Source organism: Burkholderia aenigmatica (genome assembly GCF_048627025.1).
Classification (GTDB): Bacteria; Pseudomonadota; Gammaproteobacteria; order Burkholderiales; family Burkholderiaceae; genus Burkholderia; species Burkholderia aenigmatica.
Genome location: NZ_CP184470.1, coordinates 568,432 through 625,710, shown reverse-complemented (window position 1 = coordinate 625,710; position 57,279 = coordinate 568,432). Strand labels below are relative to the sequence as shown.

Here is a 57,279-nt window from a genome sequence, read left to right as displayed (position 1 = left end):
GCCACGATCCCGACCATCAAGGGCGCGTCGTTGTCAGCGTTCCAGGCGCATCCCGGTTACCGGCGCTTGCTCGCGCCACAGCGTCCGGCCGTTGGCGTTTTCCTGCCGGCGCGCTTCCATGAAGGCGACATGTGCGCGCTGGCCGGAAAGGCGGAATGGGTGGAATTTGGCTTTGCCGGGAGGGTGATAAAACCGCAGCCGTGATGCGCGGACACTGGCAGCGGCATGCTGCCAGCGAGATCTCCGCACGACGCAGATTGCTCGCGTGTTCAGGGGAGCTCGAGGTGTTGCGATCGATATCGGATGCAACTAAAGCCGACGCATTCAAGCTGGCGCAATGAGGCGAGGGGCTTGTTGAGCGCGATCACGCATCAGGCTGTCCAGCGTGGCGCTTGCAGAGCCGGACGCATGCGAATCACCGGCATTGCGCCATGTTGATCGACCCGGTCAGCACGAACATCATTGACCCGGTACGGCTTGCGCGTCTTCGCCGATCAATTCACTGACGCAGCGCGAGGCCCCGACTTTGCGTTCATTTGATTGGCGCGGAGACGCCGGTCATGGCCGCGTAATCGTCAGCGAATCCGCACGCCACCAGACCAACGACGCCAGCTTTCCCGCGCCCCGCGCCGAATCAACGCATTACTTTCCGCACCCCTGCGGTCGATCGATCTGTGCGGCAAGTCGTGCGGCTTCGCTGCTTCCCAGCAGCGCCGCGCGCGCGTCCGCATCGGTGGACGCGATACGGTAGCGGCCGGAGCCGTCCGGGCCTGCAACGATGCTGCTGCCGTAGAGCGTCAGCCACTGGCGAATCGCCTGTTCGGTGACGCCGTCCCGGAAAGTGACCCACACGTCGGTGCACTGGCCCGTCGCCCCCCGCACGACAGCGTCCGGCACCGTGTCCGGCTCGGTGCCACGCATCAGTTGCACGATCGCGACCGCCTGTACGACGACGAGCGCGGTCAAGGCCGGCTGCATGACGAGCGAGTGTTCGCGCATCCAGTCCTGCACGCGCGCCAACCAGGATTGGCGACGCTCGGGTTGCGGCGCGCTGCGCGGGGCGTCGGCCGCCGTGCGCGCATGCGCGGTGTCGCGGGCGCCGAGCGCGGCCTGAAGCCGCGCGAACGCGGCATCGTTCGTCGCCGCGGTGCGCGCTTCCTGCGCGATGTCGGCGGCGGCTTCCAGTACGGCGAGCGTGTCCCGGAGCGCCGCATCGTGCGCGAGCCGCTCGACGAACCGTGCATGTTCGTCCGGCGTGAGTTCGCCCCGCACGTAGGCCAGGGCGAGGTCGCGATCCGGGTCGTCCGGATCGGTGGTGTGGCGCGGTGCGTTGCTCATGCCGTTTCTCCCGTCTGGTCCTGCACGCAGGCAATCACGCGAGCCTTTGCTTCGGAAATGCGACGTCGTACCGACACGGGCGAACCGGCCTTCGTCATCTGCTGAATCTCGACATCCTTGTGTCCGCCCAGCGCGAGCATGAACGTCTCGCGCGCCGTCTCCGTCAGTTTCGACAGGCAGCGTTCGACCGCGGCGCGCGTGCGCGCAAGTATCGCGGCGGCTTCGGGGCTCGGCGCCAGTTCACCGAGGTCGGACAGCAGCGCGTCGAGCGCGTGCTCGTTTTCCAGCCACTGCTCGAGCGACGTCAGCCGGACCGATTCGACGCCGAGCTTGCGCAGGCGGGTAATCAGCTGCTTGGTGGCCGCGCCGGTCACGTAGCCCGCGACGCGTGCATCGAACGTCGCGTCGTCCATCCGTGCGGCATCGTCGAGCGAGAACGCGCTCGTCGGCTCGAACAGCGAGAGCAGCGCCGACTGCAGCGCGTCCTCGATGTCGGCGTCGCGACTCCACGGATAGAGGCGGCGGGCCTGACGCGCAAATCGGTTGTTCACCTGCCGGAAGAATGCGGCGAAGCGCCCTTTGTCACGTTGCAGCCGCTCAAGGGCGACGACGGTCGTGGATCGCGCGTCGCGGTCGTCGGAGGGAAGGAATCGTGGCGTCATCGAAGACATCTTGGGTCGCTTGGAATGGGGACGGCAGCCGCGACGCGTAGGGTGGCCGGCGCCGCCGGAATTATATATGCGGGTGCGAATTCTGCACGGCATGAAAAATCGGGCGAACAAATCGGCGCGGCACGCGAATAGAACGACAAGACGCGAGCAAAGTCCGCCGTCGGCCGCGAGCCGGCGCGGTGATGGCGAGTGTCGATATCGCGGCTCACGCTGCCGCGAACTGCCCCTTCGAACGAGAGAACTGCCAAGCCATGAACGCGACCCATACCTGCACCCAATGCCACTCGAGCATGCCGGAGCGCGTGCCTTTCTGCCCGCGTTGCGGAAGCCGCACCGACGCCGCGGCGCCCACCGCCGCACCGGGTTCGCCCGCGAGCACCCGGACGCGCGGCCGCGTGCTGCGCGACACCGTCGCTGGCGACGGCCTGCTGGTCGCGCTCGGACGCCAGTACGCGTTTTCGCTTGAAACGCACTGGAAGAGCGACGTGGCGCCGACGGTCAACATGGCGGTCGACGTCGATCTCGACGGTAGCGGTGCCGTCACCGCGGTGCGCGCGGTCTCCGGCGCGACCGTCGGACAGGAGCGGATGCGCGACGCGGTCGACGGCGTGCGTGAGGTCTCGGGCCGCGCGCTCGGCGAAGCGGCGGCGATCGGCTTGCCGCTTGCTGCCCGCGTCGTGTCGGCGGTCGGATACGCGAATCTCGGCGCGATCGCGCTGTTGCTGATCGGCTGGTTCTCGCTGAATGCGATCGCGATCCAGGTGACGGCGTCGACGGCGAGCGGGCTCACGTTCTACGACCTGCTGCGCGCACTGCACTCGATGAACAACTTCTATGCGCTCGAGGGCGTCAGCCAGATGAGCGCAGGGTGGTACGGCTTCGCCTGCTACCTGACGCTCGCACTGTGCATCGCCCCGTTCCTGTTCCGCCGCAAATCGCTGTGGCTCGGCCTTGCCGCGCCGCTCGCATGGATGGTCGCGGTCTACGCGGGCATCTACTGGAAGATCTCGTCCGCCGTGAGCGAGATCGGCGGCGCGGCCGGGATGACCGGCCTGTCGGCGGACTTCGCGCGCGAAATGGCCGCGGAAGTGTCGAAGGCCATCTCGTTCGGCGCGGGCTTCTACGTCGCCGGCGCGGCCGCGCTCTATCTCGCCCTCAAGGGCGTCAAGCAATACCTGTCGGCCTGAGCGGCCGACGCGCAGGCCCGGCGCGCACGCCGGGCGATGCGCCGCATCTCGCGATGGTCCCGGAACCGGGCTCGCGCACGTTTTCTCATCCACACACGACTGGAGTCCCTCACCATGAAGAAGATGTCTACTGCCGCTACGACCTTGTTGATCGCGCTGTGTGCGTCGGGCCTCGGCGCCTGCAGCAAATCCGATGACGCACCGAAGGCGCCGGACGCCGCCGCCCGGCCCGTGGTGGATCTGGCCGGGCTGGCTTCGCCGGACAAGCAGCAGCAGATCGCGGACCGCGCGCTGCCGCAAGGCGACGCCGCGCGGGCGCTCGCCGACTATCGCGGGATCGACAGCGGCAACGACGTGATGTTCCTGTACTACGGCATCTCGAAGCTGCCCGTCGATTACGACAAGGCCGCGCAGTATTACTCGCGCGACTACCAGAACACGTCGGACGGCTTCAAGAAGCAGGACATGCTGAACACGTTGAAGCCGCGCATCGACGCATCGGTCGCGGCGGCGCAGAACAGCCGTTATGTCGTCCTGACGACGCCGAACGCGACGCTCGACTCGTACGACTTCACGAAGAAGGGTTTTCAGCTGACCAACGTCGCGCAACCGGGCTCGTTCCAGTACTTCTTCGACAACGCGAACTACAAGATCGCGTACACGAACGGGCCGGACTTCAATTTCGTGAAAGTGACCGACGAAGCGCAGGCGCGTTCGATCGAGGATCTGCGCAGCCACTACAAGCCGATTACCGCGCGCGTCTACGCGTATGCGCAGGATGTCGACCCGGCGAACAATCAGGTGAAGCTGCAGATGCTGCATGTGCAGCTGCTCGACGGTGGCGGTCACGTGCTCGCGGCGATGTGACGACCCGGCTCGCCGGTCGCGCAGGCAGGCGGGACGCTCATCCCCGCGTGACCGAGAAGGTCGCGAGCGCGGCCCGCAGGTCGGTCTGCCGCGCGGCCAGCACGAAACGCAGCGACACGCCGCGTGCAGCAAGCAGGTCGCCGAGTTGGCGCAGCGACCTGCACGCGGACGCGTCGAAGCGTCGTACACCGCACAGGTCGATATCGACGGCCTGGATCGCCGTACCCGGCGCGAGCTGCGCGAGCACCGGCTCCACCATCTTGCGATCGACGAAGCAGCCGATCAATGCGCCGGTCGCGCGCACGGTCATGCCGTCCGGTTGCACGTCGCAGGCGATGGCGAAGCGCCGGGGCGCGCGCAGCAGGCTGAGGAGCGCGACCACGCAGCCGACCGCGAAGCCTTTGCCCGGCTGTCCCGTGATCGCGGTCACTGCGGTCACCGCCGCGAACGTCCACACGGCGGCGGCCACCACCTCCGCGGGCCCGCGCCCGGACAGGCAGTGGCCGACGATCTGGCGCGACCAGTCGTCGATCATGTCGAGCGCCATCGCAATCATCACGGCGGCCGCCGCCAGCTTGGGCAGCAGCGCGAGCAGCGACGTGCCGGCGACGACCAGCGCGAGCAGCATCGCCGCGTGCAGCACGGCCACCCCGCGTGTCCGTCCACCGGCGTTCCACGCGAGCTTGGAGCGGGTCAGCGAGCCGACGATCGGCAGCAGGCCGGCCGCCGCCGCGACGAGGTTCGCGACGCCGTGCGCGGCGAGATCGCGGTTGGGCCGCGCCCGCTGGCGGCTGTCCGCTTCGACGTTGCCGGCCGCGATCAGCGTGTCGAGCGCGGCCAGGACCCCGATCATCGCGCCGTACAACACGAGCATCGCGAGCAAGCCCGCGTCGAGGCGTGCGAACACCGACGGCCATTGCAGCAGGCCGGGCCGACCGAGCAGGCCGGGATCGAAACCGACCGTGCCGAACGTGCGGCACGCGAGCGGCGCCGCGTCGAGCGCATCGAAGCCGTAGAACGCCGCGGTGCCGGCGAGCAGCGCCGCGAACAGCGACAACCCCTTCGGCCAGCGCACGCGCGGCGCGAACGTCGCCCACAGGAAATGCGCGCCGACGCCGCTGGCCACGACGACGACCGTCGGCCACCAGTCGAGCGCGCAGCGGGTGACCGCGTGTGCCTGGTCGGCGATGGCCAGTATTGCCGAACCGAACAGCAGGCCGGACAGCGCCGATGCCGGCAGCATGCGCACGAGCATGCCGCCGCGCAGCGCGGCCAGGCAGAGCTGCGTGACACCGGCGCACGCGAGCGCAAGCGACGCGCACCCCAACGCGCCGAACAGGCCGAGCGATGCGATCGACGGCGTGTTGAGCAGCGTGCCGACGAGTTGCGACATCAGTACGGTCGCGGCGATCCGCGGCCCGGAAATCAGCGGCTGGGTGCCGCCGCCGAAGGCGACGACGAGCAGACCGACGATCGCGGTCGCAAGGCCGATCGCGGCGCCGAGCGCGGCGGCCTGCGCGCCATGCGCGGCCGCAAGCGCCTGGACGCCGAGGCCGATGTACTCGGCGGCGGACGACGCGGTCAGCAGCAGCGCCGGCACGAAATCGGAACGCAGCGCCGACGCGGCGCCGGTTGCGCGGGGGCGGGCGGTGTGGGCCATCGTTGCGCGGCCCTAGCGACAGGCGGCCGACAGGCCGAGATCCGCGACGATCGGCGCATCGCGCAGCGCCTGCAACGTGGCGGCACGCGCGTCACCCGGCGCCACGCGCACTTCGTACGCGCCGTTTTCGTCCGGACCGTACACGATCGTCGCACCGTACTGCACGAGCAGCAGCGTAATGTCCCGCTCGGTCGCCGTGCGGCGGAACGTGACGGCGGCATCCGCACACACGGCGCCCGCCGCTCCGCGCGTCGCGCCGGCCTGCGGCGCGCGCTGGGCGCGCAGATCGGCGCCGACCTGGGCGACGCCGAGCAGCAGCCCGGCCTCGAGGAGCAGGAGCATGAGGACGAACGCGCTGCGCGACCCGAGCCATTCGGCGGCTGCCGCGAAGGCGGCGGGCGCGCGGGAACGGTCGCGCGGGATGGAGCGGGTCGGATCGGTCATCGGGAGGCGCTCGCCGGCGTCGTGGAGAAGTCGTAGTCGCGGCCGTAGATGCGGCGGTATTTGGCCAGGTACATGCCGAGGTTGCCGTCGCCCGTCACCGCGAGGAGTTGCAGCAGCCGCGGCAGGCTTTCCGCGAAGCCGTGGTCGACCGCCGCCCGGAACTCCCGGATGACTGCGGCGCTGTCCGCGGGCGAGGCGACGGTCAGCATCCGCACGCCGGCCCGCATCGCTTCGGCCATCGGATAGTTGCGGTCGGCGGCCGCGTTCATGTACATCAGCCCTTCGCCGACCCGGATCTGCGCTTCCTGCGGCGGCGTGCCGTTCGGCACGGCGACGAGCGCCATCGCCAGCGCGGTCATCGCGAACAGGTCGCCGTTGCGGGCGTCGCGCCGCACCTGCGCGACGACGGTCGGATTGACCGCCATCTGGATCACCAGCGCCTGCAACCGCAGCGTTTCGGCGCGCCATTTGCGCGCGAGCGCGCGCTCATCGACGGCCATCGGATCGTTGTCGAGGAGCGGGGCGTCGAGCGGGGCATCGCCGGCGCCGGCTGCGTTGTCCGCGAGCGGCGCTTCGCCTGCCGGCGCACCACGACCGGGCTGCGTGAGCGGCGCGCGTTGGCGCACGCTCGCCTGCGCAGCGGGCGCCGCGGTGTCGGACAGCCGCAGCGTGCCGATCAGGCCGCTGTTGTACCACGGGCGCTGCGCGTCTTCGGTCGCGACGGCCACCGCCACTTGCGTGTTGCGCAGGATCGTCGTGATGTCGCCGGCGCTCGCCAGTTCCTGGCTGAGGTAATACGCGAACGGGCTGTGGTTGTGCCGGACCGAACCGAGCGCAAAGCTGTCGAGGGCGACGCCGCCAGGTTGCGTCGCAAACGCGACGAGGGTGCCATGCGGCGCCCGCACCGCCGTCATCGACGCGCCGGTCGCGCCGCGGGTCGCCGAGCTGCGGCACGCGTCGAGCAGGATCAGCAGCGCGCGCGGGTCGCCGCGGCTGACCGAACTCTGGATATAGCGCAGCGGCACCGCGTAGCGCTGCAGGTCGCCTTGCGACACCTGGCCGACGCCGACCGGCAGGTCGACCGGAATCAGGTAGTTTTCTCCGCCGGCTTCGAAGCCGTGCCCGGCGTAATAGACCAGCGCGATCGATGCGCCCGCCGCCCGCTGGCCGAAGGCATCGAGATCGGCGAGCAACTGCGCGCGCGACCGGTTCTGCTCGAGCGTGACCTGGAAGCCGATGCCGCGCAGCGCACGTGCGACGAGTTCGGCGTCGCCGGTCGGCGCTTCGAGCCGGTCGGTGCCGCGGTAGGTCGCGTTGCCGATCACGAGCGCGACGCGCGGCGCATCCGCGGCACGCGCCGGCGCGATGCCCGCCAGCACGACGAGCGCGAGCGCCGCCGCGACGTACCGCGCGGCGTCTCGCACGAAGCGCGCGACGACGGCGTTCAGCATCGCAGGTTGTTCGCGGCGCAGGTTTCACGTGCGAACGCGTTCCCCTGCGCGGCTGCCATCTGGAGCAACTGCGTGCCTTCGCCGCGATTGCGGTGGAACGGCCGCTGGCCCAGCAGCATCGCCCGTCCCGAGACGGCCATCGCCAGCGTATCGTTGTCGGCCGCGGCGCTGCTGATCAGGCGGTAGACGTCGGAATCGGTCGCAACGCACACATGCGAGTGGGCCGCGCACAGCGCCAGCGTCAGCATGGCCGGCGGGAACGGCAGATTGGCCGCGTCGCGCAGCATGCGCTGGCCGCTCGACCGGTCGACCGGCAGGCCGCCCAGCCCGAGTACGTTCGCCTGGCCGAGCGGCCATTCGAGATGCCGGTCGTGCGTTTCGCCATAACGCGTCTGCAGCGCGTCGACGGCCGCGGCCTGCTGACCGGCCACGCCCTGGTTGTTGAGCAGCAGCCAGCCTGCCCACGCGAAGCCCGTATCGTCGCCGATCCGCGCAAGCGCATGGAACTGCGCATATGCATCGACGTAGTTGCGCGCATACGCGGCACGCTGGGCGTTCGCGACGCTCATTGCCCCTTTCCACACGTAGGCCGGCGCCGGCAGCTTGTCGAAGCCGGCGCTTTTCGGCGTAAGCCCCGCCATCCAGGCCGGCGCGGCGCCCGTGCGCTGCGTCGCGCGGAACATTGCCGGCGCATTGCGTACGCCCAGCGCCAGGAACAGGATCACGATGACGCCTGCCACGATCGCGAGCGTGATCCGCCGGCCGCGCTGTTCCGCGAGGCGTCGCGACAGCATCTCGGCGACGGCGCCGTTACCTTGCGCGACGATCCCCGCGCGTTGCTGCTCCACCTGGGCAGACTTGATCAATGCGTTGGCGTCGCGCCAGCCGCCGTCGATCTGGTCGCGCCAGCTTTCGACGGCCGCATGCGGACTCCCGTCGGGTTGCGCCGCGTCGTCCGGCTTCAGGCCGAGCGTCGGCGCCGCCGTTTCCTGCCACCATTTGTCGACCCGCTGCCGCAGGTTCTGGACATCTGCCAGCCGGCCGAGCGCGTCGTTCGCGCCGGGCGGCAGCATGAAGGTCGAGCCGGGAGTGGGTTGGGTGTTTTGCGAATCCTGCGCCATGTCGATTCCCTGGTATTTCGTCGGATGTCGGTTCAGATGAGCTTGAGGCGGCCGAGGCAGGCGGCCGCGCGGGCGACCGCTTCGTCGCTCGCCGTCATCGATGCGTGAGCGGCATCGACGTGCTGGTTCGACAGTTCGCGCGCGTGCATCCATTTGCGCTCCGCGACGTCGAGGCGATATGCGTCGTCGGCGAGCCGGAAATGCGCCTGCTGCTGCTGGTCGAGCTTGTCGTGCACGTCGGCAAGCAACTGCTGCGCATGCGTGGCGCTTGCGTCGAGCTGCCAGAGCTGCGACACCGACGCGTCACGCTGGCTTTCGAGCGGGTCGAGATAGCGCGCGTAGGCGATGGCGCCGGCGTCGTCGCGCCAGCCGGCCGCCGCGGCGGCGGCCGTGTCGATCAGGTCGCGGCTCATCGCGACGTAGGTCCAGGCCTGTTCTTCGAGTGCCTTCATCGTCATGCTCCCAGGCCGGCCGCGAGCTCGCGGAGCTGGCCGGCTTTTTCGTCGAGAAACCGGTCCGCCGCGCCGAGCAGGTCGCCGGATGCCTGCAGCTGCCCATCCAGACGGTGCTCGTGCGCGCGGATGTCGTCGATATCGCGCGTCGCCGCCAGCGCGGTCGGCGCGATTGCGTCGATCAACGCGCGCTGCTCGTCGAGCGCGCGCCGCATGGCATCCGACAGGCCCAGCGCTTCGGTATGCCAGCGCGTCGCGTCGGCACGCATGGCGTCGGCGCGCGTCATCGACAGTTCGGCGGCGACGGCGGCCGCGTTCGCCTGCTCCGCGCACTCGGCCGACACGCGGCAGAGCGCGAGGTTTTCCTCGATCGCGTCGCTGCGGTCCGCGAGCCGGGCCGCGGTGGCGGTTGCGTGTGCGGCTGCGGCGTCGTGGCGGCTCGCGGCCGCGTAATGCGCGGCACGTGCGGCCGCATTCGGGTCGCCCGGCGATTTCGAGTCGTACGAATGCGTGGGCAGCGCGGCGGCGGCGCTGCGTGCCGCGGCCGCCTGCGCGTGGGCGTTGGCCGCGCTGGCCAGCGCGGCGCTGTGCTCGGCCTGCATGCTGGCGAGGCGGTTGCGCCAGTGCGCGGCCTGCGCCCGCGCGGTGGCGAGCGCCGCCTGCGCCGCTGCGACGCCGGCCGTGGTGCGGGCCTGCGCGTCCTCGACGCGCACGCGCAACGCGGCTTCGCCGGTCGTCCGTTCCGTATCGCGCGACGCGGCCTGGGCGACCGCGCGCACATCGTCGTCAAAGCCCGCGTTGCCGTCGGCGATCCGGTCGCGCATTCGCGCGTGGGACGTATGCAACGTGCTGGTGCCTTTCGTGATCCCGTCGCGCGTGCCGTCGATCGAGCCGCGCCATTTGCGCAGGTCGTACAGCAGGTCCTCGATGACGCGCACGAGCAGCGCGGGCCCGAAGCCAGTGTCACTCATGCGATTCGCCCTCGTGCGTGCGCGGCTCGGCCGCCGCGGGGACACTGGCGAGCCACGTCTCCATCGCGCGCAGCCATTCGTCGACCTCGCGGCCCCAGAAATGCGCGGCATGCGCGATCGGTGCGACGCTGTCGTCGGGAATCGTGGACATCATGTGCGCAACCGTACGCGACAGATCGTCCGCGCACCCGCGCAGCCGCGCGATATCGCGCCGGATGCTGGCGTCGGCCACGCGGTGCGGCGTGTCTTCCGATGAGGTCGTCATCCGTTTCCTCCCAGGTAGCGCCGCAGGCGCAGCGCGGTATCGTCGAGCGCATCGGCGAGCCGCTGTTCGCGTTGCCGCAGCGGTCCCGCCGCGGTGTCGCACAGCCGCTGCAGTTGCGGCCGCGACGGGTCGTCCGGCTCCGCCGACGCAAGCGCGCGCGACAGCGCCTGGTCGAGCTCGCGGCGCAGGTGATGCATGACCGATGCCGCGTCGTCGAGCTGACGCCGCGCACGTTCGATCTGCGTGAGCCATTCGGCGATCGGACCGTCCATCACGCGGGTTCCTCCGTGCGATCGAGTGCGAGCGCCGCGGCGAATCCGCCGAGCGCGCCGGACAGGTTTTCACGCGGCGAAACGGCGGGCGCGTCGCCGCTCATGTAGGTCTTGAAGACGGTCGACGTGCCGGCGCCGCGCGCGTGATGCAGGGCCATCACCGGACGATCGCCGGCGCTTTGCAGCGCGTGCGCATCCGGACGGCCCATCAGCTTGAGCGATTCGTCGGCCGACATCTGCATCAGCACCTGATGGCCGAACAGGTCGAGCTGGCGCCGGATGTCGAACACGCGCTCGAACGCGCGCCGCTGTTCGATCGCCATCACGACGTGCAGCCCGACGCGCGGCCCGTTCTGCACGATCTGCGCGAGCACGCGACCCGCGTCGGACGGTTCGAAGCCCCATTGCTCGCTGCGGTTGCTGACGAGTCCCGCCGTGCGCAACGGATCCGGCACGAACAGCAGGCGGGTCGGCTCGCGGTGCTGGCGCTCGCGGTCGAGCGACGCACGGCGCGCGGCTTCGTCGGCCCAGCGCTGCAACAGCGCAAGCGTGCCCGCTTCGTCTTCGCCGCTGTCGAATTCGATGCCGGCCGGCGCGCAAACCGTGTCGCGCAAGGCGCGCCATACCGGCGCGAGGCCGTTGTCGACGACCCCGATGCCGACCTCCGCGCGGCCGCGCGCGGCGAGTGCCGACAGGGCGGTCGCGAGCATCATGCCGGCCCGCGCGTTCGCGTTCTGGCCGACGATCAGCACGTTTTCGTCGTCGGCGCGCCGCAGCGCGAACGCCGCATACGAATGGACATCGAGCGCGCGGCCGAGCCAGACCGGCACCGGACGATCGACCGGATGCCATCCCGGCAGGCCGAAGCCGCCCTGGCGTTCGGGCGTCGCCGCCAGGTGCGCGAGTGCATCGTCGTCGGGCGGGGCGCCGGCCAGCAGCCGCGCGATCGCCGGCGTCTCGAGGAACACCGGCTGCTCGACACCGTCGAGCGTCACGCACACGGCGTCGATGCCGGCCTGCGCGGCCTTTTCGCGCAGCTTGCCGATCAGGTCGTCGCGCGTCGCGCGATCGAGCAGCGCGACCTGCCCCTGGACGTTGTGGCCGGCACGGCCGCTTTCCGCGTTGACGAGCACCTGCCCGGCGGCGGTCAGGCTCTCGATCATCTGCCGGCCTTCGGCGTCGAATTCCGTGATGCCGCCCGTCGAGCCGGCGGTCGCTTTCATCGCGATGCGCAGGTGGATGTTGTTCATGAACTCGCGTGCGCCGATCATCTCGCGCGGCGCGAACTGCTGCGATGCGCAGAACAGGTGAATGCCCGCGCTGCGCCCCTTCGCGGCGAGCTCGATGAGGCGGCGGGAGCCGTCGCCGTCGGGATCCTGCTCGACGACTTCCTGATACTCGTCGATCACGAGCATCAGGCGCGGCAGCGTCTCGTTCGGGAAGCGCTCGCGGAACGCGCGGTAGCCGTCGACGCCGTGCGCACGGAACAGCGCGTTGCGCCGCTCCATTTCCTCGAGGAGATCGACCAGCAGGCTGCGGGACAGGTCCGGCGGCGTATTCAGCGAGATCACGGCCGCATGCGGCAGCGAACGGTACGGCGCGAATTCCACGCCGTTCTTGCCGTCGACCAGGTAGAAGCGCAGCTCGCGAGGCGAATAGCGGCACGCGAGCGTCGTGATCAGGACGTGGAGCAGGGTGGACTTGCCGGCGCCCGAGGTCGCGCTCAGCACGCCGTGGATCGAGAACGACTCGCGGCTCTCGCCGAACATCACGGTCAACGGATCCGACTGGCCGCGGTGGCCGATCTGGGCGCTGACGTGCCACGTGGCGTCTTGGTTCCACCAGCTGTCCGTTGCGCCGATGCCGCTCGCGCTGATGTCGAGCACCGCGCGTTCCGGTTCGAACGCGGCCGCGCGCGACAGCAGGCTTTCGAGCCGCGCGGGCGTCGGCAGCACGTCCGGCGCGCCTTCGCCGATGCGCGCACCGAGCGTCGCGGGCTGCTGGGGCGCCCACAGCGGATACTGGCCGAGGTCGATGTCGCGCGGCATCGGCGCCGTTTCGTCGAAGTGGATCAGGAAGTACGTGCCGTTCGCCATCCCGTTGCGCGCGAAGCGCAGCAGCTTGGCGGCCGTGACCTCGTCGAAGCCGCGCGGGAAGTCGGCCACGCAGACGATCTGCAGCTTCTCGCGCTGCCGCACCGACGGAGCGAGCTGGTCGAACGACGAGACCTTGTGGTCGAGGTACTGGCTGCTGATGCGCCCGAATTCCGCCTCGATCGCGTCGAGCCTGCGATGCAGGTCGCGGGTCTTCTCCGCTTTCGCGAAACTGTTGGCCCACTGGAACGTGTTGCCGCTGTTGTGCGGATCCAGGAACACGAATTCCGCCATCTTCGGCAGCGTCAGGTGGATCCGCAGCGCGAGTGCGCCGAGCAGTTGCAGCATCGCGAGCCGGCTCTCCGGCTTGTCGCTGCGCAGCGTGACGATGCGTTGCCGGCCGATGAACGGCACGAAGGCGGGAATCGTCACGAGGCCGCTCCCGGTGCGCACGCCGATCGTTCCGGCGTACAGGCGGTCCGGCAACGGCCGGCCGGCCGCGTAGGCGGCATGCAGCGCGGCCGGATCGCTGGTGTCCCACGCGGGATCGTCCCAGCCGAGCGTTTCGGCCGCATCGACCGCGGCGGACGCCGCACGCAACGTGTCGAGCAGGGGGCCCGATTCATGCGCGGCGTCGCGGCGCAGGTTCGCACGCTGGATCCGCATCGCGTCGCTCGTCGCGCGCAGCTTCTGCTTGAGCTGTCCGATCCCGGTCTCGATGTCCGTCTGCACGCGCTGCATCACGCCGGCCACGGTCTTCAGGTCGCGCAGCCGCAGGCGCGGGGCGAGCGTGGCCGCCTGCTTGGCGGCGAAATCGAGCTTCTGAACGGTATCGACGTCCTTGAAGCGTGCGACGAGCGCGTCGACTTCCTGGGGTGTCAAGGGAACCGGTTTGTTGGACATGGCGGATTCCGAAGAGGGAGGATGACGGGGCCGGCCTCGCGGGCCGGCCGGGCAAATCACTGGAATACGAGGCCGCGCGCCTTCATGTCCGCGGCCTTGCGCATCGCGGCGTCGACGTCGCCGCGAATCACGGTACCGTCGGCAAACAGGAACGCGGGCGTCGCCGAGCGCGGGAAGAACAGCTGCTTCAGGTCCCACCATGCCGCGCGGTCGAAGCGGCTGCACGGCGCGGTGCTGCCGCGCCCGGTGCGCATCAGCTTGTTCCAGTCCCCGAGCGGATCGTCGGCGCAGGCAAGATGCTCGACGACCGGCATCCGCGTCGGGTCGAGCGTGATCGGCAGGATCGCGAAGCTGTACGGGCTGCTCTCCATCGCGGCCTGGTCGCGCCGGCAATACGGGCAGTCCGGGGCGGCCAGGTAGACGAACACGGGAGCGTCGGCGCCTTGGTGCACCAGCTTGTCGACGGGCATCGAGCGCAACAGTTGCTGGACGAGCGGCGAATCCTGCGCGACGTGCTCCCAGCCCTTCCAGTGCTTCACGTTCGCGACGCGCCATTGCTGGTAGTACGGGTTCGACGTGTCGTCGCCCAACGGCGTCAGCAGCCACGACGCGTCGCTGTCGAAGAACATCACGGGCATGCCGACGAGCGGCGGCGGCGCGCTGCCGGCTTTCGACACGCGGATCGCGTAGATGCCCGGAAAGGCGGAACCGGTGTAGGCCTGGTCGGCCTCGGGGCGCAGCCCGTCGGGATGGCTGAAGCGGCTCGTCGTCGCTTCATAGCGCGCACGCACGTCGGGCGGGATCTGCGCATGGGCCGACAGAAGCGGAAGCGCCGCCAGCGCGGCGGCGAAGAGGGTGAGCAGGGGGCGACGGAACATGGGGTTCTCCGAAAGTGGACGAAGGGGCGCCGGCATGGGTGGCCATGCGAAGCGCGCCGTTCGTCTCTTCATTCGCGTGAGGGTGCAATTTGTTCGCCCGCGATCGAGGCCTGCGGCGAACCCGCCCGGAAGGCGGTACGCCGGCAGGCCGTCACGCGGCGGTCATGCGGAACGGCGCGCACCGCATTCGCCGCAGAACAGGTCGTCGGCGGCCATGGGCTTGTGGCATTGCGCACACGCTGTGGCATCGTCCGCGGCCGGCGACGCCGTACCCGGCGACGTCAGCGGAGCGGCGCCCGCCGCGCCGGCGGCGCTGGCGGTGTGCGCGTCGCGTGCTTTCGCGAGGCGATCGGCGGCGCGCTCGCGTGCCTGTTCGGCATGGCGTTTCGCGTCCGCGACGTGCTGGCTCAGCTTTTCTTCCGTCGCGGAGAAATCGACACCGCTGACCGTCTGCAGGTAGATGAGGCACGTGCCGTTGACGAACGTCAGGAACGGAATCACGAGACCGATCGCGAACAGCAGGCCGTTGCCGAAGCCGTACGCGCCCAGGTAGGCCATGCTGCGGTAGTCGAACCCGCCCATGCCGCCCATGCCGCCCATCCCGCCGAAACCGCTACCCGCGGCATCCGCGCCGAGACCGTAGGCGCCCATGCCGTACGCGCTGGCGTGGCGGCCGAACCCGCCGAGGCCACCCAGGCCGCCCATACCGCCGAGCATGCCCAGCAAGCCGCCCAACGGGCTGGTGCCGGTCGCCGCGGAGATCGACGACGCGATCGCGGCGCCCGTGCCGAGGATGCCGAACACGACCGCCGACAGCACGCCGACGAGCAGCAGCAGCCCGAACATCCTGACGATCACGCCCAGCAGCTGGCGACGGCCGATATGCAGCAGGCGCGCGGCGGTCTGCAGCGTCGTGTTGCCCTGCCAGACGGCGGGGGCGGCGAGCGGATAGCCGACGTACCACATGCCCGCGAAGATCGCGCCCGCGACGATTGCCGCGAGCGGATACGCGATCGCATACAGCAACGGGCCGAGGCCCGGGATCTTGCAGACCAGGAACACGATCAGCAGCGCGAGCAGCAGCAGGATCCAGCCGACGGCGAGCAGCACGCCGATCCCGAGGAGGCGGTGGGCGGTGAACGTCGCCTGCAGCACCGCATCGACGAACCCGACCGATTCACCCTGCGCATCGCGCATCAGCACGATACCGACCGCGGAATAGCCGATGAGCGCGGTGGCGAAGGTCGCGATGACGAACAGCAGGCCGAGCACCGGGCTGTGACGGAGGACCTGGATCGTGAGCATGCCCATCAGCATGCTGGCGACGATCGCGAAAGCGCACATGGCGAGCGCGCGCCAGTTCGTGACCGCCTCGGCGGCGCGCAGCAGGCCGAACTTGCCCGCCTCGGGTGCGTGATCGAGCGTTGACATCGTTGAATCTCCTTGCGAGGACGGGCCGGTCAGTGTGCGGCGGGGGCGTCGAGCAGCGCGACGACGGTGACGCCGTCGACCTGCGCGAGCTGGATGTTCGACTGCCGGATCGTGCCGGGCTTGCCGTTCAGGTAGACCTGGCTCTTGAGCGTGTACGTGCCTTGCGGCGCGCCCGACGGCAGTTTCAGCGTGAAGCTGTTGTCGAATTCGCCGCTGCCCGGCGTGGCGTTGACGACCTTCTCGCCGCGCTTGAACTGCTCCCCAGACGGCGCGTAGACGGTCACGACTTCCTTGACTTCCTGGACGGGCTCGTTGGTACCGGACACCGCGCGAATCTGCGATTCCAGCTTGATCGGATCGCCGGCCTTGACGGCGGAGCGCGGCGTCACGACCGTGTTGTAGGCGTCGATCTTCGCGTACGGCGGCAGGTTGTTGCGATTGCTCGCGCGGTAATCGCGATCGACTTCGGCGGCCGTCTTCGTCTGCCGCGTCGCCACTTCGATCACGGCGCACGCGGCGAGCCCGGCGACCGCGCCACCGATCGCGCCCTTGGTGCCGCCGATCAGCGCACCGACGATCGCGCCGCCGGCGCCGAGCGCCGTACAGCGCAGCACGGATTCGGACGAGATCCCGCCGGCCCCGTTCTGGGAAGCGCAGCCGCTGGCGAGCAAGGTGACCGCGCAGGCCGCGGCGAGGGTTTTCTGGATTGTCATGTCGGTCTTCTCCGGCGCTTTATTCAAGTGTGCTGTTGTTGCGCAAGGCATCCATCTGCCGCGCCTTCGCCTTGTCGATGAGCGTCTTCGCCGGACGATTGCCGGGCTCGAGCGCAAGGACGCTTTCCGCTGTCGCGATGGCCTTGTCGTACTGGCCGCGCGACAGGTCGCCCTGCGCGCGTTTCAGCAGGCCGTCGATCGCGGGCGAGGCCGGCGCCGTTGCGGCGGCCGTGCGGGCGGGCGGCGTCGGGCGTGGCTTGACGTGCGGCGCAGCGGCAACGGCTGCGGGTTCGGACGGCGCGGGTGCGTTGTCCTGCAAGTTTGCAAACGGCGACGTTTGCTGTGCATTCACGGATGCCGGCGGCGCATTCGACGCTGGCGGCGTCGCGGGCACGGCAACCGGCGCCGCATTCGTGACGACGGCCGGCGTCGAGGCGGGTGCGGTCGCGCTGGCGGCGAGCGCGGCTGCGTTGATCGCGGCCGCATTGATCGGTGCGGATGCCGGCGCGTCGGTCGAAGCCGTCGCACTAACCGCGCTGGCGGCGAGGGAACCCGATGCCGCGAGATTCGAGGCGGCGTCGGCCGTCACGGCCGGAATCGCGGACGCGGCGGCAGGTTCGGGGGCGGCCGGGGTGCTCGCATGGCGGCCATGCCACCAGAATGCGCCGCCTGCGCAGGCGACGACGAGTGCGACACCGGCCGCGATGATCTTGGGCGTGGCCGACGTGTCGCGGTTCGTCGGGGCGGCCGGCGGGACCGGTTGCGGTGCCGCGCCGGATGCCGGTCGCTCGGGTTGCGCGGACGCGGGCAGCACGATCGTTTCCTCGACCACGGAGACGGGAGGAGCGGATTCACCGGCGTGCGTGACGGCGATATCGGGCACGTCCGCAGCCGATGCCGGCGGAACGTCGACATCCGGTACGTCGTGGGATACGTCGTGACGCTCGACAGCCGCTTCGGCCATCGCTGCTGTGGTCACACTCGCGGGCTGCGGATCCGCGACGGCCGGCGTCGCATGCGACGTGCCGGTTGCAGCGCCGCGATCGTCTGCCTCGGTCGTACGCGCCGCGGGCGCCGCAGGTTCGGGCGATGACACCGGCGCGCTCACCTGGCTCGATGCCGTTTCGGCGATGTCAGTGACGGGGGGCGCGTCATCCACGGCGACATCCGCGTCTGCGGGTTCGACGACGGGCGCCACGTGCGTGCCGGACACCTCGGCGGCGCCGTGCGGAATCTCGCGTGCCGTTTCGGCAGCGACCTGTCCGGACGGCTGAACCGGTTCAGGTGCCCGTACCGGCTCGACGGGCGGTGCGGGCAACTCGACGTCGATCACGTCGACGTCGTTCGACGACGCGACCGGCGTCCCGCACTTGTTGCAGAAACGCTGGTTCGGCGTCAGTTCGGTGTGGCAGCGCCGGCAGGGCGGGACGGCGGCCTCGATCCGGGGCTGAGCGGCTGCGACGGGGGTGCCGCATTTGATGCAGAACTTCAGGCCGTCCGGCAGTTCGCTCTCGCAGTGCGTACATTGCGTCATAAATAAGTAATCCTCTTCTTTTCGTCGATCGGCATGACGACGCCGCGCGGGTATGCGCATGCTGGTCCGAATCACGGCGTCGCGCTGCACCGGCCGCTCGTCACGCAAATGAACGGCGCGGCGCGCTTAGCGCGGAATATCAGTCGTGATTGGGTCGGTAAGGAGAAGAGGAGGTCTCGTCGACACGAATGGACGCGTACGACGTAACGAATCTGGATGCCCCGGATTTGAATGGCGAATTCACGCTTTCCCCGCTTTAGTCGTCAGTTTTAAACTGACAAACTGCTTTCATTATTTCGATTGCTAATACTAATGGTCTTCTGGAGCGGATACTACACTGAAATTATGAAGTTTCGCCATCCGCAAATTATGTTATCGAACATCTCATCGCACGCGAATACGGGCCGGATTTGCCGTCCGGTTGGCATGCGGCCGCACTGAAATCCTTCATTCGGCCAGGCGGCGCCCCACTCGGTGTGCCGCAGCTGGATTGCTCTGGCCGGTCATGCTGGTTTCAACCAGACCGATCGACATTGCATTGTGCAATTGCCGTATTCTTCGGCCGGAATGACGTTGGTCAACCGGTGCCGTTCCGATATTCGGAATGACGCTCCAAAACAACAACGGGGAAACGTGCGGATGTTTTTCTTGCGATCGGGCCGCGCATGCGCGTGCGTTGCCGTTCTGGTGGTTGCATCGTTGCAGTCCCGGGCCGGATGGGCCGGCGCAACGATCGACGGGGGCCGCGCGACCGGGGCGAAAGTCGCGCTCGTGATCGGCAATGCCGCCTATGACGGCACCGACCGGCTGGGTTCGCCGGCCAACGACGCGGCGCTGATCGGCCGGACCTTCACGCAGCTTGGATTCGAGACGCGGATCGGCACCGACCTGACCCGCGACGAGTTCAACGCGTCGGTCGACTGGCTTGCCACGCGCGCGCGCGGCGCACAGGTCGCGATTTTCTACTACGCGGGCCATGGCTTTGAATCCGGCGGCGACAATTTTCTCGTGCCGGTCAAGACCGGCATCCCGATCGCGGCGATGACGCGTGCCACGCTGCTGCAACGGGGCATCCGGTTCAACGCGGTGCGCGCGCAGGTGAAGGCGTCGCGGCCCGACGCGTTCGTCGCGCTGATCGACGCGTGCCGCGTGCCGTCCCGCGGCCGTGCCGGCCAGTCGCTCAAGCGCGATCCGGCGGCGCGCGGCGAGCTGATCGCGTATTCGACCGCCGACCAGGCCGCAGCCTACGATTCGATGCGGACGTTCGGTCAGCCGGTCGACAACGGGCCGTTCGCGTACTACCTGTCGACCTATCTTGCCGCGCCCGGCGCGACGCTCAAGCAGGCGCTCGAGCATACGCAGCAACAGGTCAGCGACGTGACCCAAGGACAGCAACGGCCGTGGATCGCCAGCGGCCTGATCGGCGACCTGACGATCGCGCAGCCGGGAACCGCGGCCGCGCGGCCCGCCGTTGCGCCGTCGGCGCAGCGCGGCGCGGTGCGCGGGACCGGCGGGGAGCCGGTGTGGCCGGCCGCAACCGCACCCGGATCCGCGGCCGCGCGCGCCGAAACGGATGCCCAGCAGCAGCGGGAGGACTCGTGGACCGACGCGGAGCACCGGATCGAAGCCGCCGCGCAGCACGCGGACGGTGCGTCGATCCGCGCGTTGCGGGCACGCTCGAATGACGCGGCCGCGTTGACCACGCTCGGCAGGATCGCCGAGGGCGGATTCGGCACGCGCCGCGATCCGCGCGCGGCACTCGCGTATTACCGGCGTGCGGCGCAGATGAATTACCCGATCGCGCAGACGCTTCTCGGCGAAACCTATTTCGAGGGCAAGCTGGTCGCGCGCGACTACGGCGAAGCCGGGAAATGGCTGGCGCGTGCGGCGGCGCAGGACGTCGTGCGCGCCAAGCTCGATCTCGCGCAGTTGCGGGCGGCGCGCGGGCAGGGCAGCGACGCGCAGAACTGGTCGGATGCGCTGAACCTGATGCTGCGGGATGCCGGCCATCGCGCCGGGCGCTCCCCGGCGCAATAGCACTGCCGGCGCGGCGCGTGGTCAGTCGCGATGCCGCCGCAGGCGTTGTGCAAACGTTTCCACCCATTCGACCAGCATCTGCCGGTCGCGCGGTGCCAATTCGCGCAGGTTGCGCATGATCGTCAACGTCTGATCGTCGATTCTCGGCGACGCCCCCGTCAGCAATTCCTCGGTCGCGCAGCCAAACAGCGCCGCGAATTCGGCGAGGCGCACGATGGTCGGAATCGACGTGCCACGCTCGATCCGCGCGATCGCCTCCCGCCCGAGCGACAACTGCTCGGCCACCTGTTCCTGGGTCAGGCCGGCTTCCACCCGTTTGCGGGCAATCGCGCGCCCGACGCACTCCGCCAGGGCCTGTGCTTCTTCTTGGTCCATGTGCTCACCTCATGACACGACCTGAATAGTCGCATTGCTACTTGTTGACAGACAGGTCTCAATAAGTTTCAATGCAACCCAAAAGGTAGTGTCGTGGCATTCAACGCGACGTCGTCGGTTGGGCGCGACACGAAAAAAAAGTGCTCATCGACCGAACAAATGCCGTGGCGATCCGAATAGACAGGCAAGACGCCCGAACGGAGCGTCGATGCCGCATGCATTCGACGAGTGCGTGCGAATCGGACGAGTCACTGACAGGCTGCGACCATCCATGGAATCCAGGGCACTGCAATTCATCATGAAGTCCGTTCCGCGCGAATTTCATTCGGATACCAACATATTCATCGGCGGATGCTTCATCTGTCTTGCCTGGCCGCGCATTGAGATCAGCGACGGCCAGACCAAGGTCGTACTGGATTGCCCGACGAACCAGGGCATGTTTTCCCGCGACGACACGGCCCTGATTCCGTTTCTGCGGCGCTTCCCGGAGCTCTGCGCGCGGCTGGTCGACGCGCATCCGCTGCTGCGCGCGCGTTTTCGCGCGTTCGATGCCGGCTCGCCGGCCTGAGCGGCGCGTCGGCATCGACCTGTCCATTGAGTCCGTCCATTTGTCACCTTCCCATTAAAACCATGAAATCTTCCAAACTTCTCGTGTTCGGCATCAGCGCCAGCGTATCGATCCTGCTCGCCGCTTGCGGCGGCGGCGGCGACTCGGGCAGCCCGGCGGCCACCACCAGCCCCGGCGGGACGAACGGGTCGGGCGCCACCAGCGCGGCCGTGACGCCGCTCGCGTCCGGTTCGAGCTATGTCGGCACGGTCGGATTCGGCGACACGATCCGCATCGACGTCGATCGGCCGGCTGCCGGCCAGTTGACGCTGACGTTCGTCAACTCGCAATTCGGCCTGGCCGGCCAGGTGATCGGCACCTACCGGACCGCGGGCAACGGACAGTTCGTGGTGTCGAACCTGGCTGCGGGCCCGGGCGTGACGCTGTCTCCCGATCAGATCGCCGCGTTGTCGCTGTCGCTTTCGCTGACGAAGGACGACAACGGTGCGGGCCTGTTGAGCGGTTCGTTGTCCAACGTGCCGAACCTGCTCGGCGGCGGCGGCCTGCTGCAGGGGCAACTCGCGCTGACGAACAACGGTGTGACCGATGTCGCGTCGCTGGCCGGCGCGTACAGCTTCGTGTCGCTGGCCGGGGATCGCCGCCAGGACGGCGTGCCGGTCGGCACGCAGGAGCCGGAGGCCGGGCAGGTTCGGATCAACGCGGACGGCAGTGCCCGCTTCTGCTTCGGCAAGCCGTATGCCGATACCTGCACGAACCTGGACACGGATACCGGGGCGGCGCTCGTCGATACCGCGACGTTCGTGCCGGATCCGGACCAGGCGACCTATCCCGGCGCGTTCGACATGATGGTGGGCGGGAAAATCAACGGCCGTGCCTTCGTCACGCGGCAGGGCGGCAACGTGACGTTGCTGGTCGACCGCTTCGGCACGTCGCCCGAGGGCACGCCGCGTACCGGCTCGATGGTGCTCACGACGACGCGCACGCTCGCGAGTGGCGCCTATGACGGCCAGTGGGTGTGTGTCGAGCCCGACACCACCGTCGGTAACCGGCTGACGGGCAAGGCCGACGTGGTCCAGTCGACGATCAGCGGCACGCAGATGGTGAGCCCGGACGGCCAGACGAAGACCCCGCTCTACTTCAACGCGGCGTTCGACCTCGATACCGCCGCGCGTACCCAGAGCGACCCGATCGTCGCCCAGGGGATCGACGGGCTGATCGCCGCCCAGATCCAGCTCGCGAAGGAAAAGGAAACGACGGTGCTGCTGCCGGTCAACAATTCGACGATGTACTGGCTGGATGAGCCGAACGGCTCCGGCTTCTTCGTGATGGGGCTGTGCAGCAAGCAGTAACGCGGCAGGGCACGTGGTCGCGGGTGCCGTGATTGCCGGGAGGCCCGGGCGGGCGCGTCTGCGCGACGTGTTCGCCCGGTCTGCAACGGGTATTCTCGAGCGCGTTGACGCCGACGCGGCCACCGTGCTGGAAACCCTGGACGGCGGCTGGTACGCGATGCACGGCATGCTGACCACATCGAGCCCGACCCATCCGATCTCGATCTCGGCCAATGCCATCCGGCCGCCCGCCGTCAAAGCCAATGTGGCCCGCACCCGGCCGTGTGCGAAGGCGTCGGCCGCGCGAGCGTGGAGGTCGTGCCGCCGATACGTATCCGCGACGAGCATGGGCTGATCGACATCCGGTATCCGGAAGACGCGATGCACGTACCCGCCCCGTCGACGGCGTCGCGACAGCCGCGATCGGCCCGGTTCGTATTCGACACGCGCGACCGCGCAGCGCCAGCGCCGGCGCATCCCACCATGACGCGACGGTGCACGACCATTCCCGGCACACGCATAACAAAAGCTGAAATCGGTTTTTCGCGCGCGCCGGGCGCGTCCCTATACTTTGCGATGCTGCGCATGCGGCGGTTCGCGAATGCCGCGATCGCGCGGCGCAGCGCCCGATCTTCTCGAACAAGGACCTGCCGAATGACTGCCCGTGATGCCGTCGATCCGCGCGCCGCGTTGCGCGACGCGCTCGCCGCGCTGCCCGATCTCGCGAATGCGATCGGGCAGGATGCCGCGCCACGCGAGGCGCGGCGCGAGCTGCCGTTCGAGGGTTTCGCGATCTTCCGCCGCTCGGCGCTGGGCGTGCTGCGGATTCCGGTCGCACGCGGCGGCCTCGGCGGCACGCTCGTCGATCTGTTCGACACGATTGCGACGCTGGCCGCCGCCGATTCGAATCTCGCGCACGCGCTGCGGATCCATTACGACCAGACCGAGACGCTGCGGCTGTCGCCGCGCACGCCGTTCAACGACGTGCAGCTCGAACGCGCGCGGGCCGGCGCGATCTTCGGCGGCGCGTCGACCGAGCGCGGCACGTCGCGGCCCGGCGAGAACACCGCCGTGCTGCGCCGGGACGGCGATCACTATCGCGTGACGGGCCGCAAATACTATTCGACCGGCACCGCGTTTGCCGACTTCGCACGCATCAACGTGGAAAACGAACAGGGCGACGCAGTCGCCGTGATCATTCCCGTCGCGCGCGACGGCGTGCAGGTGCTCGACGACTGGGACGGCATGGGCCAGCGCATGACCGCGAGCGGCAGCCTGCTGCTCGACGACGTGCAGGTGTTCGCGGACGAAGTGGCCGCGCGCGACGGCTCGACGCTCGTCGGACGCCATTGTGGCGCGCTGCGGCAACTGCATCTCGTCGCGACCGGCGCGGGCATCGTGCGCAACGTGGTTGCCGATGCGCGTCGCTACGTGCTCGCGCACGGCCGCCCGGCGCTGCACAGCCCGGCGCCGACCGCGCGCGACGATCATTTCATCCAGCAGGTCGTCGGCGAGCTGTCCGCGCACAGCCACGCGATCAACGGCCTCGTCCGCGAAAACGCGCGGGCGCTCGACCGCTCCGCCGACGCGATCGAAGCCGGCGATGCCGATGCGCACGCGCTGGTGCTCGACTGTGCGCTCGCGACGGCACGCACGCAGCTCATCGTCAGCAAGCTTGCGCTGCATGCGGCGGAGCGGCTGTTCGAAGTCGGCGGCGCATCGGCGACGGCGCGCGAACACAACCTCGACCGGCACTGGCGCAACCTGCGCACGATCTTCAGTCACAACCCGCTGCTGCACAAGGCGCGCGTGATCGGCGACTACGAGCTGAACGGCGTGACGACGCACCTGACGGAAGGCCGGGTGTTCTGACCTGGCCGTGCCGGTGCGCGCTGCATCCCCTTCCTGACGTCAGCGCCGCAGGCCGGCGTCGCGCAGCAGCGGCAGCACGCGCTCGCCGAAGAAGTCGAGATCGGGCTTGAAGTCGTAGAAGCTCAACTGGACGCCGTCGATGCCTGCGCGGTGCAGTCGCACGATGGTATCGGCGACTTCGTCCGGCGAGCCCGTGATCGAGATGTTGCCGCCGATTGCACGCGCGGCGGCCTGCGCGCGCTGTTCGAAGCCGCCGCGCCACGCGTGCGCGTCGCTGTCGAAGCGGTGGAAGCTGCCTTCGTCAGCATGCGCGACGATCGCGTCGCGGTACGCGCGCGCTTCGGCCGCCGTCTCGCGGCAGATCACGAGCGGGTTGAGCAGCGTGCGGATCGTCCGGCCGCGCGCCGCGGCGGCCGCCTTCACGCGTGCGGTATGCGCGGGCAGCGCATCGAGCGCGCGTTCGGCGTCGGGGCCGGCCGGGCTCGTGACGAACACGATGTCCGAATAGCGTGCCGCGAAGTCGATGCCCGCATCGGAGCCCGTCGCGTTGATCAGCAGCGGGCGGCCATGGCACGGCTTCGGCGTCACGAATGCACCGCCCAGCCGCCAGCTCGACAGCACGGGCGTGTAGCTGAAATTGTCCGGTTGCGCCCACAACTGCTGGACCGCATCGAGAAACTCGGCGGCCATGTCGTAGCGCCGGTCGTGCTCGATCCGGTTCCAGCCGAACATCTCGTGCTCGACCGCGCGGTGGCCGGTCACGACGTTGATGCCCCAGCGCCCGCGCGAGATGTGATCGAGCGTCGCGGTGAATTTCGCGAAATGCAGCGGATGCCACGGCCCGTAGAGCACGTGGCTCGTCGCGACCAGGATGATCCGTTCGGTACGCGCGGTCAGCGCGGCCAGCGTCATGAACGAGTCGAGCGCGTGGCCGTCGAACACGCCGCCGTAGCCGCCTTTCGGCAGCCACTGCGACAGCGCGAACACGAGATCGAAGCCGAGCGCCTCCGCGCGCGCAACCAGGTCGGCGTTGTAGTCGAACGTCCAGTCGGTCGTGCGCGGCAGCGTCGACGCGCTCCAGCCGCCGGCCTGGATCGGCAGGAACAGCCCGAGCATCAGCGGCTGCGCGAGGACGCGCGACACCGGGCTATCGGGGAAATCCGCCGGCGAGCGAACGTCGACGAACGGCGTCGGCGCGACCGGCGTGGCGAGGGAGGTGACGCTCATGAGGGCTTCCTTGCGGGTTGGCTATGCACCGGACGACAACGGCGGGCGCTGCGACGGATCGCGTCGCGTTCGTTCGGCCCCGGTACGCCGTAGGGTGGCGCGGGCGCGCACGTCCACCTCGGCACGTCGAGTAGATAGAGCAGGGCGGGCGGCTGGCTCGCGAGCGCGCCGCCGGCAGGCAGCATCGCTGCCGCCCATTCGCTGCCGAGCCGGCGTAGTACCGCCCGCCGGTTGCTGAGCGGTGCGCGGAGAGGAAAACAAGCGTCGATCATGGTCAAACGCGTATCGCCCGCGGGGAAACGCCCATTCTCGACAACCGGGCACGGCGCGGCAAACAACGATTCCCGCTTTGCTTATCGCATCCTGCTGCGCCGTGCCCGATGCGCATACCGTCAGAACTTCACGCGCAGCCCGCTGACGAGCGCGACCTGGCGGTTGGTCGACGACGCGCTGCCGATGTTCGAGATCGCAGCGATCGTGCGATAACCGCCCGCCGTTGCCGTGCTCGGATCGCCGGCCGCGAGCTGGTAAATGCCTGACAGGTAGAGGTCGGTGCGCTTCGACAACGCATAGTCGAAACCCAGCGTGAACTGGTGCCAGCGCGGCTTCAGCGTCTGGCCGCCGGTGCCCGGCAAGCCGCTCGCGCGCCCGTCGGTGAACGTATAGACGCCGATCAGCGTGGCCGCCGGCGTGATCTGGTAACGCGCGTTCACGTCGTAGTTGTTGAACTTGCGCGACGAGCCGTCGAGATAGTCGAGCTGCGTGTGGCTCCACGCGAAGCCGAGCGTCGCCCGGCCGAGCGCGTAGTTCGCGCCCACCACGCCGATCTGCTGCTTGCGCACGCCGCCGTTCAGCCCGTAGAAGAACGCGCCACTGTAGTCGTTGCCGGTGGTCGAGGTCGCGCCGCCCACGGCGCCGCTGGTATTCGACGTCGAGTTCGGATGATTGAAGCGCACATAGCCGGCGCCCACCGACAACGGGCCGTTCACGTAGTTCGCCGACGCGCCCCACGCGTTGTTGTTCGAGAACCCGGTGCCCGCGCCGCCGTTGGCCTGGTTGCTGAACGCATAGAGCAGGTCGGCCGTGAAGCCGGCGATCGTGTCGCTGCGGAACTTCACCGCGTTGTTGAGCCGGAAGCTCTGGTTCATGTTGTCGTTGTCGCCCACGTGCGTGGCCGGCGACCAGAAGCCGGACCCCGAGTACTGCGCGACCAGGTCGGTGATCGGCTCGTACTGGCGGCCGAAGGTCAGCGTGCCGATGCCCGACTTGGCCAGCCCCACGTACGCGGAGCGGCCGAACAGGCGGCCGCCCTGGCCGAGCCCGCCGTCGCTCGGCCGGAAGCCGCTTTCGAGCGTGAAGACCGCCTTCAGGCCGCCGCCGAGATCTTCCACGCCTTTCAGGCCCCAGCGGCTGCCGCTCAGCTTGCCGCTCGTCTGCTGGATGTTGCTCGCGCCGCCCTGGTTGTTCGTATAAGCGAAACCGGCATCGACGACGCCGTACAACGTGACCGAACTCTGCGCCTGCGCGCTGACCGAAGCGATCGATACCAAACCCAGGACTACCGATTTTTTGATCATGACTATCCTCTGTTTTTATGGGTACGTCTGCGAGGATCACGATGCTATGGATGACGGTCGCGCCGGCGAACGGCCGATCCGTGGTTTGTAAATCGCGGCGCGGCCGATTTGTAATGTGCGTTGCCGCTAGCCCGGCATGGGCGTCGCGATTGCGTCCGGTACCCCTGCTGCAGCGACCGCATCGCGCGAACGGCGAACGTCGAGCGCCGGAAACGCGCGGGCGTCGTCATATCGATCGGTGAAATGGTTCGATATCCGCAATACATCTGGACCGGCACACGATGTTTTTATGCAACGCACGCTGTGCGGCGAGGAGCCGATGCGCTACGTGCATCCGCATATCGATTCCGCAAAACGTTGGTAGGGCCGTGCGACGGGTAACGGTAGAGTCGGGCATCCGGCCTCGGGCCGGCATGCTCCGGGAACAGAAGGGTGCGCAAGCGCGCGTTCGTCCCGGCTGAACAACGAACACGGGAGCCGTTTCACATGAGTCGCGATGTGCTGTTTTTGCTGGAGCCGGGCTTTGCCGATCCGAAGCATCCGGGCCAACGCTTCGTCTGTCCGCATGGGCTGTCGATCGAGGGGCTGCTCGCGAGCGCGCCGGATCGCGCAGGCCGCATCGACGTGCAACGCGTCGGCTTCGAGCGGCCGCGGCACGCGGTGATCGACGCGCTCGACGATGCGCACCAGGGGTTGCCGGTCCTCGTGCTCGGCCGCGATCTGCCGGCACCGGACGACGCACAGGCGCTCGGCGACGTGCACTTCGTCACCGACGCGCGCCGCATCCTCGAGCTGCTGGCCGAGCGCCACGGATTTCCAGCGCTGCATTGACGCGGCGTTTTTCACGTCCCATTCGATCGACCGACAAACAGGAGTATCCGATGTCGTCCATTTCGGCGGCACGCCGCCGTTTGCTGCTGGCCGGCACCGCGGTCGTGGCGGCCCCGTTCGCCGCGAGGGCCGCGTTCGCGGCGGCCGCCGTCACCCCCGACCTCGCCGGCACCACGTTGCGCGTCGCGACCTACAAGGGCGGCTGGCGTGCGCTGCTGCAGGCGGCCGGGCTGGCCGACACGCCATACCGGATCGACTGGCGCGAGCTGAACAACGGCGTGCTGCACATCGAGGCACTCAATGCGGATGCGCTCGACATCGGTTCGGGCAGCGAAATTCCGGCCGTGTTCGCTGCGCGCCAGAAAGGGGATCTACGCCGGAACCCCAGAAAATTCCGTCGTTCCACATTGTGAACATTAATCGGCTTATTCCAGCCGAAGAATGTTGGAGCGACGTCCGGTGAGTGACATGACGGTCTCGGTCACACGGACCATCAGGACCGTTACGCGGGGCCCAGTTCGATTACATTGTGGGACAGGTCGAGACAATCTTCGCAGTCCCGGCAAACCCAGTGCAGCATCGGCCCGACCGGATCTGGATGGTCGCTGAACGTTGTCAGCGCCGCGTCGTACTGAGCATCGGACGTGCTCGAGCGCAGTATCCGCTCGAGATTAGACTCGATGCTGTCCAGGCTGCATTCACCGATGCCGGACTTGAACACCGTCACACCGCCTGACGGGTTGACCGCGAAGAAGAAAAACGCCTTCGTGTCGACCATGTGCGACAGGATTGTCCTGGCGATGAAGTTGCTCGGATTGATCAGCGCATTGAAGATGCGGTAGCCGTAAAACTCTAAGCCGAAGTGTACGACCTCGAAGTCGTCGGTGCCGCGTATCGAGTGGCCAAAGTTGAAACCGCTGCGTGTTACGTCGTTCGGAATGTCATCCACCGGCCGCAGTGCCAGGCAAGCATAGTGCGTCTGGCCCTCGGCCACGAGTCCCATCGCAAAGCAGGGCGCGCGCTCGGCCAGCAAGGCCTCGACAAAATTCCGGTTCATGCGGAGCGTTGGCAGCATCGGGCATCCTTCATCGTGAATCAAATCAACATTTGCCGACCTGGCTGTGCGGTGCGTCGACGTCGAACATCAAAGGCTATACATCGTCGAGCTCGAACAGCGCGCGATCGGCGGGCCGCGACAGATAATCGTCCATCATCGCGCGGAAATCGGCTTCATCCCACTCGCCGCGATCGACACGCCGCAGCAACGCCTCGCCGGCCAGCATGATCTTTCGCTCGCGATCCGCGCGCGTTTGCTTGACCTGCTGGCGCTGCGCCTTAGCTGCCGCTTTGCGGGCTGTTTTCAGCTCCTGCAGCTTTTCGTCTGTCGCATCGAGACGACGTTTCAGCATGTTCATTCTGGCGTCCTGTTCGAAGAAGCGGTTTGCGCGGGAAACCGGCGCGCCGGCGTGCGCCGGTTCGTTACATTCGCGCCGTACTGTCGCGCCCAGGTGCGTACCGAGGGAGCGATATCGACTAACGTCGGCGGCATGTTCGGCAACACATCCATCGTCCAGCCACCCAGCCGCTTTGGCGCAATATACGCCGGTCGCCAGCTGCCGTCGGCCAGGATATCGATCACGAACAGCGACGTGCCGACGCTCAGTCGCCAGGTGTTGACCACGGCTGGGGGTAAAGGATTACCTGGTTGTGGCATCGTATTCCACCGTAACAGGAATAAGGGATTCCAAGCCAGAACCGCCGAAAATTCGATCACTCCAATTCGAGCCCTGCAATGAGCGCGTCCAGGTCGATTTTGTTGTCGCTTTGAAAAGTGTAGTGCCCGTTCAAAAGGATATGCCGCCAGGCTGCCGGTGATATCTGCGTAAGCCGCGCCAGCGCCTTGGCGTTGCCACTGGCCTCCCATTTCGTCAGTAGATGCGACAGAATCGCCGAGTTGTAAAAAATGATGACGTTGGCGATCAGCCGGGCGCACTGGTTGCTGATCTCGATTTCGATGTCGGTGCGGCCGGTCAATTCCTTCTTGCCGCCGACCTGGGCGATGGTCGAACGAAGCTGATGGTAAGACTCGAGGCGGTTTTGGGAGCGATGCACGTTTCGCTCGAGCTGCGGGTCGCGCAGGTAACGCAACGTGTAGATGGTACGAATGAGCTTATCGAACTCAAAAATCGCGCGACGTGTCGGGTTTTCCTGCGAGTACGTACATAGTTTGCGGATCAGCGAGCCCTGCGTGATCTCTTTGAGGCCCAGCGTGGCGACGATCTGATCGATATTTGTCTTCTCACTGGTGATGAGCTGCCGATCGATTTGTCCGATCGGCTGAATCAGGCATTTCTCGTACAGCGCCGGGTCGTCGATACAATACAATTCCTGCAACTGGTCATCGAGGTTTGTGAAGCGAGGCTCGAAGCGCAACCCGAACCAATACAGGATAGCGAAGTTGGCTTTGTTGATGCTGTGCATGTCGCCGGTGATCGCAGTCGGCACTATATCCGACGTGTTGCGATACCAGATGTCGAACACGTGATGCGCCTCGTACTCGTGCGCGCCGATTAGGTAGCCGTTCAACGGGACATGATTGCACAGCAGCGTGTAGGCGACGACGCCTTTGCCTCGTCCGAAGTATTTGCGCGAGTAACGCGCCTTCACGGTCGGTCGCTCGACGCCGAATTTCTGCCCATCGACGGCGCTGTACAGCGCATCGAGATCGAACGAGTAGTACGGGAAGATCGGCAGCGCGGCGATGGCGTTGCTGATGCAGTCGTTGGCCGCATGCAGCGTCGCCTGACGCAGATACTGCTGGTAGGTGCTATCCAGAACGTGGTACGGAATGTCGCTGGTGCGCGCCATGACATGGTTGCCATGGTTCATTGCCTGAGCGATGATAACCGCCATCAGGCTATCGGCGTCCGCTACCTTCTTCGCGTAGCGCGGCTGCAATGGCGTCAGCGCCGACAGGAACTGGCACTGGCCGTTGACGAAGCGGAACACGTCGGCAACATCGCAGAATGGCAGTTGCTCGTAGAATGCCTGCTCACGCACCTTCTGGTTCTCGGTTTTCGGTTTGCGCCAAATCAGCTTCTGCGTATCCTTGTCGTATTCCAGGTGCGTAAGCTTGCCCTGTTTCAGCTCTCGGTTGAAGGCCAGCCATTGTGCATGCAACTCGGCCGCTAACGCATCGAGTTGGGCATCGATTGGCTGCTGCAGGAACGGGATCTCCATCTGCGCCAGCGCGTCGGCCTTCTCGTTCATCGAAACAAGCTCGTCGGAGAAGTGACGATGTTGCAGACTGTCGTCGAGATAGATCTCTCCCGACTGGAAGCGCTTCCGGATCTGGCGGTACAACCAGAATTCGTAGCGATCGGCGTGCAAACCGGTCGGCTGACCATCAGCGCCGAAGATCAGCAGGTACGGTCGCAGGCGCTTCGGCAGCGTGGCCGCGGGACATTCGGCGAGCGGTCGTTGTGACAGGCGCTGCTGTTTGGCGAAGGCCCCCTTGACCCAAGCCAGCGCCGCGAGCCACGGGTTGTCTGGGGAGGTGCCGACGAAGTCGAGCTCGACGTACAAGGGGCGCAGGTGACGGCGAATACGTTTGGCTAGGCCGTCCACCGCCAACCAGTGTAGTGCCAGTTGACTCAGCGGCTTGACCGTCATGCGTTGCGCCGTGTTTTGTAGCACATCTTTGGCCATGATTTTATAGGCGCGCTGACGCACCTCGCCGAACGGCGTCGGATCGGCTACGCTGTCGTCCACATAGAGCGACAACAGGCGGCCGATCTGCGGCGTTTCCCGATGGCGTTTTACTTGCTCGGCGATGAGTGACTGTTTCGCGCCCGCGCTGCTTTCTTCCTCGAGCTGCTTCATGTGGAAGGCCATCGCATCGACCAGGTTGTCGGTGAGCTGTCGGAAGCGCACCCAGGCGTAACACAGCAGGTAGAGCTGCGCCTGATCCGCCTTCAGGTTGCGCAGGTCGTGGACGGTATAGAAGTTCGCCAGGCTTGCGTAGTACAGCACGTTCTGCTGCGAGATATCCAGCCGGGGCAGCAGCGTCCTGGCGATTTCGTGCAACGGCTGCAGCGTGCCGCGCTTTTCGCGTTCGCGGACCATCTGACGCCAGCCGAAATTCTTGGCATCCTGTTTCAGCGCCGCCAGTTTCGACAGAGTATCATCGCGCACCAGAAGTTGGTCTAGCGCGGTTTGGGTCAATTCGTCCAATACGCCGGTGAGCAGGTCGCCCAGCCGCCGACGTTCGACGGACAGGGCTTCGCTGACTAGCTCTTGCAAGGTCGTGTAGCCGGGCCGGATCATCTTGTGCTCATTGAGCCACACGATGAGCTCGGCGGCGACGAATCCCGGTGTCACGTCGCGACGTACGATCTGCGCGGCCTGCTGCATGAGTTGCGGCAGGAAGGCGGCCACCCACGGTCGATAGCCGTACAGTTCAGCGATCTGTTCGCGCTGGGCGTAGTACTCGTGCCGGGTGATCGGCTTGCGTTCGAACGGCTCGCCGTGGAAATAGCGGCTCAACACGAAATCGTAATCGTCCTCAACCTCGTCCCAATCGAAGCGGAAGAAGGCGTGCTTGGACTTGAAGTAGCCAATCTGCAAGATGCAATAGACCTGCGCGGGTATGGAGGGCCGGCTACTGGCGAGCGCCAGTTCGGATTCGGTCAATGCCAGGTATTCCAGCCGCTGCGCATCGTCGAAATCAGGCAGGCCATACAGGGCTTCCTGTTCGGCGTCGGAAAAGACGCTGAGCAGCTTATTCTTGTTGATCATCGACCATCCTCTCCACGCAACGTCAGATCCTTCAATTTTGTGATATCACGACATGGGGTACGACAGAAATATTGAACTCCCGCATTCTACAGAGATAAGCTTTATTATCTCTGTGGCATTGTTTCCATATTAAACTCGATGACATGAAAACGCGCCCCACGAGCCCGTCCGCCGCCGACATCCCGACCGACTTTCCTGATGCTGATGCACTGGCAGCGCTGCGTGCCTGGTACGAGGGCGCATCCTCGCGTGAGGCGGCACACCGGTACATGCAAGATCGGCTCAGCCACAGCCAGTCAGCCCGCGGCGTCATCGGCCAGATCCGCCGGCAACTGGCACTTTATGCCCGTAACCGACAGCGGGCAGATCTGGCCACGCTGTTCGAATGCCCGGCCCAAAAGCGTATGCATCATGCGCGCGCCACCACGCAGGCTGTCGAGCTACTGCGCATCATGCCTGCGCCAGCTCCGCAGATCGGCGACGACATTGCGCACTGGCTGCCGAATCGCGCTGCCCGCACCCTGCACGCGGCCGGCATCCGGACCCTGGCCGATCTCACGGTACGGATTCCGCGTCGCCGGCAGTGGTGGACCGTCATTCCGGGTCTCGGGCCGGCCAGTGCAAGAAGGATCGAGGCCTTCTTTGCCGCGTACCCGGCGCTCACGGAGCGGGCCCGCGCACTGATCATCGCGGATCGGCAGTCAGTCGTGACGCCTTGGGAGCAACTACGGCTACCGCACGAGATCGACGGATCCGCCGGCGCCTTCCGCGCACCGGTGTCGGCCTGCATCCTCGGCGTCGACAACGATTACGACGCTATCCAGGCATGGCTCGCGTTGCACGAATCCCCGGCCACGCAGCGGGCCTACCGCAAGGAAGCCGAACGGCTGATTCTCTGGGGCATCGTTGCTCGCGGCAAGGCGCTGTCTTCGCTGACCACCCGGGATGCCACCGACTACAGGGCGTTTCTGCGCAGACCTACACCGCGAGAACGCTGGGTCGGGCCACCGCGGCCGCGCACATCAACGGACTGGCGCCCGTTTGTCGACAACCTCTCGGCCCGTTCGATTGCGCATGCGCTTGCCGTGCTCAGCGCCATGTTCCGCTGGCTGGTCGAGCAGCGCTACGTCGTGGCCAACCCATTCTCCGGCATCAAGGTACGCGGCAGCAAGCGCGCCATGGCTCTTGAAACCTCGCACGCTTTCACCGAAGGAGAATGGATGCTGACGCGCACCATCGCCAACGGGCTCGAGTGGTCGTACGGCTGGCAGGCGCCCGCTGCGCAACGGTTGCGGTTCATGCTGGATTTCGGCTACGCAACGGGACTGCGGATCAGCGAACTGGCTGACGCCACACTGCGCAGCATCGAAGTCGACGCAGCCGGTGATCACTGGCTGCACGTGGTCGGCAAGGGCGGCAAGCCAGCCCGCGTTACCCTGACACCCCTAGCGCGCACAGCGCTGGACCGATATCTGCAGGAGCGGGGGCTTCCTGTCAGCCGTGCTCACTGGAATCCGACCACGTCCCTGATTGGCAGCCTTGACGACGCCGATGCCGGCATCAAGCCCTTGCGGCTGTGGGAAGTCATGCGCCGGTTTTTTCGGCTCGTCGCGCAGATTATCAAGAACGACCATCCGGTGCTGGCTGAAAAGCTGCATCGGGCCTCTCCGCACTGGATGCGGCACACCCATGCGACCCACGCGATCGCCAGAGGGGTTGAGCTGAGCGCCGTACGAGATAACCTGCGTCACGCGTCGATTTCGACCACGTCGATTTACTTGCATACCGACGATGTAAAGCGGGCACGGCAGTTCGGGCAGGCATTTACCGACTGAGTTACTCGCTCGGCACGTCAGGCAACAAACCGATTGACGTTCACAATGTGGAATGACGGAATTTTCTGGGGTTCCGGCGTAGAACCCCAGGTATGGAACAACCTGGGCCGACTGCTGCATGAGGTCGGCAGGCTGGACGAGGCCGCCGCCGCGTTGAGACACGCGCTGACGCTCGATCACGACCGCGTGCCGACCACGTTCAACCTGAGCCTGGTGCTGCTGGCAATGGGGCAGTACGAAGCCGGGTGGCGGCACTACGAAGCGCGCTTCCAGCCTTCCTCGCACTGGGGCGACGCTTCGTCGTATCGCGTTCTGGCAAGCCTGCCGGCGCCGCGCTGGCAGGGCGAACCGCTCGACGGAAAATCGCTGGTCGTCTGGCCCGAGCAGGGGTTCGGCGATGTCGTGCAATTCGCGCGCTATCTGCCGCTGCTCAAGCAGCGCGGAGTGTCGAGGCTGACGGTGGTGTGTCCGGCCGCGTTGACGCGCTTGATTGCAACGGTCGATGGCGTGGATCGTTGCGTCGGGATTGACGAGGCGGCAACGCTGCCGGCACACGATTACGCCGTCCCGATCATGAGTCTTCCGTTGCGCTGCGGCACGACGCTCGACACGATACCCGCGACGGTGCCCTATCTGCACGTGCCGGCACCGCTCGTCGAGCACTGGCGGGGCAGCGTGCCGGCCGCCGGCCTGAAGGTCGGGCTGGTCTGGGCGGGCGATCCGCGCCCCGATCAGCCGCAGGCACACGCGACGGATCGCCGGCGCTCGCTTCCGGCAAGCGCGTATCTGCCGCTGCTGCAGATTCCGGGCGTAAGTTTCGTGAGCTTGCAGAAGGGCGACACGGCCCGCCGGCAGATCGACACGATTCCGCCATCGCTGCGTCCTGTCGATCCGATGGCGCAGGTGCGCGACTTCGCGGACACGGCGGCGATCATCGCCCATCTGGATCTCGTGATTACCGTCGATACGTCGGTTGCGCATGTGGCGGGCGCATTGGGCAAGCCGGTCTGGATCCTGTCGCGCTTCGACGGCTGCTGGCGCTGGCTCGCGGATCGCGACGATTCGCCGTGGTATCCGCAGGCGCGGCTGTTCCGTCAATCGGAACCGGGGCAGTGGAGCGATGCCGTCGAGCGTGTTGCGGGGGCGCTCGAGCATCTGCGCGACGAACGGAATGCATCGCGCGTGTCGGCGGCACCCCAGGAAGAACTGGATCGGCAATTTTCCCAGGGCCTGCAGCTGTGTCAGCAGCGCCGTTTGGCGGAGGCAGTCGCCTATTACGATGCGGCGCTTTCAACCGCGACGGATCCGTCCGTTCGAGCCTACCTGCTGGGCTATCGGGCGCAGTCGCTCAACGGTCTTGGCCGCGTCGACGAAGCGCTCGAGCAGACCGATCAGGCGTTGCAACTCGATCCTTCCCAGTTGAGTGCGCTATGCACCCGCGCTTACGCGTTGTTGCTGAAGCAACAGTTTCAGTGGTGTCTCGAATGCTGCGACCGGGGGCTGGCATTCCATCCCGACCGAATTGAACTGCTGCACAACCGGACCGCCGCGCTGGCCGGGCTCATGTGCAATGAAGCGGCGCTGGAGACGAGCGAACGCATCCTGGCGCAGAACCCGAACGATGCGAGGGCGCTCAACAACAGTGCGGTCATGCTCGACCGATTGGCGCGTTACGACGAGGCGGCCCGGCGATACAAACGTGCGGTTGCGGTCAATCCCGACGAGCCCTGGGTGCTGGGCGCGTTGTTGACTGCGCAGTTGCGCACGTTCGCCTGGGACGGGCTTGACGGGCTACAGCAGGACATCGCGTCCCGGGTGGCCGAGGGCCGCCCGACCATCGAACCGTTTCGCTACCTGGCCGTATGTGCCGACCCGCAGCAGCAACTGGATGCGGCCCGGATCTATGTGGCCCACCGCATTCCCAGGCCCGCAACGCATTCGGTCTTTCGGGCTGCAGGCACGCCGCGCGGAAAGATCCGCATCGGCTATTTTTCATCGGACTTCCGCACGCATCCGATGATGGAATTGATGGCCGAAGTGTTCGAGCTGCACGATCGGGAGCAGTTCGAGATCCATGCATTTTCGTTCTTCAACGACCCGCGCGACCCGGCGCAGATGCGGGCGCGAACGGCCTTCGATTGCTTTCACGATGTCGACGGCATGACATCCGACGAGATCGTTGCCACTGCGCTGAACGAGACGCTGGATATCGCCATCGACCTGAACGGACACACCATGGGCGCGCGGCCGACGGTGTTCGCGGCGCGCGTCGCACCGGTGCAGATCGCTTACCTGGGCTATCCCGCCAGCACGGGCGCCGACCCTATCGATTACATCCTCGCCGACGAGGTCGTGATTCCGCGCACGCACCGGCACTTTTATTCAGAGCAGGTCATTTACCTGCCGGGGTCGTTTCAGCCCAACGATCGCCATCGCGAGCAGCCCGGCAGGCAGCTGGATCGTTCGGCCTATGGGCTGCCGGCGCACGGATTCGTATTCAGCTGCTTCAACGATCCCGTGAAGCTGCTGCCGTTCATGTTCGAACGCTGGGTCAGCATCCTCAAGGCGGTCGACGGCAGTGTGCTCTGGCTCCACTGTCGAGACAGCGAAATTGCACAGGACAACTTGCGGCGCGAAGCGGCCGCGCGCGGGCTCGATCCCGACCGGATCGTCTTTGCACCACGCGTGCCGTTGGCCGAACACTTCGCACGGCAGGCCTGCGCCGATCTCTTCCTCGATACCGTTCCGTTCAACGCCGGGGCCACGGCAAGCTGCGCGCTTTGGTGCGGGTTGCCGGTACTGACGGTGCCGGGCGATACGTTTGCCAGCCGGTATGGCGCGAGCCTGCTGGCGGCGCTCGGTTTGCCGGAGTTGATCGCGCCGGATCTCGACGCCTATGAGGCCATCGCAGTGGAGCTTGCACGCTCGCCACGCAGGCTCGACGCAATCAGGCAAAAGCTCCGTGACGCGCGGGATCGGTCACCGCTCTTCGACACGCGTCGCTTCGTGCGTCATCTGGAGCACGCTTACCGCATCGTCGTGCAACGCTATGCCAGCGGATTACCGCCGGACACCCTCGACCTGGCGAACGCGGATTGACCACGCCACATGCGCCGGCGCGACGGATATTGGGGAAAAGAATCTGCTGGATAATGCGCGACACAGTAAAACCTGGCGCTCGCACCGCCAAACGAAATTCGAAAACGGCGGAAAAAGCCGGTATGCGGGCCTTTTCGGCCCATGAGATCGAGTCGCCGCCACACCGAACTGGCGTCGCCGATCGGCAATCGTGTGTTGCGTCGAGCAATGTGGCGTAGCGGCAGAAGCATGATGGACGAATCGATGCTGTCGCATCGCATAACTTACTATCGGGGAACGGGATGTCGTTTGATGAGGACTTCAATGGCGTCGCTGCACAGGTGCGCGACGCGGAGGCGGCCGGACAGTTCGACCGGGCGGTTGATCTTTTCCAGGTCCTGTTTGAAAAATATCCACGTCACGACCTCGTGCTGAAACCCTATCTGGACGCACTCTTGCGTCAGGGGCAGACAAGGCAAGCACTCGACGCTTGCGATCGCGCCATCGCCGCGACACCCGAGTCGACCCTGCCGTGGCGCGAAAGGGCGCTGATCTACTTCAATCATCTGAACGATCGCGCCGCCGCCATCGCCAGTTTGAAAGAGGGCCTGGCCGCATTCCCGTCCAATGCGGAGCTGCATCTGATGCTTGCCGACGCGAGTTTTCAGATGCTCGACTTCGATACGTCACGCCGGCATGGCTTGAAGGCGGCCGAATTCGGCGACCTGACCATCGCGTTGCGGGCACGTCATCGATTCCTCGAAGATCATGAAGGTGCCGTACGCATCGCGCGCGCGATCCTGGAGCAGTACCCGACGGAGATCGGCGCGCTCGTGCAGGGCGGCATCTCGCTCTACTTGCTGGGGCGCTTCGAAGAAAGCCTGGGCTATCTGTACCGGGCCGCCGAACACGATCCCTATCGAGGGGACGTCCTGTTTCCCCTCGCGAATCTGCTCTTGCTGCTGGGCGACACGAAGGCCGGCTGGCGCCGATATGACATGCTGGCCGATCTTGCGTCGCTCGGCAGCGGCCCCGGTGTCCTGACCACCCATCACGACCGCTTGTGGCGCGGGCAGTCTCTCGAAGGCAAGCGCATTCTGGTGATCAGCCATCTCGGCCTTGGCGATTGCCTGATGTACGCACGTTACGCCCGGGACCTGAAGGCAGCGGGCGCCCATGTCACGCTCTGCGTCAAACCGGAATTGATGCAGCTGCTGCGCGAACTCGAAGGCGTCGATGAATTGTTGAGCGCCTGGCCGGTCGAGACCTGGGGCAGCTACGACTACTGGATCTTCGAAAACTTGCTGCCCGCGAGACTGGGGGCGAGCGAAGGGGTGGTACCCACCTACCGGGACGGCTATATCAAGCTGAAGGCCGCGGATGCCGCCAGGGCACTGGACGACCGCCGTCGCGCATCCGATCGGCTGCGAATCGGCTTGTGCTGGGACACGTCACCCAATTATTTTGCGGGGCGCGCTCGCAGTCTTGCGCCTGAAGATCTCCAGCCGTTGGCCGGGATTGAAAACGTCGACTGGTTCGTGCTGCAGAAACATCCGCTCGAGCCGGACTTCGCGACGCGTAGCGGACTGTCCATCCTGAATCGATCCGATGAATGGAACGATCTTTACGATACGGCGGTATTTGCCGCATCCCTGGACCTGACCATCTCGATCTGCTCGGCGCCCGTGCACCTGGCCGGCTCGCTGGGCTTGCCCGCGTGGGTCATGCTCGGTGCGCCGGAGTGGCGCTGGGGCGCGCAGGGCGATACGGGGCCCTGGTATCCACAGATTCGGACCTTTCGTCAGGCGGCACCCGGTAACTGGCGTAGCGTTACCGAGGCGGTGCGTGATGCCCTGGAAGCGGAGCGCGGGGGCTTGCGCCGCGTGGCGTGACGGGCGACACGTTGCGGTCGCAACGGATCATCGACGCACGCCCGGCGCGATGATCGTCGCTTTGACGAGTGAGGTGTGCGGTGCCAGGCATCCCGGTGCAATCACGACGCCGTGGGCAATCGTACCGGCAGGTGCGCGTGCCACGGCGCCAAACCTCGGTACCGGCTACTACGCCGAGTCATTGCCGGACAACGCATCCGCCATCTCCCGTACCGGTCTGCTCCAGTCGCCCAACGTTGCCTGCCGATACAACTGCATGGATCGGTACCACGGCGTATCGCGATGGCTGTTGGACCAGCGCTCGTCGCATGCGGCCGACAGCAACACCCACACTGGCCGCCCGAGTGCGCCGGCGAGATGAGCCGGCCCGGTATCCACCGCAATCAACAAATCCAGCGCGTTGAGGACGACGGCGGTATCGCCGAGATCGCTCAGCTCGTCGCCAATGACGCCAATGCCGTGTTTATCCAGCAGCGCTTGCTCTTCGTCGGTGATCTTGCCGAACTGCAGCGCGTGGAAACGGGTCGCCGGCGCACCGAACAATGGCTCGAGTTGCGCCAGTGAGATGGATCGATACGGTTCGTGGCGCACCGACGTATTGCTGCGCCAAATCAAGCCTATCTCGCGAACGCCATCGCGTCGATTGTTGAACGTGTTGGCAAGACGTGGCGTCAGTTCTCGTCCGGTTGGCGCCTGTACGTATGAATTCGTCCAGCTGGGGAAGTAGGGTGTCGTCTGATACCGGACAAACAGGTCAAAGGTGCAGAGGATGCAGTCGCTTTGATCAATGGCATCGCTGGCGTTCTCGACAATCGTGATCCAGTCATAGGCGGCGAATATCGGTGCCAATATGCCTGGTACCTGCAATACGATGGTCGAGGCACCTTCGTCCCGCAACAAGTGCAGATACCGGGAAAACATGATGACATCGCCAAGACCGCCTTCCTGAAGGATGAGCACGCGTCGCCCGGCGACTGGCGCGTCGAATCGAAGCAGCTTGTCGATAATTCGCCCGTACTCGCTCGTATGCGCGGGATAAATATTTGAAACCACGCCGGCTCGCCCCCATGCATCGCGCGATCTCCGATTGAGCGCGTGGGCTTCGCGGAAATGACCTTGCGCGTAGCGTGCGATCACGAGTTCGGCGCTCAACACCCGGAGGTCCGGTTCGTGGTGAAGCTCCGTGAGCGATTGCATCAACAGCGTTTCGGCCTGCGCAAAAAGGCCGAGATGGTTCATGTCGATGCCGATCTGCGCGCGCAGAAACGGATCGTCAACCCGGTCTGCAATTTCCTTCACCACCCGGATCGCTTCTTCGGCGTGACCCGAGCGTCTGAGCGCGCGACACAGCGCAAGCCCGGTGCTCGCGGATTTGTCCCGTAGATAGGCCTGATATGCGCTGTCGAGCACGGAGTGGTCGCTTGTCAAGTTATCCCCTGTGAAATGGAGCCGGCCCAGGCGCGATCATATGCTCGACGTCTGTTTCTGTCTCGGGCACGGTTTGCGCTGTGACGGGCGCTTCAACCTGGCGCAACGAGAGCGGCGACCTCGGTGACAGGCGCTCGCCTTCGCACCGGCCAGTGTTGCGGAACGATCCCGATTATCTCGCATTGCTTGCACGACGCGGTGCGTTCTCGGCAAGCCGGTTGCCAATCGAAACGAGTAGGCGGCAATTGCGTCCCGATAGCGCCGATACCGTTGCATATGGATTGGCACATCGTGCTGCCGGTGTGGTTTCAACTGCCGTCCGTTCGGCGCGATGTCCCATTCATTCCATCATTTTTTGCACCTTTAGAGTGTGGCAAGATTTTCCTAAGATGCAGGCTTCATCACAAGGAAATCAACATGAGTACACTTCGCTTGCCCTACCAGACGCTGTCGCCCGACGCTTACCGAGGCTTCGGCGCCACCAAGAAAGCGCTGGAGAAGAGCAGCCTCGGGAAACAGTTGATCGAACTGGTTTACCTGCGGGTTTCGCAGATAAATGGCTGCGCCTTCTGCCTGGAGATGCACGCGGCGGCGCTGCGCGCCGGCGGTGTGCCGGATGCGAAGCTGGACAGTCTGGCCGGCTGGCGCGTGAGTCCGCATTTCAGCGAACGCGAGCGCGTGGCGCTGGCCTGGACGGAATCGCTGGCGGACGTGGCGGAAAGCCACGCGCCCGATGAGGATTTCGAACCGCTGAAGGCACATTTCAGCGACGCCGAAATCGCCGACCTGAGCTTCGCGGTCGCGCTGATGAGCGCCTTCAATCGTTTGGCGATCGGCATGCGTCAGTGAAGTTCGGATGGGTCGCATTCGCTACCCGCGAAGTGCCCGACCAGTCCGGCAACGCGCTTGCCGATCCGACGTTGAGCAGTCCGCTTAAAAAATCGTTCTCCAGGCTTGCCGGGGCCTCACCTCCGCCGACGGCTCGTTCGACGTCGGGCCGGCGGTGCCGGACACGTCGACCGCGCACGCCCGCAACCACCGTTCCCATGCCGTGATCGGGTTTGGATGCACATCGATCGGTGCGTCGGGTCGACCCGCGTCCGGTCGCCCTTGACTGCCGCCAGAGCCGCTTTGGCACGGGCCGTGAGTGTGGCATCGACACACCCTTCGCGCGGCGTACCGGAGTGTTCAGTTTCCGTACACGTCGATGCCTCGCCCCACCGACCGGCGCGGGTGCGGCGGGTGGGAAGAAACCCGGATAGCGCCGCGTGCTCCCGGTCGCCTACCGTCGCGCGGATGCCGGTCGGGGCGATCACGATCCCGATTCGGCGGGTCGCGATTTCTTCAGGAGCGTACATGGATAGCAGCAACAACACGGCACTGTTCGACGCCGCCCTCTGGCACGGCAACACCTTCAACGGACGCTGGCACGCCAGCCCGCACGTGGCCGACGTGATCGAACCCGCGACCGGCAACACGCTCGGCCGCATCGGCGTCGCGGACGGTGCGGCCGTGGCCGACGCGGCGGTGGCCGCGCATCGCGCGCAGCGCGCGTGGATCGGCCTGCCGTACGACGAACGCGCGGCGGTTCTGCGCCGCGCGGCCGCCGTCGCGGAAACGCACTTCGATGCGATCGTCGACTGGCTCGTGCGCGAAAGCGGCTCGACGCGCTCGAAAGCGGCGTTCGAGACTTCGATCACGATCAAGGCACTGCACGAAGCGGCCGGGCTGCCCTCGCGCGCGGCCGGCGAAGTGCTGCCGTCGGCGGCGGGCCGGCTGTCGCTCGCGCGCCGCCGCCCGCGCGGCGTGGTCGGCGTGATCTCGCCATTCAACTTCCCGCTGTACCTCGCGATGCGCGCGGTCGCGCCCGCGCTCGCGCTCGGCAATGCAGTCGTGCTGAAGCCCGATCCGCGCACTGCCGTGAGCGGCGGTGTCGCGATCGCCCGCGTGTTCGAGCTCGCCGGCTTGCCGGAAGGCGTGCTGCACGTGCTGCCCGGCGACGGCGCGGCCGGTGCGGCGCTGGTCGCCGATCCGCACGTCGCGATGATCCAGTTCACCGGCTCCACCGCGGCCGGGCGCAAGGTCGGCGAAGCGGCGGGCCGCCACCTGAAGAAAGTGTCGCTCGAACTCGGCGGCAAGAACTCGCTGATCGTGCTCGACGACGCCGATCTCGAGCGCGCCGTCGCCAACACCGCATGGGGCGCGTACCTGCACCAGGGCCAGATCTGCATGGCGACCGGCCGCGTGCTCGTGCAGCGCAAGATTCACGACCGCTTCGTCGCGAAGCTCGTCGAGAAGGCCCAAAGTCTGCGGGTGGGAGACCCCGCGACCGCGGACGTCGGCCTCGGCCCGCTGATCAATGCCGCGCAGCGCGACCACGCGGCGAGCCTGGTCGACGCGGCCCGCCGTGCCGGCGCACGCGTCGAGACGGGCGGCGGCCATCGCGACCTGTTCTTCGAGCCGACCGTGCTGAGCGGCGTCGCGCCCGGCAATCCGGCGTTCGACAACGAGATTTTCGGGCCGGTCGCGGTCGTCGTGCCGTTCGATACCGACGAGGATGCGATCGCGCTCGCGAACCAGAGCGAATACGGCCTGTCGATGGCGATCCTGTCCGCCGACGTCGGCCGCGCGCTCAGGATCGGCGAGCAGTTGAACACCGGGCTGTTGCACATCAACGACCAGACGGTCAACGATGAAGCGATCAATCCGTTCGGCGGCGTCGGCGCATCGGGCAACGGCTCGAGCATCGGCGGCAGCGCGAATTGGGAAGAATTCACGCAGTGGCAGTGGCTGACGATCAAGGGTGAAGCGCCGCTGTACCCGCTTTGACAAGGAGACCGACCATGTACACCGAAAACGATACACGCGTGATGACCGCAGCCGTCGCGCGCGCCGCCGGCGCACGCTTCTCGATCGAATCCGCCCGGATCCGTGCGCCGCGCGGCGACGAGGTGCTGGTGCGCGTCGTCGCGACGGGCCTGTGCCACACCGACCTGATCGTGCGCGACCAGTACTACCCGGTGCCGCTGCCGGCCGTGCTCGGTCACGAGGGCGCCGGCGTGGTCGAGGCGGTCGGCCCGAACGTGAAGACGCTCGCCGCGGGCGATCACGTCGTGCTCACCTATGGCGCGTGCGGCCACTGCACGTCGTGCGTCGGCGGTCACGGCGCGTACTGCCGGCAGTTCTTTCCGCTGAATTTCGGCGGCGCCGACGCCGACGGACAGACCGCGATCCGCGACGCAGCCGGACAGCCGCTGCACGATCATTTCTTCGCGCAGTCGTCGTTCGCGAGCTATGCGCTCGCCCGCGAGAACAATGCCATCAAGGTGCCGACGGAAGCGCCGCTCGAACTGCTCGGGCCGCTCGGCTGCGGGATCCAGACCGGCGCCGGCGCGGTGATTCATTCGCTCGCGGTGCGTCCGGGCAGCAGCTTCGCGAGTTTCGGCGCGGGCGCGGTCGGCATGAGCGCCGTGATGGCCGCCCGCGTTGCGGGCGCCAGCACCATCATCGCCGTCGACATCGTCCCGTCGCGGCTCGCGCTGGCCCTGGAGCTCGGCGCGACGCACGCGCTCAACAGCAAGGAAGTCAACGTCGTCGACGCGATTCGCGAGATCACCGGCGGCGGCGTCGACTTCGCGCTCGAATCGACCGGGTTGCCGGCCGTGCTGTCGCAAGGGATCGACGCGCTCGGCTCGCGCGGCACGATGGGCGTGGTGGGCGCGCCGAAGCTCGGCACGAAGGCCGAATTCGACGTGAACAGCCTGCTGCTCGGCGGCCACACGATCCGCGGTATCGTCGAAGGCGACAGCGTGCCGCAGACGTTCATTCCGCAGCTCGTGCAGCTCCATCTGCAAGGGCGGTTTCCGTTTGACCGCCTGGTGAAGTTCTACCCGCTCGAGCAGATCAACCAGGCAGCGGAGGACAGCAGCAACGGCCTGACGCTCAAGCCGATCCTGCGTTTGCCGCATTGAGCGCGGGGTGCCGCCGCCATGGGCGACCCCAAGTCGACCACACGCGGCGGCGCCCCCGTGGAAAACACGCTGTTTCGGACCCTGGGCTATATTGCGAATTCGCGCGACACGCCGGGCCGGTACGCCCGGCCCGGACATTCGACCCCAAATGGAACGCAGCGTGAAGATGGCCTCCGACTCCCTTTCACGGCCCGTCGACCTCGACCGGCTCCGCGCCCGCTTCGCGGCGGGTGAGCCGCTGCCGGAGACGGCGCTGCCGGCCAGCGTCGCGCGCTCGTGGCTGCGCTCGCGCGACGCCGGGCTCCTGCCGTGGCAAACCGCCCACTACGAAATGCTCGGCGAGCTCGATGACTCGCGTGCTGGCCGGCGGCTGTACCGCTGCGTCGCGCAGGAAATCGAACCGCTGTGGGCCGCGTTCGGCGGCAGCGACTGGACGATCTTCTGTGTCGATCCGCGTGGCACGGTCGTCCATGTGCGACGCAGCCCACAGTGCGACGAAGCGCTGCTGACGCCGATCGTTGCCGGGCGCCGGATCGTCGAGCCGAACATCGGCACGACCGCGCCGAGCTGCGTGATTCACGACGGTGCGGAGGCTGTCGTCGCGGGCGCCCAGCACTATCTTGACGAACTGTCGAAGGTCTTCTGTCTCGCGGTGCCGCTGGTCGGCTTCGACGGCGAGGTGATCGGCGCGCTCGACATCACCGGCATCGGGCGACGCAATGTCGTGCTGCTGCATGAACAGTTCCGCCATGCGGCACTGTCCGCCGAGCAGCGGCTGTATGCGATGCTGCGCGACTGCCATTTGCTGCAGGTGCAATACGATCCGCGCTGGCTCGGCACGCCGCTCGCCGGCGTCGTCGCACTCGACGAAACGGGCCGCGTGCGCGCGGTGAGCCGCCTGGCGCGCCAGATGCTCGATCTCGCACCGTCCGGGCCGATCGGCCCGTGCGAGGTTCGGCAGTTGTTCCCCGGCGCGACGCCTGCGCAACAGCGCCGTTTGCTGACACCGTCGCGCACGCCGCAGCGGATCGCGCGTGACGACGGCAGTCACGTTTGGGTGCGCACCGTGCGCGCGCCGCTCGATCGGGCGACGACGCCGCGCCAGTCCGATACGCTCGAGTACGCAGCCGATGTCTGCGGCACGACGCCGGCTGCGAGTCCGCAGGCCAGCCTGCACGAGCAGTCGCTCGATGCCATCCGCCGGGCGCTCGACGAGCACGACGGCAATGTGTCGGCCGCCGCGCGGCAGCTGGGTATTTCGCGCACCACGCTGTACGCGAAGCTCAGGCAGCTCGATGCAGCGGGACTCAAGCACGGCGGGTCGCACTGACGCATCGTGCGTTAACCGGAAGAGACCGACGCGTTTGCGCCGCAGCATGCGTATCGATTCACGACAGGCGATCGACAGCCGCCCGATATTCATCCACGAGCCGTGCCACCACGTCGCCCGCGGCGGGCAGGTCGGTCACCAGCCCGGCCGACTGCCCGAGTTCGACCTTGCCGCGTTCGACGTCGCCGTCGAGTGCGGCCTGTTTCAGCGAACTGGCGGCAAACAGCGCTGCGTAGCAGTCGTCGTCCAGCCGCTCCGCATCGGCGCGCAGCACGTCCTTTGCGAACGCATTGCGCGTCATCCGGACGGGCAGCTTGCGAATGCCGACGAGCGCGGTGCCGTCGATTTCCGTCTCCAGCACCGCGCGCTTGTAGTTGTCGTGCACGCCCGCTTCCCGCGTCGCGATGAAACGCGTGCCGAGCTGGACCGCGTCGGCGCCGAGCGCGAGCAACGCGGCAACGCCGAAGCCGTCGGCGATGCCGCCGCCGGCGACGATCGGCATGTCCGGCAGCACCTGGGCCACACGCCGCACGGCGACCAGCGTGCTGACGCCGTTCGCCGGCGGATGGCCACCCGCTTCGGCACCGACCACGACCAGGGCGTCGACGCCCGCATCGGCGGCCTTGCGGGCGTGTTCGAGCGTCGACACGACGTGGATCCAGCGCGTGCCGAGCGCGTGAAAGCGCGCAAGATGCGCACGCGGACCACCCTGCGACGCGATCAGGATCGGCACCCGTTCTGCCTCGATGACGTCGAGGAAGCGCTCGGCGTCGGGGCGGTAAAGCGGCAGGTTCACCGCGAACGGCTTGCCGCCGACGGCGTCGCGCACGGCACGCACCGTGTCGCGAAACGCATCGAGGTACATCGGGCCGGCGGCGATCACGCCGAGCGCGCCGGCCTGCGTGACGGCAATGGGCAGCGCCGCGTTCGAGGACGCCCAACTCATGCCGGCCTGGATGATCGGATAGCGGAGGTCGAGCAAACGGGTGAGGCGGGTGGGCTTCATGTGCGGGGGTTCCGGGAAATGAGGGGCGATCCGGCGGGCCGCCCGCGCGGATCGGGCGTGGGCGGCGCCCGCGGGTCAGGCGAGTCCGAATTCGCGGATCGCGTAGTCGCGCAGCTTGTTCTTCTGCACCTTCGAGCTGCCCGTCATGCCGATCTCGTCGAACGACGGCACGATCCGCAGATAGCGCGGCACCTTGAAGTTCGCGCAGCGCGCCTTGCAGAAGGCGATCAGATCTTCGCTCGACGCATGGGCGCCGGGCCGCAGGACGATGAATGCGGCGGGCACCTCGCCGAGACGCGCGTCGGGTACGCCGACCACCTGCGCAAGCTGCACGGCCGGATGGCCAAACAGTGTTTCCTCGACTTCGGCCGGCGCGACGTTCTCGCCGCCGACGCGGAACACATCCTTCAGGCGTCCGAGCATCCGCAGCCGGCCATCGGCATCGATCACGCCGAGATCGCCGGTACGCAGCCAGCCGTCGTCGGTGAATGCCGCCGCGGTCTCGTTCGGCTTGTTGTAGTAGCCCTTCATCACGCTCCAGCCGCGCACCTGGATCTCGCCGGGCGCGTTCGGCGGCTGTACCGTGCCGGTGTCGGTCGCAACCGTGCGGATCTCGATGCCGGGATGCGGATGCGCCCAGCCGGCGACGCGCACCGCGAGCGGATCGCGCCAGTCGTTCAGCACGACGTTCGGCGACGCCTCCGACTGCCCGTACGCGCCGACCATGTACGGCACGCCCATCACGTCGTGGATCTGCTGCATGATCTCAGGCCCCGCGGCCGCCCAGCCGCCGCGCAGATGGATCCGCTCGGGGCGGAATGACGGATCGCTCATCAGCATCAGGAAGATCGTGTCGTTTCCGGACGTCAGCGTGCAGCGCTCGTCGTCGAGCAGCGTCAACACCTTCGCGACGTCGAACGACGGTATCGACAGCAGGCACGCGCCGGTTACGAGTGCGACGAGCAGCGACATCGTCGTGCCGGCGACATGGAAAAACGGTCGCACGCTGAAATAGCGGTCGTCCGGCTGCACGCCGATCCGCAGCGCCGACGCGGCCGCGTTCATCAGCATGTTGCGATGGCTCAGCAGCACGCCTTTCGGAAACGACGTGGTGCCGGACGTGTACTGGATCAGGAGCGTATCGTCGGGCATGACCTGCCGCGCGCGCCGCGCAACCGCGTCGCACAGTGCGGGCGTGTCGGGCAGCGCCTCGAAGCGTTCGACGCCGGCCGGCAGCGCGCGATCGGTCACGCCGACCCGCACCGCGCGCCGCAGCAGCGGCAGTACGTCGCCGGGCAGCGACCGGTCGAATGCCGGCTCGACGTCGCGCAGCAGTTGCGTGTAGTCGATTTTCAGGAACGTGTCGACATAGAACAGCACGCGCACGTCGCCTTGCTTCAGGCAGTAGTTCAGCTCGTCGGTCTTGAAGCGCGTGTTGACCGGTACGGTAACCGCACCGATCGACGCGGCCGCGTAGAACAGCACGACCCAGTCGATCGAGTTGCCCATCATGATGCCGACGTGCTCGCCCGGCTCGACCCCCAGGGCGATCATCCGCGCGGCGGCACGCGTCACGCGTTCCGCGAGCGTCCGATAGTCGATCCGCTCGCCGTCGATCACGAGCGCCTCCGCGTCGGGCGTGCTGCTCGCGCGGGCCGCGAGAATCGCGGGCAGGGTGATCGGGTCGCGCAGACCGAATCGTTCGACGAATGGATCAGTCATGGCAATGCTCCCCGTTCGATCCGCCGGACGCGGACGCGCCAAAGTTCGAAATCGTGCTTTTCCAGTCGGCATTCTGCAGCAACGTGTCGATCGCCAGGATCTCGATCGCGAGCGCGCCGGCCGGATCGGATTCGACGCCGCGCTCGATGCAGTCGCGCGTGAGCTGCATCGCGAGCGGCGGCGCGGCGGCAATGCCGCCGGCGAGCGCGCGGATCGTGGCGAGCGCGTCAGCCGCGTCGACGATGCGTGTGACGAGACCGGCGTCGCGCGCCTCGGCGGCGGACAGTGTCCGGCCGGTGTACGCCATGTCCTTCGCGAGCCGCTTGCCCACTGCGCGCGGCAAGCGCTGCGTCGCGCCGACGGTGCCCCACAGTGCCTCCGGCGTGCGAAAACTCGCGTTCGGCGTCGCGACGATGAAGTCGCACGCCATCGCGATCTCGCCGCCGGACCCGACGGCCGGGCCCTCGACGAGCGCGATGCACGGCTTGCCGATGCGCTCGAGCGCGTCGTATGCGGTGAACGCCTTCTGGCGGCGCGCCCGGACGGCATCGATGTCCATGCCCTTGCGCTCCTTCAGGTCGGCGCCGGCGCAGAACACCGGGCCGTTCGCGCGAACGATCACGCAACGCACGGCGCCGTCGTCGCGCAGCGCAACCGCCGCGGCGCGCAACGCGTCGCACATGGCGCCATTCAGCGCGTTGCGCTGGTCGGGCCGGTTCAGCACGATCTCGGCCACCGCGTCGCGGCGCTCGACGATCAGAATAGCGGATTCATCCATACAGTCTCCTCGTATCGGCGCGGCGCATTTCTGGTTTTGCGCCGCGCGATGTCGCCGGATCGCGTCCGGCCTGGGTCGGGTGGGGTTCAGATCGCGCCGTCGCGGCGCAGCATGTCGATCCGTGCGTCGTCGTAACCGAGGCGCTCACGCAGTACCTGATCGGTGTGTTCGCCGAGCAACGGTGGACGCGCGATGTCCGGATTCGCGAAACCGTCGAAGCGGAACGGCATCGGCAGCGCACCGAATTCGCCGATCCCGGGATGCGTGAACGCACCGACCATCCCGCGTGCGCGTACCTGCGGATCGTCGAGCACTTGCGCGACGTCGTTGATCGGGCCCGCCGGCACGTCGGCCGCGTCGCAGGCCTCGCACAGCGCGGGTTGCGTCCATCCGGCGATCGCCTGCGTCAGCGCGGCCATCACGCGCTCGCGATGCGCGACGCGACCGGCATTGGTCGACAGTGCCGGATCCGACGCGAGCGCGTCGAGCCCGAGCAGGCGGCACAGCGGCAGCCAGTGCTGGTCGCTGCACGTGATGTGCACATGACGGCCGTCCGCACACGCGAAGGTCGCCGACGGCACGCGCCCCGGATGCTCGGTGCCGAGTCGCGGTGGCACCTCACCGAGTGCGAAGTAGCGCGCGGCCGCCAGCGTCAGCAGGCTCACCTGGCCGTCGAGCATCGAGAAATCGACATGGGTGCCGGCGCCCGTCAGCGTTCGCCCGTTCAGCGCCGCGAGGATCGAAATCGCGATCCACAGGCCGGACGACAGGTCGGCCATCGGCAGGCCCGGCTTCACCGGGCCGCCGTCGCGCTCGCCGGTCAGGCTCATCAGGCCGCCCATCGCCTGGAATACCGTGTCGTAGCCCTTACGCTTCGCGTACGGGCCGGTCTGACCGAAGCCCGTGCACGACACGTAGATCAGGCCCGGATGCACGGCGCGTAGCGACGCGTGGTCGAGCCCGTAGCGCGCGAGGGCGCCGACCGGGAAGTTCTCGAGCAGCACGTCGGCGCCGCCCGCGAGCTCGCGGACGATCGCCCGGCCCGCGTCGGTCTTCAGGTTCGCGGTGACCGACAGCTTGCTGCGGTTGCATGCGAAGTAATACGCGGACTGATCGCCGATGCGCGGCTCGAACGTGCGGGTTTCGTCGCCGCTACCGGGCTGCTCGATCTTGATCACGGTCGCGCCGAGTTCGGCGAGGATCATGTCGGCGAACGGGCACGCCAGCACGCGCGCAAGTTCGACGATCGTCACGTTCGACAGCGGTTTGATCGGCGCGCTCATGCAGCATCCCCGCGCGACGCGCGAAAGCCCCGCATCATCATGTTGGTGTCGAGCGCGGCATCGAGCGCGGGCAGCAGGGGAAGGTCCGCGACGCGGTGGAACAGCCGCTTCGTGGCGGCCATCGCGGGCGCATCGAAGGCCGCGAGGCGGCCGGCGAGTTCGATCGCGGTGTCGAGCATCGCGTCGTCGGGCACAACGCGGTTGACCAGCCCGAGCGCGCGCGCGCGCTCCGCGTCGAGCGTGTCGCCGAGCGACACCAGCTCGAACGCGGCCTTGCGCCCGACCTGGCGGACCAGGTTCGCCATCACGATCGCGGCAACGATGCCGTGCTTCAGTTCCGGGTAGCCGAGCTTCAGGCTGCTGCCCGCGACCACCAGGTCGCACGCGATCGCGAGACCGGCGCCGCCGCCCATCGCGTAGCCGTGCGCAGCCGCCACCACCGGCTTGCCGATCTGCGAAAACGCGCGATGTAGGTTCGTCGTCAGATGGGCGCGTGCGAGCGCCGCGTGCGCGGCGGACGCCGAATCGGCCGGATTCACGAAACCGCCAAACTCGGTGACGTCGGCGCCCGCGCAGAACGCATTGCCAGCCCCCGTCAGCACGATCGCGCGGATCGCCGGATCGCGATCCGCGTCATGCAGCGCGGCGAGGAGCGCTGTCGTCAGCGCATGGTTGAGCGCATTGCGCTTGTCGGGGCGATCCATCGTGAGTACACGTACGGCGCCATGATCGTCTGTCTGCAGGCTGGAATGGGTGTTCATCGGCGAGTCGTCTAGGAGGGCACGGCAGGAGGTTGCCGCAGTGAATGCAGGTTAATTCATGATGCGTGATTCAGTCAAATAAATACGTGATATTGAATCGTTGTTTTTGCGTGAGCATGTCGGTGTTTACCCGCTCAAGATGATCTGGATGAAGCGAACTCGACCTCGACAAGCGTGCCATCCAAATTGAATAACACCAATTAAATCGTTGATATAACGGAATATTTCCATTTTTTCACGCATCACCCAGCCTCTTCAAGTCATCCTGACGCACAACTGGTCAGACGACTCTCTCCCCGTGAATTGATTGACATCGAATCATTGTTTTGATTTGATGCGTGTCATTGTCAACGACTTCCAGACCACTGCGACTCCCGACATGGCCGACCTGATCCTCTGCGAATGCTTTGCCCGCGACGGGCTGCAGCATGAATCCGACTTCGTCGACACCGCGCGCAAGGTCGCGTTGATCGACCGGTTCGCCCGCGCCGGCTTCGCCCGCGTCGAGGCGACCTCGTATTCGAATCCGGCGGTCGTGCCGCAATTCGCGGACGCAAGCGACGTGCTGCGCGCGCTGCCGCGCGTCGACGGCGTGCACTACAAGGCGACCTGCGCGAACGTGCGCGCGGTCGAACGCGCGCTCGCCGACCTGGATGCCGGGTTCGGCGCGAACGAGATCAGCCTGCTCGCGTCGGCCAGCGATGCGCATTCGCAGCGCAACCTGAAGCAGACGCGCGACGCGCAGTGGGCGCGCATCGACGCGATGGCCGCCGCCGCGCATTGCCGCTTCCGGCTAGTCGGCACGATCTCGGTCGCGTTCGGCTGTCCGTTCGACGGCGACATCGACCCGGTGTCGGTGCTGCGCGACGTCGAGCGCTTTGCACGCGCCGGCGTGCGCCATGTGACGCTCGGCGACACGATCGGCGTCGCGACCCAGGCGTCGACGCGCGCGCTGTTCGCGCAGATGCTGCGCGAATTCCCCGACGTGCACGCGATCGCGCATTTCCACGACACGCGCGGTACCGGCCTCGTCAATTACCTGGCCGCGCTCGAGGCCGGCGTCCGCTGCTTCGATGTCGCGTTCGGCGGGGTCGGCGGCCATCCGGCGAAGGTCCGGTATGGCGGCGGCGTGACCGGCAACGTTTGCACCGAGGATTTCGTCAACGTGCTCGAAACGATGGGCGTCGACACCGGCATCGACCTGGCCGCGATGATCGACGCGTCGCGCGCATGCGAGGCCGCGCTCGGCCGCGAGTTGTCGAGCCGTGTCGCGCGCACCGGGCTGAATCCGCGGCTCGCCGCGCGGGCCGGGTACGCGCATGTCTGAGCGCGCCGCCGACACGTCACCGGTCCGCATCGACTCGGCGTTCTGCGTCGACCACGGCTTCGCGCTCGTCGCCCATGGCGACGGCTGGGCCGAAGTCGCGTGCGAGATCCGCGACCGTCACGTCAACCGGCACGGCAACGCGCATGGCGGGCTGATCGCCGCGCTGCTCGACACGTCGATGGGCGTCGCGACGCGCGCCGGCGGCGACGTCGACAACCTCGGCACTGCGACGCTGAACGTGTCGTACCTGCGTCCCGCGCGCGGCCGGCTGATCGCGCGCGCATCCGTGTTACGCAGCGGCGGCAAGCTCGCGTTCTGCGAAGCCGTCGCGCGCGACGGCGGCGGCGCGGTCGTCGCGACTGCGAGCGCGGTGTTCGCCGTCGCGCGACTGCCGCCCGAACCGGGGCCTGACGGCGCGCGGTAACGCGGCGCCGGGCTCAGTCGATTTCCTTTCTACGAACGAGGACCGCTTTCATGTATCAGGATGTGCAGTTGTATATCGACGGAACCTGGCGCAACGGCGCGGACGGACACGCGATCGACGTGCTGAATCCAGCGAACGAGACGGTGCTCGGTACCGTCGCGGTCGCGGCGCGCGCGGATCTCGATGCCGCGCTCGACGCCGCGCAGCGCGGTTTCGCGACCTGGCGGCGCGTCAGCGCCTGGGAGCGTGCCACGGTCATGCGCCGCGCCGCACAATTGCTGCGCGAGCGCGCGCCCGACATCGCGCGGCTGATGACGCTCGAGCAGGGCAAGCCGCTCGCCGAGGCAAGGGGCGAGGCGATGTCGGCGGCCGATCTGATCGACTGGTTCGCGGACGAGGGGCGCCGCGCGTACGGCAAGCTCGTGCCGTCGTGGATTCCCGGCTCGTACCAGATGGTCATCAAGGAGCCGGTCGGGCCGGTCGCCGCGTTCGCTCCGTGGAATTTCCCGATCAACCAGGTGGTGCGCAAGCTGTCCGCCGCGCTCGCCGCAGGCTGCTCGATCGTCGTGAAGGCGCCGGAAGAAACGCCCGCCGCGCCGGCGGCGCTGGTGCGCGCGTTCGCGGATGCCGGCGTGCCTGCGGGCGTGATCAATCTCGTGTACGGCGATCCGGCCGCGATTTCGTCGTATCTGATTTCGCATCCGGTGATTCGCAAGGTGTCGTTCACCGGCTCGACCGTCGTCGGCAAGCAACTGGCCGCGCTCGCGGGCCAGCATATGAAGAAGGTGACGATGGAACTGGGCGGACACGGCCCCGTGCTGGTGTTCGACGATGCGGATGTGGAAACGGCCGCAGCGCAGCTCGCCGCGTTCAAGCTGCGCAACGCGGGGCAGGTCTGTACGTCGCCGACCCGCTTCATCGTCCAGCGCGGCGTGTTCGCGCGCTTCGCGGACGCGTTCATCGACGCAATCGGCCAGGCACGAATCGGCGACGGCCAGGAGGAGAGCACGACGATGGGGCCGCTGGCGAACGCGCGCCGGCTGGATGCGCTCGAGCGTCTTGTCGACGACGCCGTGTCGAACGGCGCGACGCTGCGTGCGGGCGGTGCGCGTCTCGGCGCGCGCGGCTACTTCTTTGCGCCGACGGTGCTGACCGGCGCGAGCCCCGCCGCACGCATCATGAACGAGGAGCCGTTCGGTCCGATCGCGGTGGTCAACGCATACGACACGATCGACGCGATGATCGCCGAAGCGAACCGGCTGCCATACGGGCTCTGCGCATTCGCGTATACGCGCTCGGCACGCACTTCGCATCGCGTCGTCGACGAAGTCGAGAGCGGGATGATCACGCTCAACCAGATCGCGATCGCGTTCCCCGAGGTTCCGTTCGGCGGCATCAAGGACAGCGGCTACGGCACCGAAGGCGGCGCCGAGGCGCTCGATGCGTACCTGAACCTGAAATACGTCTCGCAACTCGACCTCTGATCGATCCGCGCCGGTGCGCGCGACGACCAGGCACAAGCACAAGAACGGAGACGAACGATGAGCCTTGAGCGGCAGGCGGCAGCGCGTGGCACTGGAACGACCGGATCGAACCTTGAATCATGTTGATAACGTCACGAATGTGTCGCCTCATCGCTCGCCCAGGACATCGATGACCTGCGCTTCGCCGACGCGTCGGCGAAGCCGCCTCCGCTCGCTTTGAAACAGAGTTCACATCAGAATAGACGGTGAAAAACACCTGAAAAGTATCACCACGCCCTCGATACGAAGCGCTGCAGTCATTCAAAAAGGCTGCTCAACCGAGGGTAAATCACGACGTTCGATTTGTTTTTGGTCGTTTGACATGCGTGACATAGTCACTTAATCTGAATTCCAGACGATGCTGCGGACTGCAAGCGCGGCCCGCATCCTTCATCCATTCATTCTCTCGAGGTAGACAGCTGCCATGGAACACACTTCGCTGCGGTCACGCGATGTCGCGTATCAGATCCATCCGCACACCAATTTCGGCGCGCACGAGTCGTCGGGGCCGATGGTGATCGCATCGGGCCGGGGCATCTTCGTGACCGACGAGTCGGGCCGGGAATATCTCGAAGGCATGTCGGGGCTCTGGTGCACGAACCTCGGCTTCAGCGAGCCGCGGCTGGCCGACGCCGCCGCTCGCCAGTTCGCGCGGTTGCCGTACTACCAGAATTTCGCCAACAAGGCGACGGAACCGGCGATCGCGCTCGCGGAGAACCTGATCCGTCACGCGCCGGCGCCGATGTCGAAAGTGCTGTTCCAGAGCTCCGGCTCGGAGGCGAACGACACCGCGATGAAGCTGGTCTGGTACTACCACCACGGCATCGGCAAGCCCGACAAGCGCAAGATCGTCAGCCGCCAGCGCTCGTATCACGGCACGTCGGTCGCGACCGGCAGCCTGACGGGTTTGCCGCACATTCACCGCGACTTCAATCTGCCGATTCCGGGCATCGTGCACGTCGCCTGCCCGCATTTCTATCGGGGCGCCGAACCCGGCGAGACCGAGGACGATTACGCCGCGCGGCTCGCCGACGAGCTCGAACAGACGATCCTGCGCGAAGGCCCGGACACCGTCGGCGGCTTCATCGCCGAGCCGGTGATGGGCACGGGCGGCGTCGTGGTCCCGCCGCGCGGCTACTTCGAGCGTGTGCAGGCGGTGCTGCGCAAGTACGACGTGCTGTTCATCGTCGACGAGGTGATCTGCGGGATGGGGCGCACCGGTCACTGGTGGGGCGCCGAGGCCTACGCGCTGGAGCCGGACATGCTGGTCAGCGCGAAAGGGCTGTCGTCCGCCTATCTGCCGATTTCGGCGCTGCTGATCAACGAGCGCGTCTATGCGGTGCTGAAGGAACAGACCGCGAAGATCGGCCTGTTCGGCCACGGCTACACGTATGGCGGCCATCCGGTGTGTGCGGCAGTCGCGAACGAGGTGTTCGACATCTACCGCGAGCGTGACGTGATCGGTCACGCGAAGCGCGTCGGCGATTACTTCCAGCGCGCGCTGCGCAAGCGCGCCGACCATCCGCTCGTCGGCGAGGCGCGCGGCCTCGGGCTGATGGGGGCGCTCGAACTGGTTGCCGACAAGACGACCCGCGCACCGTTCCCGGCGGAGCGGAAGATGGCGGCGACGGTGTCGGCCCGCGCGCAGGACGCGCTGCTGAACGTGCGCCCGCTCGGCGACGCAATCTGCATCGCACCGCCCGTGATCATCACCGAGGCCGAGATCGACCTGCTGTTCGAACGCCTCGACACGGCGCTCGACCAGGCCGCCGCGTCGCGCTGAGCGACGGCGGCCCATGCCGCGACAGCACCGTCCGCGCGTTGAGTGCGGGCGGAACGCGGACGGTCACAACACCATGCAGAACGGAGAGGGAGACATGAATCACACGTGCATCAAGTCACGCGGCCGGGCAGCCGCGCTCGCAGCCGCCGCGCTGCTCTGCGTGAACGCGCCGGTCCGGGCGGCCGGCAGCGTCACGTTCGCCGGCTACGGCGGCGATTATCAGAAGAACATCGTGAAGGCGTTGATCCGGCCGGCCGCCGACAAGAACGACGTCA

The 57,279-nt window shown here is 67.1% G+C and carries 49 protein-coding genes and 1 pseudogene (2 of these 50 cut by a window edge); 22 read left to right on the top strand and 28 right to left on the bottom strand.

The window, feature by feature from the left end:
- Positions 1-204: the 3' portion of a hypothetical protein gene (locus tag ACN8ZM_RS35175; protein ID WP_420212713.1), read on the top strand. The gene continues 27 nt to the left of window position 1, outside the view; the window shows 204 of its 231 coding nt (coding positions 28-231); its start codon lies beyond the left edge, outside the window; the stop codon is at positions 202-204.
- Between the two features lie 438 nt (positions 205-642).
- Here the strand turns inward: ACN8ZM_RS35175 and ACN8ZM_RS35170 are convergent, their stop codons facing one another.
- Together ACN8ZM_RS35170 and ACN8ZM_RS35165 are read right to left on the bottom strand one after the other, a co-directional pair.
- The gene (locus ACN8ZM_RS35170) at positions 643-1,338 is read right to left on the bottom strand and encodes a hypothetical protein (RefSeq protein WP_420212712.1); all 696 of its coding nucleotides are present in this window, start codon (positions 1,336-1,338) and stop codon (positions 643-645) included.
- Positions 1,335-2,000 (bottom strand): RNA polymerase sigma factor, encoded by a 666-nt coding sequence (locus tag ACN8ZM_RS35165; protein WP_155292038.1) that lies wholly within the window; start codon positions 1,998-2,000, stop codon positions 1,335-1,337. The genes ACN8ZM_RS35170 and ACN8ZM_RS35165 overlap by 4 nt, the downstream gene beginning before the upstream one ends.
- 260 nt (positions 2,001-2,260) lie before the next feature.
- Here ACN8ZM_RS35165 and ACN8ZM_RS35160 point away from each other — a divergent pair, with 260 nt between their 5' ends.
- Both ACN8ZM_RS35160 and ACN8ZM_RS35155 read left to right on the top strand, forming a co-directional pair.
- Positions 2,261-3,196 (top strand): hypothetical protein, encoded by a 936-nt coding sequence (locus tag ACN8ZM_RS35160; RefSeq protein WP_420212711.1) that lies wholly within the window; start codon positions 2,261-2,263, stop codon positions 3,194-3,196.
- Positions 3,197-3,310: 114 nt separating this feature from the next.
- Positions 3,311-4,063 carry a hypothetical protein gene (locus ACN8ZM_RS35155; RefSeq protein WP_155292036.1) on the top strand — a complete coding sequence of 251 codons (753 nt, stop codon included), beginning with the start codon at positions 3,311-3,313 and terminating at the stop codon, positions 4,061-4,063.
- A gap of 37 nt (positions 4,064-4,100) precedes the next feature.
- Here the strand turns inward: ACN8ZM_RS35155 and ACN8ZM_RS35150 are convergent, their stop codons facing one another.
- From ACN8ZM_RS35150 to ACN8ZM_RS35090, 13 genes are all read right to left on the bottom strand, one after another.
- Positions 4,101-5,723: a SulP family inorganic anion transporter gene (locus tag ACN8ZM_RS35150; RefSeq protein WP_420212710.1), complete on the bottom strand. Its 1,623-nt coding sequence runs from the start codon at positions 5,721-5,723 to the stop codon at positions 4,101-4,103.
- A 12-nt stretch (positions 5,724-5,735) separates the two neighbouring features.
- On the bottom strand, positions 5,736-6,167 hold the full coding sequence (locus ACN8ZM_RS35145; protein ID WP_420212709.1) for a hypothetical protein: 432 nt from the start codon (positions 6,165-6,167) through the stop codon (positions 5,736-5,738).
- Entirely contained in the window at positions 6,164-7,618 is a 1,455-nt protein-coding gene (locus ACN8ZM_RS35140; RefSeq protein ID WP_420212708.1) for a caspase family protein, read from the bottom strand. The genes ACN8ZM_RS35145 and ACN8ZM_RS35140 overlap by 4 nt, the downstream gene beginning before the upstream one ends.
- Positions 7,612-8,739: a hypothetical protein gene (locus ACN8ZM_RS35135; RefSeq protein WP_155292035.1), complete on the bottom strand. Its 1,128-nt coding sequence runs from the start codon at positions 8,737-8,739 to the stop codon at positions 7,612-7,614. The genes ACN8ZM_RS35140 and ACN8ZM_RS35135 overlap by 7 nt, the downstream gene beginning before the upstream one ends.
- Before the next feature lie 32 nt (positions 8,740-8,771).
- Complete coding sequence (locus ACN8ZM_RS35130) at positions 8,772-9,191, bottom strand: hypothetical protein (RefSeq protein WP_143331220.1); 420 nt, start codon at positions 9,189-9,191, stop codon at positions 8,772-8,774.
- A gap of 2 nt (positions 9,192-9,193) precedes the next feature.
- Positions 9,194-10,162, bottom strand: a complete 969-nt coding sequence (locus tag ACN8ZM_RS35125; protein ID WP_420212707.1) for a hypothetical protein — start codon at positions 10,160-10,162, stop codon at positions 9,194-9,196.
- Positions 10,155-10,427 (bottom strand): hypothetical protein, encoded by a 273-nt coding sequence (locus tag ACN8ZM_RS35120; protein WP_420212706.1) that lies wholly within the window; start codon positions 10,425-10,427, stop codon positions 10,155-10,157. Before ACN8ZM_RS35120 ends, ACN8ZM_RS35125 begins: the two co-directional genes overlap by 8 nt.
- Positions 10,424-10,699, bottom strand: a complete 276-nt coding sequence (locus ACN8ZM_RS35115) for a hypothetical protein (protein ID WP_043187789.1) — start codon at positions 10,697-10,699, stop codon at positions 10,424-10,426. The genes ACN8ZM_RS35120 and ACN8ZM_RS35115 overlap by 4 nt, the downstream gene beginning before the upstream one ends.
- Positions 10,699-13,695: an FtsK/SpoIIIE domain-containing protein gene (locus ACN8ZM_RS35110; protein ID WP_420212705.1), complete on the bottom strand. Its 2,997-nt coding sequence runs from the start codon at positions 13,693-13,695 to the stop codon at positions 10,699-10,701. The genes ACN8ZM_RS35115 and ACN8ZM_RS35110 overlap by 1 nt, the downstream gene beginning before the upstream one ends.
- Positions 13,696-13,751: 56 nt before the next feature.
- Positions 13,752-14,573 (bottom strand): thioredoxin fold domain-containing protein, encoded by an 822-nt coding sequence (locus tag ACN8ZM_RS35105; RefSeq protein WP_043187783.1) that lies wholly within the window; start codon positions 14,571-14,573, stop codon positions 13,752-13,754.
- Between the two features lie 162 nt (positions 14,574-14,735).
- Entirely contained in the window at positions 14,736-16,004 is a 1,269-nt protein-coding gene (locus tag ACN8ZM_RS35100) for a hypothetical protein (RefSeq protein WP_420212704.1), read from the bottom strand.
- 29 nt (positions 16,005-16,033) lie between these two features.
- Positions 16,034-16,717, bottom strand: a complete 684-nt coding sequence (locus ACN8ZM_RS35095) for a hypothetical protein (RefSeq protein ID WP_226112300.1) — start codon at positions 16,715-16,717, stop codon at positions 16,034-16,036.
- Between the two features lie 19 nt (positions 16,718-16,736).
- On the bottom strand, positions 16,737-18,251 hold the full coding sequence (locus ACN8ZM_RS35090) for a zinc-ribbon domain-containing protein (protein WP_420212703.1): 1,515 nt from the start codon (positions 18,249-18,251) through the stop codon (positions 16,737-16,739).
- 639 nt (positions 18,252-18,890) lie between these two features.
- On the opposite strand from ACN8ZM_RS35090, the gene ACN8ZM_RS35085 reads away from it, so the two are divergent.
- Positions 18,891-20,288, top strand: a complete 1,398-nt coding sequence (locus ACN8ZM_RS35085; protein WP_420212702.1) for a caspase family protein — start codon at positions 18,891-18,893, stop codon at positions 20,286-20,288.
- Between the two features lie 21 nt (positions 20,289-20,309).
- Here the strand turns inward: ACN8ZM_RS35085 and ACN8ZM_RS35080 are convergent, their stop codons facing one another.
- Complete coding sequence (locus tag ACN8ZM_RS35080) at positions 20,310-20,663, bottom strand: helix-turn-helix domain-containing protein (protein ID WP_089454409.1); 354 nt, start codon at positions 20,661-20,663, stop codon at positions 20,310-20,312.
- Between the two features lie 208 nt (positions 20,664-20,871).
- Here ACN8ZM_RS35080 and ACN8ZM_RS35075 point away from each other — a divergent pair, with 208 nt between their 5' ends.
- From ACN8ZM_RS35075 to ACN8ZM_RS35060, 4 genes are all read left to right on the top strand, one after another.
- Entirely contained in the window at positions 20,872-21,231 is a 360-nt protein-coding gene (locus ACN8ZM_RS35075) for a hypothetical protein (protein ID WP_155292032.1), read from the top strand.
- A gap of 62 nt (positions 21,232-21,293) precedes the next feature.
- A complete protein-coding gene (locus ACN8ZM_RS35070) occupies positions 21,294-22,580 on the top strand; it encodes a hypothetical protein (RefSeq protein WP_420212701.1) in 1,287 nt (428 codons plus the stop codon).
- Positions 22,581-22,593: 13 nt separating this feature from the next.
- Positions 22,594-22,914 (top strand): hypothetical protein, encoded by a 321-nt coding sequence (locus tag ACN8ZM_RS35065; RefSeq protein WP_420212700.1) that lies wholly within the window; start codon positions 22,594-22,596, stop codon positions 22,912-22,914.
- A gap of 299 nt (positions 22,915-23,213) precedes the next feature.
- The gene (locus tag ACN8ZM_RS35060) at positions 23,214-24,431 is read left to right on the top strand and encodes an acyl-CoA dehydrogenase family protein (RefSeq protein WP_420212699.1); all 1,218 of its coding nucleotides are present in this window, start codon (positions 23,214-23,216) and stop codon (positions 24,429-24,431) included.
- Positions 24,432-24,470: 39 nt separating this feature from the next.
- On the opposite strand, the gene ACN8ZM_RS35055 is transcribed toward ACN8ZM_RS35060, so the two are convergent.
- Both ACN8ZM_RS35055 and ACN8ZM_RS35050 read right to left on the bottom strand, forming a co-directional pair.
- On the bottom strand, positions 24,471-25,658 hold the full coding sequence (locus ACN8ZM_RS35055; RefSeq protein ID WP_420212698.1) for an LLM class flavin-dependent oxidoreductase: 1,188 nt from the start codon (positions 25,656-25,658) through the stop codon (positions 24,471-24,473).
- 392 nt (positions 25,659-26,050) lie between these two features.
- A complete protein-coding gene (locus ACN8ZM_RS35050; RefSeq protein WP_175025581.1) occupies positions 26,051-27,235 on the bottom strand; it encodes a porin in 1,185 nt (394 codons plus the stop codon).
- 486 nt (positions 27,236-27,721) lie between these two features.
- Here ACN8ZM_RS35050 and ACN8ZM_RS35045 point away from each other — a divergent pair, with 486 nt between their 5' ends.
- Positions 27,722-28,066 carry a DUF3088 domain-containing protein gene (locus ACN8ZM_RS35045; protein WP_205824296.1) on the top strand — a complete coding sequence of 115 codons (345 nt, stop codon included), beginning with the start codon at positions 27,722-27,724 and terminating at the stop codon, positions 28,064-28,066.
- A 50-nt stretch (positions 28,067-28,116) separates the two neighbouring features.
- Positions 28,117-28,443: pseudogene (locus ACN8ZM_RS35040) on the top strand (ABC transporter substrate-binding protein); the annotation flags it as partial.
- Between the two features lie 125 nt (positions 28,444-28,568).
- On the opposite strand, the gene ACN8ZM_RS35035 reads toward ACN8ZM_RS35040, so the two are convergent.
- From ACN8ZM_RS35035 to ACN8ZM_RS35020, 4 genes are all read right to left on the bottom strand, one after another.
- Positions 28,569-29,141, bottom strand: coding sequence for a hypothetical protein (locus tag ACN8ZM_RS35035; protein ID WP_007180433.1), 573 nt, complete (start codon positions 29,139-29,141; stop codon positions 28,569-28,571).
- A gap of 76 nt (positions 29,142-29,217) precedes the next feature.
- A complete protein-coding gene (locus ACN8ZM_RS35030) occupies positions 29,218-29,481 on the bottom strand; it encodes a hypothetical protein (RefSeq protein ID WP_007180432.1) in 264 nt (87 codons plus the stop codon).
- The gene (locus ACN8ZM_RS35025) at positions 29,478-29,840 is read right to left on the bottom strand and encodes a hypothetical protein (protein WP_156903410.1); all 363 of its coding nucleotides are present in this window, start codon (positions 29,838-29,840) and stop codon (positions 29,478-29,480) included. The genes ACN8ZM_RS35030 and ACN8ZM_RS35025 overlap by 4 nt, the downstream gene beginning before the upstream one ends.
- Positions 29,837-32,863, bottom strand: a complete 3,027-nt coding sequence (locus ACN8ZM_RS35020; RefSeq protein WP_007181927.1) for a Tn3 family transposase — start codon at positions 32,861-32,863, stop codon at positions 29,837-29,839. Before ACN8ZM_RS35020 ends, ACN8ZM_RS35025 begins: the two co-directional genes overlap by 4 nt.
- Before the next feature lie 143 nt (positions 32,864-33,006).
- Here ACN8ZM_RS35020 and ACN8ZM_RS35015 point away from each other — a divergent pair, with 143 nt between their 5' ends.
- The 3 genes from ACN8ZM_RS35015 to ACN8ZM_RS35005 all read left to right on the top strand — a co-directional run bounded on the left by ACN8ZM_RS35015 (position 33,007) and on the right by ACN8ZM_RS35005 (position 39,668).
- Positions 33,007-34,698, top strand: a complete 1,692-nt coding sequence (locus tag ACN8ZM_RS35015; RefSeq protein WP_007180429.1) for a site-specific integrase — start codon at positions 33,007-33,009, stop codon at positions 34,696-34,698.
- Positions 34,699-34,731: 33 nt separating this feature from the next.
- Complete coding sequence (locus ACN8ZM_RS35010; RefSeq protein WP_420213312.1) at positions 34,732-37,797, top strand: glycosyltransferase family 9 protein; 3,066 nt, start codon at positions 34,732-34,734, stop codon at positions 37,795-37,797.
- A gap of 281 nt (positions 37,798-38,078) precedes the next feature.
- Complete coding sequence (locus ACN8ZM_RS35005; protein ID WP_420213311.1) at positions 38,079-39,668, top strand: tetratricopeptide repeat protein; 1,590 nt, start codon at positions 38,079-38,081, stop codon at positions 39,666-39,668.
- 168 nt (positions 39,669-39,836) lie between these two features.
- On the opposite strand, the gene ACN8ZM_RS35000 is transcribed toward ACN8ZM_RS35005, so the two are convergent.
- Positions 39,837-41,096 (bottom strand): glycosyltransferase family 9 protein, encoded by a 1,260-nt coding sequence (locus ACN8ZM_RS35000; protein WP_420213310.1) that lies wholly within the window; start codon positions 41,094-41,096, stop codon positions 39,837-39,839.
- Positions 41,097-41,513: 417 nt separating this feature from the next.
- Here ACN8ZM_RS35000 and ACN8ZM_RS34995 point away from each other — a divergent pair, with 417 nt between their 5' ends.
- The 4 genes from ACN8ZM_RS34995 (at position 41,514) to ACN8ZM_RS34980 (ending at position 46,397) form a co-directional block, all read left to right on the top strand.
- The gene (locus tag ACN8ZM_RS34995) at positions 41,514-41,945 is read left to right on the top strand and encodes a carboxymuconolactone decarboxylase family protein (RefSeq protein WP_089454421.1); all 432 of its coding nucleotides are present in this window, start codon (positions 41,514-41,516) and stop codon (positions 41,943-41,945) included.
- A 507-nt stretch (positions 41,946-42,452) separates the two neighbouring features.
- Entirely contained in the window at positions 42,453-43,925 is a 1,473-nt protein-coding gene (locus ACN8ZM_RS34990; RefSeq protein WP_089454422.1) for a benzaldehyde dehydrogenase, read from the top strand.
- A 14-nt stretch (positions 43,926-43,939) separates the two neighbouring features.
- Positions 43,940-45,067, top strand: coding sequence for an NAD(P)-dependent alcohol dehydrogenase (locus tag ACN8ZM_RS34985; protein ID WP_420213309.1), 1,128 nt, complete (start codon positions 43,940-43,942; stop codon positions 45,065-45,067).
- A 166-nt stretch (positions 45,068-45,233) separates the two neighbouring features.
- A complete protein-coding gene (locus tag ACN8ZM_RS34980) occupies positions 45,234-46,397 on the top strand; it encodes a helix-turn-helix domain-containing protein (RefSeq protein ID WP_420213314.1) in 1,164 nt (387 codons plus the stop codon).
- A 58-nt stretch (positions 46,398-46,455) separates the two neighbouring features.
- On the opposite strand, the gene ACN8ZM_RS34975 is transcribed toward ACN8ZM_RS34980, so the two are convergent.
- The 5 genes from ACN8ZM_RS34975 to ACN8ZM_RS34955 all read right to left on the bottom strand — a co-directional run bounded on the left by ACN8ZM_RS34975 (position 46,456) and on the right by ACN8ZM_RS34955 (position 51,947).
- Complete coding sequence (locus ACN8ZM_RS34975; protein WP_420213308.1) at positions 46,456-47,403, bottom strand: NAD(P)H-dependent flavin oxidoreductase; 948 nt, start codon at positions 47,401-47,403, stop codon at positions 46,456-46,458.
- Between the two features lie 75 nt (positions 47,404-47,478).
- Positions 47,479-49,125 carry an AMP-binding protein gene (locus ACN8ZM_RS34970; protein WP_420213307.1) on the bottom strand — a complete coding sequence of 549 codons (1,647 nt, stop codon included), beginning with the start codon at positions 49,123-49,125 and terminating at the stop codon, positions 47,479-47,481.
- Positions 49,118-49,903, bottom strand: coding sequence for an enoyl-CoA hydratase/isomerase family protein (locus ACN8ZM_RS34965; RefSeq protein ID WP_420213306.1), 786 nt, complete (start codon positions 49,901-49,903; stop codon positions 49,118-49,120). Before ACN8ZM_RS34965 ends, ACN8ZM_RS34970 begins: the two co-directional genes overlap by 8 nt.
- Positions 49,904-49,989: 86 nt before the next feature.
- Positions 49,990-51,186, bottom strand: coding sequence for a CaiB/BaiF CoA transferase family protein (locus ACN8ZM_RS34960; RefSeq protein ID WP_420213305.1), 1,197 nt, complete (start codon positions 51,184-51,186; stop codon positions 49,990-49,992).
- Positions 51,183-51,947, bottom strand: a complete 765-nt coding sequence (locus tag ACN8ZM_RS34955) for an enoyl-CoA hydratase/isomerase family protein (RefSeq protein WP_043187733.1) — start codon at positions 51,945-51,947, stop codon at positions 51,183-51,185. Before ACN8ZM_RS34955 ends, ACN8ZM_RS34960 begins: the two co-directional genes overlap by 4 nt.
- 334 nt (positions 51,948-52,281) lie before the next feature.
- Between ACN8ZM_RS34955 and ACN8ZM_RS34950 the strand changes: the two genes are divergently transcribed.
- The 5 genes from ACN8ZM_RS34950 to ACN8ZM_RS34930 form a co-directional block, all read left to right on the top strand.
- Positions 52,282-53,274, top strand: a complete 993-nt coding sequence (locus ACN8ZM_RS34950) for a hydroxymethylglutaryl-CoA lyase (protein WP_420213304.1) — start codon at positions 52,282-52,284, stop codon at positions 53,272-53,274.
- The gene (locus ACN8ZM_RS34945) at positions 53,267-53,698 is read left to right on the top strand and encodes a PaaI family thioesterase (protein ID WP_051890202.1); all 432 of its coding nucleotides are present in this window, start codon (positions 53,267-53,269) and stop codon (positions 53,696-53,698) included. The genes ACN8ZM_RS34950 and ACN8ZM_RS34945 overlap by 8 nt, the downstream gene beginning before the upstream one ends.
- Positions 53,699-53,748: 50 nt before the next feature.
- Entirely contained in the window at positions 53,749-55,182 is a 1,434-nt protein-coding gene (locus ACN8ZM_RS34940) for an NAD-dependent succinate-semialdehyde dehydrogenase (RefSeq protein ID WP_420213303.1), read from the top strand.
- A gap of 463 nt (positions 55,183-55,645) precedes the next feature.
- The gene (locus tag ACN8ZM_RS34935) at positions 55,646-57,004 is read left to right on the top strand and encodes an aminotransferase (protein ID WP_420213302.1); all 1,359 of its coding nucleotides are present in this window, start codon (positions 55,646-55,648) and stop codon (positions 57,002-57,004) included.
- Positions 57,005-57,098: 94 nt separating this feature from the next.
- On the top strand, positions 57,099-57,279 hold the 5' end (the start) of the coding sequence (locus tag ACN8ZM_RS34930; protein ID WP_420213301.1) for an ABC transporter substrate-binding protein. It continues 878 nt past the right edge of the window; only the first 181 of its 1,059 coding nucleotides appear in the window; its start codon is at positions 57,099-57,101; its stop codon lies off the right edge, out of view.

Coding starts and splice junctions, on each gene's coding strand:
- ACN8ZM_RS35170 (WP_420212712.1), bottom strand. CDS start 1,338: ATGAGCAACGCACCGCGCCACACCACCGATCCGGACGACCCGGATCGC.
- ACN8ZM_RS35165 (WP_155292038.1), bottom strand. CDS start 2,000: ATGACGCCACGATTCCTTCCCTCCGACGACCGCGACGCGCGATCCACG.
- ACN8ZM_RS35160 (WP_420212711.1), top strand. CDS start 2,261: ATGAACGCGACCCATACCTGCACCCAATGCCACTCGAGCATGCCGGAG.
- ACN8ZM_RS35155 (WP_155292036.1), top strand. CDS start 3,311: ATGAAGAAGATGTCTACTGCCGCTACGACCTTGTTGATCGCGCTGTGT.
- ACN8ZM_RS35150 (WP_420212710.1), bottom strand. CDS start 5,723: ATGGCCCACACCGCCCGCCCCCGCGCAACCGGCGCCGCGTCGGCGCTG.
- ACN8ZM_RS35145 (WP_420212709.1), bottom strand. CDS start 6,167: ATGACCGATCCGACCCGCTCCATCCCGCGCGACCGTTCCCGCGCGCCC.
- ACN8ZM_RS35140 (WP_420212708.1), bottom strand. CDS start 7,618: ATGCTGAACGCCGTCGTCGCGCGCTTCGTGCGAGACGCCGCGCGGTAC.
- ACN8ZM_RS35135 (WP_155292035.1), bottom strand. CDS start 8,739: ATGGCGCAGGATTCGCAAAACACCCAACCCACTCCCGGCTCGACCTTC.
- ACN8ZM_RS35130 (WP_143331220.1), bottom strand. CDS start 9,191: ATGAAGGCACTCGAAGAACAGGCCTGGACCTACGTCGCGATGAGCCGC.
- ACN8ZM_RS35125 (WP_420212707.1), bottom strand. CDS start 10,162: ATGAGTGACACTGGCTTCGGGCCCGCGCTGCTCGTGCGCGTCATCGAG.
- ACN8ZM_RS35120 (WP_420212706.1), bottom strand. CDS start 10,427: ATGACGACCTCATCGGAAGACACGCCGCACCGCGTGGCCGACGCCAGC.
- ACN8ZM_RS35115 (WP_043187789.1), bottom strand. CDS start 10,699: ATGGACGGTCCGATCGCCGAATGGCTCACGCAGATCGAACGTGCGCGG.
- ACN8ZM_RS35110 (WP_420212705.1), bottom strand. CDS start 13,695: ATGTCCAACAAACCGGTTCCCTTGACACCCCAGGAAGTCGACGCGCTC.
- ACN8ZM_RS35105 (WP_043187783.1), bottom strand. CDS start 14,573: ATGTTCCGTCGCCCCCTGCTCACCCTCTTCGCCGCCGCGCTGGCGGCG.
- ACN8ZM_RS35100 (WP_420212704.1), bottom strand. CDS start 16,004: ATGTCAACGCTCGATCACGCACCCGAGGCGGGCAAGTTCGGCCTGCTG.
- ACN8ZM_RS35095 (WP_226112300.1), bottom strand. CDS start 16,717: ATGACAATCCAGAAAACCCTCGCCGCGGCCTGCGCGGTCACCTTGCTC.
- ACN8ZM_RS35090 (WP_420212703.1), bottom strand. CDS start 18,251: ATGACGCAATGTACGCACTGCGAGAGCGAACTGCCGGACGGCCTGAAG.
- ACN8ZM_RS35085 (WP_420212702.1), top strand. CDS start 18,891: ATGTTTTTCTTGCGATCGGGCCGCGCATGCGCGTGCGTTGCCGTTCTG.
- ACN8ZM_RS35080 (WP_089454409.1), bottom strand. CDS start 20,663: ATGGACCAAGAAGAAGCACAGGCCCTGGCGGAGTGCGTCGGGCGCGCG.
- ACN8ZM_RS35075 (WP_155292032.1), top strand. CDS start 20,872: ATGCCGCATGCATTCGACGAGTGCGTGCGAATCGGACGAGTCACTGAC.
- ACN8ZM_RS35070 (WP_420212701.1), top strand. CDS start 21,294: ATGAAATCTTCCAAACTTCTCGTGTTCGGCATCAGCGCCAGCGTATCG.
- ACN8ZM_RS35060 (WP_420212699.1), top strand. CDS start 23,214: ATGACTGCCCGTGATGCCGTCGATCCGCGCGCCGCGTTGCGCGACGCG.
- ACN8ZM_RS35055 (WP_420212698.1), bottom strand. CDS start 25,658: ATGAGCGTCACCTCCCTCGCCACGCCGGTCGCGCCGACGCCGTTCGTC.
- ACN8ZM_RS35050 (WP_175025581.1), bottom strand. CDS start 27,235: ATGATCAAAAAATCGGTAGTCCTGGGTTTGGTATCGATCGCTTCGGTC.
- ACN8ZM_RS35045 (WP_205824296.1), top strand. CDS start 27,722: ATGAGTCGCGATGTGCTGTTTTTGCTGGAGCCGGGCTTTGCCGATCCG.
- ACN8ZM_RS35035 (WP_007180433.1), bottom strand. CDS start 29,141: ATGCTGCCAACGCTCCGCATGAACCGGAATTTTGTCGAGGCCTTGCTG.
- ACN8ZM_RS35030 (WP_007180432.1), bottom strand. CDS start 29,481: ATGAACATGCTGAAACGTCGTCTCGATGCGACAGACGAAAAGCTGCAG.
- ACN8ZM_RS35020 (WP_007181927.1), bottom strand. CDS start 32,863: ATGATCAACAAGAATAAGCTGCTCAGCGTCTTTTCCGACGCCGAACAG.
- ACN8ZM_RS35015 (WP_007180429.1), top strand. CDS start 33,007: ATGAAAACGCGCCCCACGAGCCCGTCCGCCGCCGACATCCCGACCGAC.
- ACN8ZM_RS35005 (WP_420213311.1), top strand. CDS start 38,079: ATGTCGTTTGATGAGGACTTCAATGGCGTCGCTGCACAGGTGCGCGAC.
- ACN8ZM_RS34995 (WP_089454421.1), top strand. CDS start 41,514: ATGAGTACACTTCGCTTGCCCTACCAGACGCTGTCGCCCGACGCTTAC.
- ACN8ZM_RS34990 (WP_089454422.1), top strand. CDS start 42,453: ATGGATAGCAGCAACAACACGGCACTGTTCGACGCCGCCCTCTGGCAC.
- ACN8ZM_RS34985 (WP_420213309.1), top strand. CDS start 43,940: ATGTACACCGAAAACGATACACGCGTGATGACCGCAGCCGTCGCGCGC.
- ACN8ZM_RS34980 (WP_420213314.1), top strand. CDS start 45,234: ATGGCCTCCGACTCCCTTTCACGGCCCGTCGACCTCGACCGGCTCCGC.
- ACN8ZM_RS34975 (WP_420213308.1), bottom strand. CDS start 47,403: ATGAAGCCCACCCGCCTCACCCGTTTGCTCGACCTCCGCTATCCGATC.
- ACN8ZM_RS34970 (WP_420213307.1), bottom strand. CDS start 49,125: ATGACTGATCCATTCGTCGAACGATTCGGTCTGCGCGACCCGATCACC.
- ACN8ZM_RS34965 (WP_420213306.1), bottom strand. CDS start 49,903: ATGGATGAATCCGCTATTCTGATCGTCGAGCGCCGCGACGCGGTGGCC.
- ACN8ZM_RS34960 (WP_420213305.1), bottom strand. CDS start 51,186: ATGAGCGCGCCGATCAAACCGCTGTCGAACGTGACGATCGTCGAACTT.
- ACN8ZM_RS34955 (WP_043187733.1), bottom strand. CDS start 51,947: ATGAACACCCATTCCAGCCTGCAGACAGACGATCATGGCGCCGTACGT.
- ACN8ZM_RS34950 (WP_420213304.1), top strand. CDS start 52,282: ATGCGTGTCATTGTCAACGACTTCCAGACCACTGCGACTCCCGACATG.
- ACN8ZM_RS34945 (WP_051890202.1), top strand. CDS start 53,267: ATGTCTGAGCGCGCCGCCGACACGTCACCGGTCCGCATCGACTCGGCG.
- ACN8ZM_RS34940 (WP_420213303.1), top strand. CDS start 53,749: ATGTATCAGGATGTGCAGTTGTATATCGACGGAACCTGGCGCAACGGC.
- ACN8ZM_RS34935 (WP_420213302.1), top strand. CDS start 55,646: ATGGAACACACTTCGCTGCGGTCACGCGATGTCGCGTATCAGATCCAT.